Origin of the sequence: Microbulbifer sp. TYP-18, from assembly GCF_040932045.1 — a bacterium.
Classification (GTDB): Bacteria; Pseudomonadota; Gammaproteobacteria; order Pseudomonadales; family Cellvibrionaceae; genus Microbulbifer.
The window spans coordinates 57,672-115,342 of the sequence record NZ_JBFRBC010000005.1 but is presented as its reverse complement, the minus strand read 5'-3'; the positions used below and the strand labels follow the sequence as shown (position 1 = coordinate 115,342).

The 57,671-nt window shown below is 56.0% G+C and carries 52 protein-coding genes (2 of these 52 cut by a window edge); 41 read left to right on the top strand and 11 right to left on the bottom strand.

The features are described from left to right. Together hexR and ABVT36_RS07085 are read left to right on the top strand one after the other, a co-directional pair. Nucleotides 1-340, top strand: partial view of a transcriptional regulator HexR gene (hexR, locus tag ABVT36_RS07090; RefSeq protein WP_367150081.1) — the 3' end only. Its footprint begins 512 nt before the window's first position; 340 of the gene's 852 nt are visible here — the last part of the coding sequence; its start codon lies beyond the left edge, outside the window; it ends in the stop codon at nt 338-340. Between the two features lie 155 nt (nt 341-495). Then, nucleotides 496-1,755 (top strand): multidrug effflux MFS transporter, encoded by a 1,260-nt coding sequence (locus ABVT36_RS07085; protein ID WP_368455934.1) that lies wholly within the window; start codon nt 496-498, stop codon nt 1,753-1,755. On the opposite strand, the gene gstA is transcribed toward ABVT36_RS07085, so the two are convergent. The 4 genes from gstA to ABVT36_RS07065 form a co-directional block, all read right to left on the bottom strand. Continuing rightward, on the bottom strand, nt 1,743-2,357 hold the full coding sequence (gene gstA / locus ABVT36_RS07080; RefSeq protein WP_368455933.1) for a glutathione transferase GstA: 615 nt from the start codon (nt 2,355-2,357) through the stop codon (nt 1,743-1,745). The two genes, ABVT36_RS07085 and gstA, sit on opposite strands and share 13 nt — an antisense overlap. 102 nt (nt 2,358-2,459) lie before the next feature. Beyond that, nucleotides 2,460-3,431 carry a glutathione S-transferase family protein gene (locus tag ABVT36_RS07075; protein WP_368455932.1) on the bottom strand — a complete coding sequence of 324 codons (972 nt, stop codon included), beginning with the start codon at nt 3,429-3,431 and terminating at the stop codon, nt 2,460-2,462. A 113-nt stretch (nt 3,432-3,544) separates the two neighbouring features. Beyond that, nucleotides 3,545-3,943: a DoxX family protein gene (locus ABVT36_RS07070; protein ID WP_367150076.1), complete on the bottom strand. Its 399-nt coding sequence runs from the start codon at nt 3,941-3,943 to the stop codon at nt 3,545-3,547. 126 nt (nt 3,944-4,069) lie between these two features. Then, nucleotides 4,070-4,957 carry a LysR family transcriptional regulator gene (locus ABVT36_RS07065; RefSeq protein WP_368455931.1) on the bottom strand — a complete coding sequence of 296 codons (888 nt, stop codon included), beginning with the start codon at nt 4,955-4,957 and terminating at the stop codon, nt 4,070-4,072. Nucleotides 4,958-5,138: 181 nt separating this feature from the next. On the opposite strand from ABVT36_RS07065, the gene ABVT36_RS07060 reads away from it, so the two are divergent. The 4 genes from ABVT36_RS07060 to ABVT36_RS07045 all read left to right on the top strand — a co-directional run bounded on the left by ABVT36_RS07060 (nt 5,139) and on the right by ABVT36_RS07045 (nt 10,320). Then, nucleotides 5,139-5,999, top strand: coding sequence for a pirin family protein (locus tag ABVT36_RS07060; RefSeq protein ID WP_368455930.1), 861 nt, complete (start codon nt 5,139-5,141; stop codon nt 5,997-5,999). 76 nt (nt 6,000-6,075) lie between these two features. Further along, the gene (locus ABVT36_RS07055; RefSeq protein ID WP_368455929.1) at nt 6,076-7,386 is read left to right on the top strand and encodes a cation:proton antiporter; all 1,311 of its coding nucleotides are present in this window, start codon (nt 6,076-6,078) and stop codon (nt 7,384-7,386) included. Between the two features lie 24 nt (nt 7,387-7,410). Further along, nucleotides 7,411-9,276, top strand: coding sequence for a monovalent cation:proton antiporter-2 (CPA2) family protein (locus ABVT36_RS07050; protein ID WP_368455928.1), 1,866 nt, complete (start codon nt 7,411-7,413; stop codon nt 9,274-9,276). A 411-nt stretch (nt 9,277-9,687) separates the two neighbouring features. Beyond that, nucleotides 9,688-10,320 (top strand): glutathione S-transferase family protein, encoded by a 633-nt coding sequence (locus tag ABVT36_RS07045; protein WP_368455927.1) that lies wholly within the window; start codon nt 9,688-9,690, stop codon nt 10,318-10,320. A gap of 103 nt (nt 10,321-10,423) precedes the next feature. Here ABVT36_RS07045 and ABVT36_RS07040 read toward each other — a convergent pair whose 3' ends face one another. Beyond that, complete coding sequence (locus ABVT36_RS07040) at nt 10,424-13,750, bottom strand: amidohydrolase family protein (protein ID WP_368455926.1); 3,327 nt, start codon at nt 13,748-13,750, stop codon at nt 10,424-10,426. 222 nt (nt 13,751-13,972) lie between these two features. Between ABVT36_RS07040 and glmU the strand changes: the two genes are divergently transcribed. The 15 genes from glmU (at nt 13,973) to ABVT36_RS06965 (ending at nt 29,453) form a co-directional block, all read left to right on the top strand. Then, on the top strand, nt 13,973-15,334 hold the full coding sequence (gene glmU / locus ABVT36_RS07035) for a bifunctional UDP-N-acetylglucosamine diphosphorylase/glucosamine-1-phosphate N-acetyltransferase GlmU (RefSeq protein WP_368455925.1): 1,362 nt from the start codon (nt 13,973-13,975) through the stop codon (nt 15,332-15,334). A gap of 170 nt (nt 15,335-15,504) precedes the next feature. After that, nucleotides 15,505-16,605 carry a pyruvate dehydrogenase (acetyl-transferring) E1 component subunit alpha gene (gene pdhA / locus ABVT36_RS07030; RefSeq protein ID WP_368455923.1) on the top strand — a complete coding sequence of 367 codons (1,101 nt, stop codon included), beginning with the start codon at nt 15,505-15,507 and terminating at the stop codon, nt 16,603-16,605. After that, entirely contained in the window at nt 16,602-17,585 is a 984-nt protein-coding gene (locus ABVT36_RS07025; RefSeq protein WP_368455922.1) for an alpha-ketoacid dehydrogenase subunit beta, read from the top strand. The genes pdhA and ABVT36_RS07025 overlap by 4 nt, the downstream gene beginning before the upstream one ends. After that, nucleotides 17,582-18,739 (top strand): dihydrolipoamide acetyltransferase family protein, encoded by a 1,158-nt coding sequence (locus ABVT36_RS07020; RefSeq protein ID WP_368455921.1) that lies wholly within the window; start codon nt 17,582-17,584, stop codon nt 18,737-18,739. The genes ABVT36_RS07025 and ABVT36_RS07020 overlap by 4 nt, the downstream gene beginning before the upstream one ends. A 174-nt stretch (nt 18,740-18,913) precedes the next feature. Further along, a complete protein-coding gene (locus tag ABVT36_RS07015) occupies nt 18,914-19,687 on the top strand; it encodes a DeoR/GlpR family DNA-binding transcription regulator (protein ID WP_367150147.1) in 774 nt (257 codons plus the stop codon). A 51-nt stretch (nt 19,688-19,738) separates the two neighbouring features. After that, the gene (gene glmS, locus ABVT36_RS07010; RefSeq protein ID WP_368455920.1) at nt 19,739-21,568 is read left to right on the top strand and encodes a glutamine--fructose-6-phosphate transaminase (isomerizing); all 1,830 of its coding nucleotides are present in this window, start codon (nt 19,739-19,741) and stop codon (nt 21,566-21,568) included. Nucleotides 21,569-21,828: 260 nt separating this feature from the next. Beyond that, nucleotides 21,829-22,707 (top strand): O-methyltransferase, encoded by an 879-nt coding sequence (locus ABVT36_RS07005; RefSeq protein WP_368455919.1) that lies wholly within the window; start codon nt 21,829-21,831, stop codon nt 22,705-22,707. A gap of 299 nt (nt 22,708-23,006) precedes the next feature. Continuing rightward, entirely contained in the window at nt 23,007-23,342 is a 336-nt protein-coding gene (locus ABVT36_RS07000) for a DUF6559 family protein (protein WP_368455918.1), read from the top strand. Nucleotides 23,343-23,592: 250 nt separating this feature from the next. Next, nucleotides 23,593-23,931 (top strand): hypothetical protein, encoded by a 339-nt coding sequence (locus tag ABVT36_RS06995; RefSeq protein ID WP_368455917.1) that lies wholly within the window; start codon nt 23,593-23,595, stop codon nt 23,929-23,931. 81 nt (nt 23,932-24,012) lie between these two features. Then, nucleotides 24,013-24,207 carry a hypothetical protein gene (locus ABVT36_RS06990; RefSeq protein WP_368455916.1) on the top strand — a complete coding sequence of 65 codons (195 nt, stop codon included), beginning with the start codon at nt 24,013-24,015 and terminating at the stop codon, nt 24,205-24,207. Nucleotides 24,208-24,322: 115 nt separating this feature from the next. Next, on the top strand, nt 24,323-24,652 hold the full coding sequence (locus ABVT36_RS06985) for a multidrug efflux SMR transporter (RefSeq protein WP_368455915.1): 330 nt from the start codon (nt 24,323-24,325) through the stop codon (nt 24,650-24,652). 360 nt (nt 24,653-25,012) lie between these two features. After that, entirely contained in the window at nt 25,013-26,212 is a 1,200-nt protein-coding gene (locus ABVT36_RS06980) for a serine hydrolase domain-containing protein (protein WP_368455914.1), read from the top strand. A 71-nt stretch (nt 26,213-26,283) separates the two neighbouring features. Next, entirely contained in the window at nt 26,284-26,754 is a 471-nt protein-coding gene (locus ABVT36_RS06975; protein ID WP_368455913.1) for a GNAT family N-acetyltransferase, read from the top strand. 1,805 nt (nt 26,755-28,559) lie between these two features. Then, complete coding sequence (locus ABVT36_RS06970) at nt 28,560-28,901, top strand: hypothetical protein (RefSeq protein ID WP_368455912.1); 342 nt, start codon at nt 28,560-28,562, stop codon at nt 28,899-28,901. Nucleotides 28,902-29,060: 159 nt separating this feature from the next. Further along, nucleotides 29,061-29,453: a DUF1428 domain-containing protein gene (locus ABVT36_RS06965; RefSeq protein WP_368455911.1), complete on the top strand. Its 393-nt coding sequence runs from the start codon at nt 29,061-29,063 to the stop codon at nt 29,451-29,453. Nucleotides 29,454-29,923: 470 nt separating this feature from the next. Here ABVT36_RS06965 and ABVT36_RS06960 read toward each other — a convergent pair whose 3' ends face one another. Continuing rightward, nucleotides 29,924-30,514, bottom strand: a complete 591-nt coding sequence (locus ABVT36_RS06960) for a hypothetical protein (RefSeq protein WP_368455910.1) — start codon at nt 30,512-30,514, stop codon at nt 29,924-29,926. Nucleotides 30,515-31,332: 818 nt separating this feature from the next. Here ABVT36_RS06960 and ABVT36_RS06955 point away from each other — a divergent pair. Both ABVT36_RS06955 and ABVT36_RS06950 read left to right on the top strand, forming a co-directional pair. Continuing rightward, the gene (locus ABVT36_RS06955; protein WP_368455909.1) at nt 31,333-32,550 is read left to right on the top strand and encodes a serine hydrolase domain-containing protein; all 1,218 of its coding nucleotides are present in this window, start codon (nt 31,333-31,335) and stop codon (nt 32,548-32,550) included. A 173-nt stretch (nt 32,551-32,723) separates the two neighbouring features. Then, complete coding sequence (locus ABVT36_RS06950; protein WP_368455908.1) at nt 32,724-33,512, top strand: MBL fold metallo-hydrolase; 789 nt, start codon at nt 32,724-32,726, stop codon at nt 33,510-33,512. A gap of 151 nt (nt 33,513-33,663) precedes the next feature. On the opposite strand, the gene ABVT36_RS06945 is transcribed toward ABVT36_RS06950, so the two are convergent. Continuing rightward, on the bottom strand, nt 33,664-34,128 hold the full coding sequence (locus tag ABVT36_RS06945; protein WP_368455907.1) for a MarR family winged helix-turn-helix transcriptional regulator: 465 nt from the start codon (nt 34,126-34,128) through the stop codon (nt 33,664-33,666). A 334-nt stretch (nt 34,129-34,462) separates the two neighbouring features. Here ABVT36_RS06945 and ABVT36_RS06940 point away from each other — a divergent pair, with 334 nt between their 5' ends. The 5 genes from ABVT36_RS06940 (at nt 34,463) to ABVT36_RS06920 (ending at nt 39,645) form a co-directional block, all read left to right on the top strand. Then, nucleotides 34,463-35,524 carry a metal-dependent hydrolase gene (locus ABVT36_RS06940; protein ID WP_368455906.1) on the top strand — a complete coding sequence of 354 codons (1,062 nt, stop codon included), beginning with the start codon at nt 34,463-34,465 and terminating at the stop codon, nt 35,522-35,524. A 4-nt stretch (nt 35,525-35,528) separates the two neighbouring features. Further along, the gene (locus tag ABVT36_RS06935) at nt 35,529-36,767 is read left to right on the top strand and encodes a multidrug effflux MFS transporter (protein WP_368455905.1); all 1,239 of its coding nucleotides are present in this window, start codon (nt 35,529-35,531) and stop codon (nt 36,765-36,767) included. A gap of 286 nt (nt 36,768-37,053) precedes the next feature. Continuing rightward, nucleotides 37,054-38,124 (top strand): MBL fold metallo-hydrolase, encoded by a 1,071-nt coding sequence (locus ABVT36_RS06930; protein WP_368455904.1) that lies wholly within the window; start codon nt 37,054-37,056, stop codon nt 38,122-38,124. Between the two features lie 71 nt (nt 38,125-38,195). After that, nucleotides 38,196-39,095, top strand: coding sequence for an SDR family NAD(P)-dependent oxidoreductase (locus ABVT36_RS06925; protein ID WP_368455903.1), 900 nt, complete (start codon nt 38,196-38,198; stop codon nt 39,093-39,095). Nucleotides 39,096-39,237: 142 nt separating this feature from the next. Further along, entirely contained in the window at nt 39,238-39,645 is a 408-nt protein-coding gene (locus tag ABVT36_RS06920; protein WP_368455902.1) for a DUF5329 family protein, read from the top strand. Between the two features lie 100 nt (nt 39,646-39,745). On the opposite strand, the gene gyrB is transcribed toward ABVT36_RS06920, so the two are convergent. From gyrB to dnaA, 4 genes are all read right to left on the bottom strand, one after another. Further along, on the bottom strand, nt 39,746-42,163 hold the full coding sequence (gyrB, locus tag ABVT36_RS06915; protein ID WP_368455901.1) for a DNA topoisomerase (ATP-hydrolyzing) subunit B: 2,418 nt from the start codon (nt 42,161-42,163) through the stop codon (nt 39,746-39,748). After that, a complete protein-coding gene (gene recF / locus ABVT36_RS06910; protein ID WP_368455900.1) occupies nt 42,164-43,291 on the bottom strand; it encodes a DNA replication/repair protein RecF in 1,128 nt (375 codons plus the stop codon). It lies immediately after the preceding gene. A gap of 119 nt (nt 43,292-43,410) precedes the next feature. Then, a complete protein-coding gene (dnaN, locus tag ABVT36_RS06905; protein ID WP_368455899.1) occupies nt 43,411-44,520 on the bottom strand; it encodes a DNA polymerase III subunit beta in 1,110 nt (369 codons plus the stop codon). Between the two features lie 50 nt (nt 44,521-44,570). Next, a complete protein-coding gene (gene dnaA, locus ABVT36_RS06900; RefSeq protein ID WP_368455898.1) occupies nt 44,571-46,064 on the bottom strand; it encodes a chromosomal replication initiator protein DnaA in 1,494 nt (497 codons plus the stop codon). A gap of 519 nt (nt 46,065-46,583) precedes the next feature. On the opposite strand from dnaA, the gene rpmH reads away from it, so the two are divergent. From rpmH to ABVT36_RS06835, 13 genes are all read left to right on the top strand, one after another. Beyond that, on the top strand, nt 46,584-46,718 hold the full coding sequence (gene rpmH / locus ABVT36_RS06895; RefSeq protein ID WP_067084833.1) for a 50S ribosomal protein L34: 135 nt from the start codon (nt 46,584-46,586) through the stop codon (nt 46,716-46,718). Between the two features lie 35 nt (nt 46,719-46,753). Further along, the gene (gene rnpA, locus ABVT36_RS06890) at nt 46,754-47,155 is read left to right on the top strand and encodes a ribonuclease P protein component (RefSeq protein ID WP_368455897.1); all 402 of its coding nucleotides are present in this window, start codon (nt 46,754-46,756) and stop codon (nt 47,153-47,155) included. Then, nucleotides 47,152-47,421, top strand: a complete 270-nt coding sequence (gene yidD, locus ABVT36_RS06885) for a membrane protein insertion efficiency factor YidD (RefSeq protein ID WP_368455896.1) — start codon at nt 47,152-47,154, stop codon at nt 47,419-47,421. Before rnpA ends, yidD begins: the two co-directional genes overlap by 4 nt. Nucleotide 47,422: 1 nt before the next feature. Then, on the top strand, nt 47,423-49,072 hold the full coding sequence (yidC, locus tag ABVT36_RS06880) for a membrane protein insertase YidC (protein WP_368455895.1): 1,650 nt from the start codon (nt 47,423-47,425) through the stop codon (nt 49,070-49,072). Nucleotides 49,073-49,138: 66 nt separating this feature from the next. Next, nucleotides 49,139-50,530, top strand: a complete 1,392-nt coding sequence (gene mnmE, locus ABVT36_RS06875; RefSeq protein WP_368455894.1) for a tRNA uridine-5-carboxymethylaminomethyl(34) synthesis GTPase MnmE — start codon at nt 49,139-49,141, stop codon at nt 50,528-50,530. 620 nt (nt 50,531-51,150) lie between these two features. Next, nucleotides 51,151-53,040, top strand: coding sequence for a tRNA uridine-5-carboxymethylaminomethyl(34) synthesis enzyme MnmG (mnmG, locus tag ABVT36_RS06870; RefSeq protein ID WP_368455893.1), 1,890 nt, complete (start codon nt 51,151-51,153; stop codon nt 53,038-53,040). Between the two features lie 5 nt (nt 53,041-53,045). After that, the gene (gene rsmG, locus ABVT36_RS06865; RefSeq protein WP_368455892.1) at nt 53,046-53,729 is read left to right on the top strand and encodes a 16S rRNA (guanine(527)-N(7))-methyltransferase RsmG; all 684 of its coding nucleotides are present in this window, start codon (nt 53,046-53,048) and stop codon (nt 53,727-53,729) included. Between the two features lie 160 nt (nt 53,730-53,889). Further along, a complete protein-coding gene (locus ABVT36_RS06860) occupies nt 53,890-54,690 on the top strand; it encodes a ParA family protein (RefSeq protein ID WP_368455891.1) in 801 nt (266 codons plus the stop codon). 15 nt (nt 54,691-54,705) lie between these two features. Then, a complete protein-coding gene (locus ABVT36_RS06855) occupies nt 54,706-55,605 on the top strand; it encodes a ParB/RepB/Spo0J family partition protein (protein WP_367150946.1) in 900 nt (299 codons plus the stop codon). Nucleotides 55,606-55,810: 205 nt separating this feature from the next. Further along, on the top strand, nt 55,811-56,173 hold the full coding sequence (locus ABVT36_RS06850; RefSeq protein WP_367150947.1) for an ATP synthase subunit I: 363 nt from the start codon (nt 55,811-55,813) through the stop codon (nt 56,171-56,173). 70 nt (nt 56,174-56,243) lie between these two features. After that, nucleotides 56,244-57,170 carry a F0F1 ATP synthase subunit A gene (atpB, locus tag ABVT36_RS06845; protein ID WP_367150948.1) on the top strand — a complete coding sequence of 309 codons (927 nt, stop codon included), beginning with the start codon at nt 56,244-56,246 and terminating at the stop codon, nt 57,168-57,170. Nucleotides 57,171-57,232: 62 nt separating this feature from the next. Continuing rightward, nucleotides 57,233-57,478: a F0F1 ATP synthase subunit C gene (atpE, locus tag ABVT36_RS06840; protein WP_020413895.1), complete on the top strand. Its 246-nt coding sequence runs from the start codon at nt 57,233-57,235 to the stop codon at nt 57,476-57,478. A 69-nt stretch (nt 57,479-57,547) separates the two neighbouring features. Continuing rightward, a protein-coding gene (locus ABVT36_RS06835; protein ID WP_368455890.1) for a F0F1 ATP synthase subunit B crosses the window boundary here: on the top strand, nt 57,548-57,671 show its 5' portion. 347 nt of this gene lie beyond the right edge of the window; the window shows 124 of its 471 coding nt (coding positions 1-124); its start codon is at nt 57,548-57,550; its stop codon lies off the right edge, out of view.

Sequence of the window (57,671 nt, the reverse complement as noted above, 5' to 3'; positions counted from 1 at the left end):
GTCCGCCATGTCGATGGAACCGGGCGACGTGGTGATCGCGATTTCCCAGAGCGGCCGCACCAGGGCCCTGCTGCACTCCATCGAAATGGTCAAACAACAGGGGGGCACGGTCATCGGTCTGGCACCCAGTGGCTCGCCGGTAGCGGTGCGATCCTCTATTCCCCTGGAAGTGGACGTGGAAGAGGACATAGAAATCTATACCCCTCTGTCATCACGCATCGCCCACCTGGTAGTGATAGACACCCTCGCCATTGGCGTCGCCCAGCGCAAGGGCACCCAGCTGCAGGACCACCTGATGAAGCTGAAGCGGGGCCTGCACACGCTGCGCGAGGAAAATTAAACCGCCACCAGCGCCCGGGCACCGACGGGCTACTTTACTCCGGGCAAAAATCGTGCCACAATACCTGCCATTCGCGCCTTGCCGCGAATATCCCTCCGTCCGGCGCGGTTCAGTCCACGTCTGCTGCCGCCTTTATTTCCAGGCCACCGAGTTTTATGTCGCCGTTTGCTGAGAAACATGCACCCCCCTGGCTGGCATCCTACCTGGCGGTGCTGGTGGCACTTACGCCCTTCGCAATAGATACCTATCTGCCGGCGATTCCACTTATGGCCTCGGTTCTCGGCACCGAGGTGGAGCAAGTCCAGCATTCAATCTCCAGTTATCTATTGGGCTTCGCGCTCGGCCAGCTGTTGGGCGGCCCCCTGTCGGATCGCTGGGGGCGCCGCACTGTAGGCACTATCGGGCTGGGTATTTTTTTCCTCAGCACACTGGCGATACTATTCGTCACCCAGGTAAATCAGCTGGTCGCCCTGCGCCTGGTGCAGGCTGTTGGCGGCGGCTTTGCAACCGTTATCTGCGCCGCCATAGTGCGGGATCTATACAGCGGCCGCGACGCCGCTAAGGTGATCTCCATCATCAGCACCATGATATTGATGGCGCCACTACTGGCACCGGTGATCGGTTCGGTACTGCTGACCTTCAGCGGCTGGCAGAGTATCTTCGTGTTTCTGCTTCTGTATGCCACCGCCATGATCCTGGTGGTGCGACAACTGGTGCCGGAAACCGTGTCCCCCTTTCTCCGCGCCAGGCGACAGAGGAAACCCATTGCAGAGCTGGTGCGCAGCTACGGGCGGGTGCTGAGCAACCGGCGGGCACTGGGTTTTCTCGGCGCCCAGGCGTTTGTCAGCAGCTCCATGTTTATCTACGTAACCACCGCCCCTTTCGTGTTTATGGAGTATTTTGAAGTGTCTGCGGGTCACTTCCCGCTGTTCTTTGGCAGCTGTGTTGCGGCACTGATTGTGATGGTGCAGATCAATATCCGTCTGCTGAAGTTCTTTGCCCCGCGGCGGATACTGTTGGCGGGTATCTTCCTGCAACTGCTGGGCTGTGGCCTGTTGCTGCTGGGAACCCTGACCGGTGCCAGGGAGATAGCTCTGTGGATGGTTCCACTGGTGCTGGTGGTGGCCTGTATCGGCATAACCGCGCCCAACGCGGCCGCCTGCTATCTGGAATTCTTCCCCAAGATCAGCGGCAGTGCCAACGCCCTCTATGGCGCCAGCCTGTTTATCGCCGGCGGGCTGTTGGGTGGGGTCGCCAACCGGTTACATACGGGTACCCTGGTACCCATTGCCGCCACTATGTTCGCCTGCGCCACGGTGGCACTGGGACTGGCCCTGTTCGTCGCCCGGACGCGTGAACCCATAGTAGTGGCGGACCCCAAGGCAGGCACCTCGCTGGCGGCTCACTCCGACTGAGCGGGAAGCAGTCCCTCGGCCCGGAGCGCCTCCATGACCGCCGGGCGCTCCCCTACCCGCTCCTGCAGGGCACGCAACCGCGGCCAACCCTCAGTATCTATGTGCAGCCGGTCGAGCCAGTTGGTCACCGTAAATAAATAAGCGTCCGCGGCGGTAAAGTTTCCATCCAGCAGATACTCGCCGGACAACTGGCTTTCGATATAGGTGAATCGCTCGTTCAGCCTTTCCAGCGCGGTGCGTTTTTCCTCTTCGGAGCCATTCCAGAACAGTGGCAGGAAGGACTTGTGGACTTCTGTGGAGAGGTAGTTCAACCAGGCCTGCAGTTCGTAGCGCGCCCGGCTCCCGGCGGGCGGGGCCAGGCCGCTGTCGGGCTTCAGGTCGGCGAGAAACTGCATGACGGCGGGCCCCTCGGTCAGCACCTCGCCGTCGTCGAAGCGCAGCGCCGGCACATAGCCTTTCGGGTTGACTTCAAGAAAGCTGCCCCCCTCCTCTGTTTGCTTGCTGCGCAGGTCCACCCTGCACAGATCGAGGTCTATTCCCGCTTCACAGGCAACGATATGGGGCGCCAGGGAACACGCGCCAGGGGCATAGTAGAGTTTCATCGGCGTTATCCTCCAAACAAATCAGTAACCTTCACTGGTGACGGTCGAGGCATTGACCCTTTGGCGGGAGCCCGCAGGTGTGCCGACCGGTTCGCGATGACATCAGCCGCGCCGGTGGGGCGCCGAGTAATCCAGTTCCGGGCCTTTGGGCACTATACCCGTTGGGTTAATGGTGGCATGACTGGCGTAATAATGGGTCTTGATATGGTGGAAATCCACCGTTTCGGCAATACCGGGCCACTGGTAGAGTTCGCGCACATAGCCCCACAGATTCGGGTAGTCGGCCAGGCGCTGCTTGTTGCATTTAAAGTGACCGTGGTAGACGGGGTCAAAACGGACCAGGGTGGTGAACAGCCGCCAGTCCGCCTCGGTGACACTGTCCCCGCACAGGTAGCGGTTGTCCGCCAACCGGCGTTCCAACTGTTCCAGCGTGCTGAACAGCCGCCCATAGGCTTCGTCGTAGGCCTGTTGTGTGGTGGCGAAACCGGTCCGGTAAACACCGTTGTTGACATTGTCGTAGACGACCGCATTGGTCGCTTCAATTTCGCCGCGCAGATCCTGCGGATAATAGTCATCCCCATTGCCGCTCAGCCCGTTGAAGGCCTCGTTGAACATGCGGATGATTTCCGAGGACTCATTGCTGACAATGCACTGACCCTGCTTGTCCCACAGTACCGGCACGGTTACCCGGCCACTGTAATCGGCTTGGTTGCGGGTGTAGATCTGATACAGATAAGCGGACCCGAACAGCTGGTCCCCGCTACTGCCCTCCTCTTCCGCAAAGGTCCAGCCATGTTCCAGCATGTAAGGGCTCACCACCGAGACACCGACCAGATCCTCCAGGCCCTTGAGCTGGCGAAAGATCAGTGTGCGATGCGCCCAGGGACAGGCCAGTGACACATACAGGTGGTAGCGGTCCCGCTCGGCGGCAAAACCGCCTCTGCCGCTGGGTCCGGCACTGCCATCGGCGGTGATCCAGTTGCGCAGCTGCGCCGCTTCGCGCACGAATTCCCCCCCGCTAGTGCCGGTGTCATACCAGCGGTCCTGCCATTCACCATTGACCAGTAAGCCCATCTCCACCTCCAGTTATGTTGAAGCGATGACCCAGGGGCACAAAATTGACCGGCGCACGAAGCCCGCGGACTATGCATCCGCGCAAGTCCACGGCAGGGTGTGTCCGTGGTTTGTTACTTGTCGCGGCTGAACAGCTGGTCCAGGCTGTAGCCCCCGGCACCGGAGCAGGCCAGTATCAGGAATCCACCGGCGATAGCGAGATTCTTCATAAAGGCGATCATCTGCATCTGGTCGTCCGGCACATAGTGAAACAGCGCGGCGCTCAGCAGACAGAAGGCGGCCAGCAGCAGGGATACCCAGCGGGTGAAAAAGCCGCACAGAATCGCCAGCCCCCCGCCCAGTTCCACCAGGATCACCAGCGGCAGCAATATGCCCGGTACACCTGCGGATTCCATGTAGGCCTGGGTGCCGGCATAGCCGCCGATTTTGGCCCAGCCCGACAAAATGAAAATCAGGGAAATCAGCACCCGGCCGATCAATTTAGAGACATCGCACAAAACGGGGTTATTCATCGCTTGGTCCTCGCACAGAAAAAACAGCCAGTTAGTGAATGCCAGCCCAGGGCGGGCAGTTTAGTTTTGCTCAGTGAGAAAAAAACTGCATTTTTTCGCAAATACCTTTCGATTTTCGCCGACGGATTACGCCATGCTGCCCAAGCCCCGGCGCAGTGTGTCGATGAGAAAGCTGGCCGCGGGCCCGATTTTGTCACTGTCCGCGAAGACGAGATACACAGTGACATCGCGCCCCCAGGACTCCTCGGTGGGCAGCGGCAGCAGGAGATCCGCAGACAGTGAGTCGCGAATGCGGGTCTCCGGCAGCCAGGCGAAGCCCAGGCCGCGCTCGATCAGTTCGACTGAGGTTTGCACGTTGGTGACAGTGATACGCTGGTCGGAACCCAGCCAGCCGGCGTCCTGACGATTCCTGCTGGCGGAGTCCCGCAGCACTATCTGCCGGCTGGACTTCAAATCCTTGCGCGTCACCGGCCGACCCAGGTGATGCAGGGGGTGGTCCGGGTGCGCCACCGGTAGAAAGCGTACCTTTGTCACAGGTTCCCCCACAAAGCCCTGGGGTATCCACGCCGACAGTATAAAATCGGCCTGCTGCTGCAACAGCAATTCCTCCGCCCCCGACAACACCGTCTCGCGCAGCTCCAGCCGCGTATGGGGGAAACGGGAAGCGAATTGCTCCACGGCATCAAACAAACAGTCGTAATCGAAGATCACGTCCACCGCCAGCGTCAACAGCGCCTCTTCGCCACTGGCCAGGCTGCTGGCAACGGCCTCCAGGGATTCCGCCTCGCTCAGCAGACCGCCGGCGCGCGCCAGCAGAATGCGCCCCGCATCGGTGAGTTCCGCCTTGCGGCCGCGGACTTCCAACAGCGCTATCCCCAGGCTTTGCTGCAGCTTGTGCACGGCGTGATTGATGGAAGACTGGCTCTTGTGTACCGCCTCTGCGGCCTGGGAAAAACCCCCGTACTGCACCACCGACTGAAACATTCGCCACTGCTCCAGCGTCACTTTCGCCATTTCACACCCCTCTCGCCCGCATCCGTAACCCGGTGCGTATCGACCTCAACACGCAACTACCGGGTCAGGACATTATATAGCGCGATTGATCAAATAAATCGAACATAAGCTCGCTTTTTTTGCAGTTTTTTATCTATTTGATCGGCCTATACTGGGTCAGTAATCGTTCTCAGAGGTATCTATGCAGACTAAAGAACGCGGCCCCGAAGTGCGTCCGCTGGTGCACAGTCTGGCCAGCCGGGCTTCGGCGGATGGCGCCGGGGTGAAGATCCAGCGGGTGGACGGCTTTCAGGACCCGGCGTTCAGCCCCTTCCTGATGCTCGACGAGATCCGCTCGGAGCAGGCGGACGACTATATCGCCGGCTTTCCGCCGCACCCTCACCGCGGTATTGAAACCCTCACCTATTTACTCAAGGGCGAATTTGAGCACCGGGACCACCTGGGCAATCGAGGCAAGGTGTCGGCGGGGGGAGCCCAGTGGATGCGCGCCGGGCGCGGAATTATTCACTCCGAGATGCCCTCAGTGGCAGAGGGCGGCATGCACGGCTTCCAGCTTTGGATCAATATGGCCGCCGCCCACAAGATGGACAGCCCGAAGTGGCGCGACATCCAGGCCGAGGAGATTCCCCAACTGCCACTAGACCAGCAGGGTTCCCTGGCCCGCCTGATTGCGGGCCACTGGACCATTGGGGGAAGGGCCCACAGTGGAGCCCTGCAGGAGTCGGCAGCGGTTGCCGACTTTCGCCTGAGCCCCGGCGCTACGATCCGCCTGCCGTTGCCGTCCGCACACAATGCCATGGTGTTCGTATATCAGGGTGCCCTTGAAACCGGGCTCGGCACCGTCAAAGGCAGCAATATGCTCTTGTATGGAGAGGGCCAGGCACTACAATTGCGTGCCGGTGACAAGGGGGCGGGGCTGCTGGTGCTGCACGGCCGACCGCTGCGGGAGCCAGTGGTGCACTATGGCCCCTTCGTGATGAACAGCCGCGAGGAAATCGAGCAGGCTCTGCGCGACTACCACGACGGCACCCTCACCGACTGACCGCCCGCCGGCCCGCCCATACGCGGTCCGGCCCGCATGCCGTCCAAACCCGATCAGCGCGAGGTACACCTACGGGATGGAAGTCTATTACACCTTTTGTTTTCTCGCGGCTATCTCGGTCTTTCTCGGATTTCTCAACCAGTACGTACTGCGGGCGCAAAGTACCATCGCCATCACCGCCGGCGCCCTGGCGCTGTCGCTGCTGGTGACCGGGATGGGCAAACTGGGCCTGGTTGAACTCCACACCTGGGCCGACCAGTTGCTGCCACTGATGAACCTGAAAGACCTGCTGCTCAAGGGTATGCTGGGTTTTCTGCTGTTTGCGGGCAGCCTGCATATCGACCTGCACATGCTGCGCAACCAGCGTCTGGAGATCAGTTTGCTGGTCATAGCGGGCACACTGATTTCCACCCTAGTGGTGGGGGCGCTGCTGTACCTGTTCCTGCAGTGGGTCGGCCTGCCGGTGGGCCTGGTGTACTGCCTGCTGTTTGGCGCCCTGATTTCACCCACTGACCCCATTGCGGTACTGGCCATTCTGAAAAACCTGAAGGCACCTGAGCAGATAGCGATTCAGGTGGAGGGGGAGTCGCTGTTCAACGACGGCTTCGGCCTGGTGATTTTCACCGTTATTTACGCACTGGCCTTTGGGGGTGAGGAGCCCACGGTGTCGGCCGTGGCGCAGTTGTTCGCCGTAGAGGCCGTGGGCGGCGTGCTCATGGGGCTGTTTATCGGCACCCTGTTCCACTTACTGATTTGCGCCACCGATGATCACAGCCTCGAGCTGCTGTTGACGCTGGTCATTCCCACAGCGGGTTTTTCTTTGGCCAACCTGCTGGGGGTGTCCGGCGCCCTGGCGATGGTGGTGAGCGGCATCATCATCGGCAACTTCACCCGCGAGCGGGGCTTTTCCCGGATGAGTCAACGCGAGCTGGATAACTTCTGGAGTATCACCGAGGACTTTCTCAACGGCTTGTTGTTTTTACTGGTGGGGCTCTTTCTCATCACGATCAACCTCAACCCCTTCGATTACATATTGATCCTGGTGGCGATCGTGATCGTTCTCCTGGGTCGGACCGCCGCCGTCAGTATCCCCTTCACTCTGCTCAAGTGCCGCCGCAAGTACCATCCCTACAGTGAGCGCATCCTTATCTGGGGCGGCCTGCGCGGCGGCCTGGCGCTGGCTCTGGCGCTGGCGATTCCCGAGGGTTATGCGTATATCGAAGGCCAGGATGTGCGCCACCTGTGGGTGGTGATGACCTACGGCGTGGTACTCTTCTCCATCGTTGTACAGGGCTCCACCATTGCTCCTCTTATTCGCCGCAGCAGCGCCATCGTCGAACCGGAACAGAGTGCTGAAGGGGCAAAACAAACAAAAACGCGGTCATAATTCCAAAACCCATCGGCAGACAGCATGGAACACAGCGGATTTCTGATAGAGGCGGTGATCTATCTCTCAGCGGCGGTCATAGCGGTGCCCCTGGCCACCCGGCTGGGTCTGGGTTCGGTACTGGGTTATCTGCTGGCGGGAGTGGTCATAGGGCCCTTTGGGCTGAGCCTGGTGGGCGACACCAGCGAGGAAATGCATATCGCCGAATTCGGCGTGGCGCTGATGCTGTTTTTGATCGGTCTCGAACTGCAGCCGCGCAAACTGTGGCAGATGCGCGGCGCCATTCTCGGTACCGGCAGTGCGCAGTTGCTGGCCACTGCGGCGGTCATCGCCGCACTGGCAATACTTCTGTTCGGACAGGACTGGCGCAGTGCCACCGCCGTAGGCATGATCCTGGCGTTATCTTCAACCGCTATTGTCCTGCAGTCACTCAGTGAAAAGAAACTGCTGCGCACCGAGGGTGGCCGTGGCGCCTTTGCGGTGTTGCTCTTTCAGGATATAGCGGTCATCCCCATTTTGGCCCTGCTGCCCCTGCTGGCCGTCAGCGGTGTCGCCACCGACCACCACGGCCTCTCCGGCTGGCGCTATGCGATGGCTCTGGTGGGTATCATGGCGGCATTTGCGCTGGGTGGCCGTTACTTACTGGGCCCGGTACTGCGCCTGATCGCCGGCAGTCAGTTGCGGGAGATGTTCACGGCTATCTCACTGCTGATCGTGGTGGGCTCCGCTGCCGCCATGAGCTGGCTCGATCTGTCGCCGGCGCTCGGCACCTTTCTCGCCGGCGTCACTCTGGCGGAAAGCGAATTCCGCCACGAACTGGAAGCGGACATAGAGCCGTTCAAAGGCCTTTTGCTGGGCCTGTTTTTTATCGCGGTCGGCGCCAACGTGAACTTTCTTCTGATGGCGGCCTATCCAATGCTGCTGTTGGTGTTGGTGGTGATGCTGGTGGCGGTAAAGTTTGCCGTACTCTACTCGCTGGCACGGGTGACGGGGATGACCCGGGGCGAGGACTGGCTGTTCGCCCTGGCACTGGCCCAGGCGGGGGAGTTCGGCTTTGTACTGGTGTCCTTCGCGGCGCAGAACAATGTCATAGACAGCACCAGTGGCAATCTGCTGATCGCGGTTATCGCTCTGTCCATGGCCATCACCCCCATTTTGCTGCTGATCTACGAGCAGGCCATTCAGCCCCGTCACCAAAGACCCGACGGTGACAAAGAGCCCGGAGACGAAACGCCGCCGCAGGGAGATTCACCGGTAATTATTATCGGCTACGGCCGCTTTGGTCAGATCGCCGGCCGCCTGCTGAATGCCTGTGGTTTCAACACCACCCTGCTGGAGCGCAATGCCTCCCAGCTGGATCTGGTGCGCCGCTACGGGATCAAGGCCTACTATGGCGACGCCTCGCGCAGCGATCTGCTGCGGGCCGCCGGTGCAAAAAACGCCAGGCTGGCAATCCTTACTCTGAGCGACCAGGCGGCATCACTGGAGATTGTCGCGCAATTGCGCCGGCACTTTCCCCATCTGACCATCCTGGCCCGGGCCCGCAACCGCATGCACCAATATGCGCTGATGGAGGCCGGGGTCCAATACATCTTTCGCGAAACCGTGGACTCCGCCATTGCCATCGGCGAGAAGGCATTGGAACTCCTGGGCCTGAGCAAGTGGCAGGCGCGTCGGGCGGCGCGCAAGTTCAAACAACACGATCAGCAAATGCTAGAGTCCCTGTTCCCCTATTGGCGCGATGAATCACGCCTACCGGCACGCACCCGGGTCTATCGGGAGCAGCTTTTGCAGGCGCTGCGCGAGGACCGGCGCGACAAGGATCTGCACCTGGATCACTACTGGGATCAGTCGCCACCCGCTGACAAAGATGCGAAGCCGGGAACCTAACCCGGTTTTTTGACTCCACCGGCGCGGGAATAAACTTGTACTGCCTCAACTTTTAGTGTCGACGAAGCTTTCGGTATAGTGTGGAACCCACCCGGTAAAATGCCGTACGCTTCCTAGCAGGTTGTTGAAAAAGGCATCCTGCCTTTTTCAACACACGAAAAGCGAAAAATGTGATTTTCACTTTTCTCCCAAAATCAACGACTTAGGCGTCGCCAATTTTGCCGGAACATCCATATTCCGGTAGCAGGCATCGAAATTCTTCGAATTTCAACAGCCTGCTAGCTGTACCCTAAAAGTTGCAGGCGTTAGCGGTTTGCCCGCGTTCCGGATAGTGACATCCCCATTGTCCGGGTTTTCTGTCAATGCCAAAATCCAGGTGCCCGATAAATTAACCAGGAAAAGGAAAGAATAATGAACCAGGAATTGGTTTTTTATACCAACCCCCAGTCCCGCGGCTGTATCGCGCGCTGGATGCTGGAGGAGGTGGGCGCGCCCTACAAAACTGAGGTGTTGGCCTACGACACAGAGATGAAATCCCCCGGGTATCTGGCTATCAACCCGATGGGTAAGGTGCCGGCGATAGTCCACAATGGCAATGTGATCACCGAGACAGCGGCCATCTGCGCCTACCTGGCGGATGTATTTCCCGAAGCCGGGCTGCTGCCGCAAACTGTGGAGGAAAAAGCGAATTACTACCGCTGGCTTTTCTTTGCCGCCGGGCCGCTGGAGTCGGCGTTGACCAACCGGAAGGTATTCGACGGAGAGCCGGCGGTAGAAAAGCAAAGGATGCTGGGTTATGGCACCTGTGCGCATGCCCTGGACACTCTGTCACTGGCGGTGAAAGCCAACCCCTATATTGCCGGTGACCGGTTTACCGCAGCCGATGTCTATTTAGGCTCCCATATCGGTTGGGGTATGCAGTTCGGCACAATGGAAAAGCGCGACGAGTTTGTGGAGTATTTTGCGCGGCTGGAGGAACGTCCGGCGCTGAAACGGGCGATGCAACTGGACGCTGAACTGGTGAAGGAAACCAGCGAGGCCTGATTTCGTTTTTGCCCCATAAAAAAGGCCGGCAATAAAAAGTTGCCGGCCTTTTTTTATCAGCTTGGTATGCGACCCGAACCTCCCTGTTCGGGACAGCAGGCTGTTAGTGCACCCAGTGGTGGCGCTCCATTTTTTTCTGAATTGCCTCCGCGGTTGGCGCCGGCATGGCGCTGATAGGCAACCGCTCGTGAAAGAACGCCAGCCGCTCGCCAGCATCCACTTCGTTCATGGTTTCCGCCTCGAACACGCGGCCGTTGATCACCGTGTAACTAATGTTTTCTGACAGCCGCAGGTTGTCCAGCGGATTGCCATCCACCACGATCAGATCCGCCAGTTTGCCCTTCTCGATACTGCCGATATCGCCGTCCATACCCAGGTAGCGGGCGCCGTCGATGGTACCGGCGCGGAAGGCCTCCCAGGGGGTGAAGCCGCCCTGCTCCATCATCCACATTTCCCAGTGGGCACCCAGGCCCTCGCGCTGCCCGTGGGCGCCGATATGGACGGTAACGCCCTGGTCCCGCAACTGCTTGGCCTGGCGGGCCACATTGAAGTGGTTATAGTGACCGTCCGGCGCCGTGGGGCGGCGGATGGAGCGCGGATTGACGATAAAATCCGGAGTAAAGCGGGTCAGGCGCTGGTTTTTCCACACCTCGGTGCGGTCATACCAGTACTCCTCTCCCCAGAGCCCGCCATAGGCCACCACAAAGGTGGGCGTATAGCCCACCCGGGTTTGACCCCACAACTGCTCCACGTCGCTATAGACATGGGCGATGGGCAGGGAGTGCTCTATGCCCGTGTGTCCGTCCACCACCATATTCATATTGTGCTGGTACTTACCACCACCCTCAGGCACTACCATGATGCCGGCCTCGCGGGCCGCCTGCAGCACCTGCTGGCGCTGGTCCCGGCGGGGCTGGTTGTAGCTCTTCACCGAGATAGCACCCATTTCCTTGAGGCGGTTCACGTGGAACTGGGCATCTTCCAGCGAGTTGATCTTGGCTTTGTAGCCGGGGCCCTTGGCGCCATAGAGAATGGTGCCGGTGGAGAAGATGCGCGGCCCGGTAATCAGGCCCGCCTTCTGCATCTCCGCGGCGGAGAAGATCTCACTGCTGTCATTGGAGGGGTCGTGGATGGTGGTTACCCCGAAAGCCAGACTGGAGAAGAGGTTCCAGTTCTGCTGCGGGATAATCTCCTCGCGTCCCTGGGCGCCGTGGGCATGGGCATCGATCAGTCCTGGCAGTACGGTTCTGCCGGTGGCGTCGATACGTTTCGCCGCCGCGGGAATTTCCACTTCAGCGGCGGGGCCCACCGCGACAATACGGTTGCCGCGGAACAGCACAACGCCGTTTTCGATAATTTCGCGGGTGTTTTCCGCATCGCGCATGGTGACAACAGTACCGCCGGTGAGGGCGACCAGGCCGGCGCGGTTGTCGAACGGCTGCACAAAGCCCAGGTCGATGCCCTCGGACACCGGTTCCGGCAGCTCCTCCGGGGCACCGGCCACAAAGCCAAAGGCATCCTTCAACTGGCGCTCAAACAGCTTGGGGCCGTGGGCCCAGCCCAGGGTGTCACTATCGGCGGACCAGTGCAGGTTTTCACCGGCGCGCTTGGACACCTTGGTGACTTTAACGGCCTTGCTGTCTGGACCTATCACCTCGGACTTGCCCGTGTGCATAAAGGGAGCCACAAAGGCTTTGAAGTCCTGGGTAAAGGCCACCCACTTGCCGTCGGGTGAGAGGCGGAAGGAGGTAATTTCAGTACCGTGCAGATGCTCGCGCTCGTCCTTGCCCTCCAGGTTGGTGCTCTTCAACACACGCTTGCCGCCGTTGGCGCGCACATATTCAGAGAAATAAATGCGCTCGTCACTGGCGCCGAAGTGAGGCTCATAGCCGGACTGCACCACCCTGCGCTGCCAGTCGCCACCCGCATCCGCCAGGTAGATTCCCGGCTCCAGGGAATACTCCGGGCTGAGCAGATAACCACCGGTAAAACGGCGGTACACCACCGTATCGCCGCTGGGGGAGAAAGTCGGCTCCACATACAGTCCCGGCTGGCTGGTGACGTTCCTGCCGCGGCCATTGCGGGCCGAAACCACCCGTACATGGCCGAGTTTTTCGTCGTCCCAGGTCACATAGGTGATCTCGCGGCCGTCGCGGGACCAGCTGGGGTAGAATTCGAAGTGATCATTCTGGCGGGTCAACCGGCGGCGCTCACCGCTGTCGATATCCTGGATGTAGATCCTGCCCAGAGCCTGGAACGCCACCTGCTTGCCGTCAGGGGATTTCTGCGCCCAACGAATCATCTTCACATCAAAGGTCTCCGGGGCCACTTCCACCGGGAAGCGCACCGCGTCGGCCACCTGCTTCTCCACTTTCACATGGGCCACAATGGGCTCCACGGAGTCGCCGTCCGCGGCGATACGCAGGAATTTGCCGCCGGTCCAGACAACCAGGGAGTCTCCGTCCGGCATCCAGTCATACTGCACATAGTTGCCGTGGGAGCCGAAGATTTCCTGCAGATCCCGCTCCAGGCCCGCGTAAACCGGGGTCTCCAGGCCAGTGTTGAGGTCCTTCAGGAAAAGTGCCGTCCGGTTGTTCTGGCGGCGGATAAAGGCCAGCTTGCTGCCGTCCGGGGATGGCACCGGCGCCACAGCCCCGCCGGGACCGGCAACGAAGGTCTCCTCTTCGCCCTTCTGCAGGTCATAGCGGTTGATGGCGAAGATTTGCTGGGTGGAATTCTTGTTGTACTCCCACACGGTGCCAGGAGTGGTGTCGATGGCGTAGTAGACGTAGCGCCCGTCCGGGGAAAAAGCCGGATCGGCGATATTCTTCTGCGCGATTTCGCCACCGATACGCTCTTTTAACTGGCGCCCTTCACCGCCGCCGAAGTGATACATCCAGATTTCACCGGCGGGAATACTGCGCCCGGACATAAAGCCCTTGCGCGCCACCAAATACTGGCCGTCGGGGCTCCAGTTGGGCGAGTGCAGCAGGTTTTCCTTTTCCGTGGTCAACTGGCGCAGATTCTCGCCATTTCGATCCATCAACCAGATATTGTCGGCGCCGTCCCGGTCGCTGATAAAAACGATGTTATCGCCGTCGGGGCTGAAGCGCGGCTGCATATTCCAGGCGATTTCATTGGTCAGGGCCACGGCCTCGCCACCAACCACCGGCATTGTGTAGATATCGCCGAGCATATCGAACAGGATGGTCTTCCCGTCCGGGCTGATATCCAGGTTGCTCCAGGTGACCTCGCGGGTGTCCAGTTGGATGGGGTTGAATGGATAGGACGGCTTGTTCACTTCCCAGGTCTCGCCCTTTTGTTCCTCCCGTTTTTCAGTCTCCTCTGCGGCCCCCAGCGGCAGGCTGAGCACCAGTGCCGCCAGCCCCAGCAGTGTGTGGCCAAATCGGCTCTGCTTGATAGTCGTCATCAATGGTTTCCTTGTGCCGCGTTTTACGCGCCAACAGTTGTTAGTGTTTCTGTGCAACAGTGGATTTGCGCCGGTTAAACTAACGGGATTGGTGAGTACTGGCAATCCGCTTGCGTCGAACCGCCGGCTGCCGTGATGAACCGGGAGGCCGCTTGAGTTCACGGAAGTGAATCGCCACAATGCCCGCACCCAACCCTCCTCAACCCGAGTTTCAGGCTGAATATGACCATCGATGTAGTGATTCTCGCCGCCGGCAAAGGCTCCCGTATGCGCTCCGACCTGCCCAAGGTGCTCCACCCTATCGGGGGTGTGCCCATGCTGGCACGGGTCATAGGGACGGCCCGGCAACTGGGGGAAGTGGACATCACGGTAGTGATTGGACACGGCGCCGAGCAGGTGCGGGAGGGCTTTTCTGACAGCGGTGTGCGGTTTGTGGAACAGGCCCAGCAATTGGGTACCGGCCACGCCGTGGCCCAGGCGATCCCCCACTTCCGCAGCGGCGCCACGGTTCTGGTGCTCTACGGCGACGTGCCACTGGTGAAGTCAGGCACCCTGCAGTCCCTGTTGTCGGCGGCGGACAGGGGACCCGCGCTGCTGTCGGTGGAAATGGCCAACCCCGCCGGTTACGGGCGCATAGTGCGCGATGACGCCGGGCGGGTGCTGGCGATCGTGGAAGAGAAGGACGCAGATGCGGATACCCTGGCCATTCGCGAGGTGAACACCGGTATCCTGGCGGCCCCGGCGGAGCTGCTGTCGCGCTGGCTGCCCGAGCTGTCCTGTGACAATGCCCAGGGTGAGTACTATCTGACCGACATTATCGCCCGCTCCGTCAGCGAGGAAATCCCCGTGACCGGCGTGCGCGCCAGCGATGCCCTGGAGGTGGCCGGCGTCAACAGCCGCGCCCAGCAGGCCCAAATGGAACGCGCCCTGCAGCAGGCCAATGCCGTGGCGCTGATGAATGCCGGCGTCACCCTGCTGGACCCGGCGCGAATCGATATCCGCGGTGATCTCCAGTGTGGTACCGATGTGTCCATCGATATCAACTGCATCTTCGAGGGCGCTGTCACCCTGGGCAAGGGTGTACAGATAGGCCCCAACTGTCTGCTGAGGAACTGCCGCCTGGGAGACGCTACCCGCGTGGAGGCCAACACCATCATCGAGGATGCCGATGTGGGGGAGGCCTGCACCCTGGGGCCCTTCGCCCGTTTGCGCCCCGGCACCCAGCTGGCAGCCGGCGCCAAGGTGGGCAACTTTGTGGAGACCAAAAAGGCCAGGGTGGGTGCCGGCAGCAAGATCAATCACCTCTCCTATGTAGGCGATGCGGTGATCGGCGAGGCGGTGAACATCGGTGCCGGCACCATCACCTGCAATTACGACGGTGTGAATAAGTCACTCACCGAAATCGGTGACGGCGCCTTTATCGGTTCCAATACCGCGCTGGTGGCGCCCGTTAAAGTGGGAGATGGCGCCACAGTGGGCGCCGGCTCCACCATCACCCGCGAAGTGGGCAGCGAGGAGCTGGCGGTGGCGCGCGGCCGCCAGCGCAATGTCTCCGGCTGGCAGAGGCCCGTCAAAAAGACCTGATCCCGGCCATAGGGAAGGCGGCGGATCTAACGCCGCTCCTCCGCCACTGCCCCAGCGTGCCGCGAAAACCGTCGCAAAGAAAAAAATCCGGCAGCTAAACCCTCTTTACGCAACCGTTCACCCGCCACCCTTCCAGTACACTGTCGCATCGGAAAACAAGGAGTGGTCCGATGCACAAACCAAAAATGCAATTGGTTGCCTCGTTCGATATCGCCCGGCTGCAATATCTGGATGCGCGCGGCCAGGCCACCCAGCCACTGCCGGGCTTCGCCACCCCCGACACTCTGCAGGCACTGTACCGGCAGATGGCGCTGGCGCGACTGGTGGATGACCGGGCGGTAAAGCTGCAGCGCACCGGCCAGCTGGGCACCTACCCCTCCACCCTGGGCCAGGAGGCAATAGGTGTTGGCGTCGGGGGCGCACTGCGCACAGAGGATATCTATTGCCCCTACTATCGCGAAACCGGGGCACTGCTGGAAAGAGGGGTGGAGATAGAGGAAATCCTCGCTATCTGGGGCGGGGACGAACGGGGACAGGGTTTTCGCCACGCGCCGCGGGACCTGCCGCTCTGCGTACCCATCGCCACCCAACTGCTCCACGCCGCCGGCATCGCCTTCGCGCTGAAATACCAACATCAAAGACTGGACGAACCCGCGCGGGTAGCCGTGTCCTGCGCCGGTGAAGGCGCCACCTCCAAAGGCGATTTTTACGAAGCACTCAATCTGCTCGGGGTCTGGCAGCTGCCCGCCGTCTTCGTGATCAACAACAACCAGTGGGCCATCTCGGTGCCGCGCCACCGCCAGACCGCCACCCCCACCATCGCCCAGAAAGCCGTGGCAGCGGGTATTTCCGCACTCCAGGTGGACGGCAACGACGTGATCGCCGTGCGCTCGGCGGTGGCCGACGCAGTGGCGCGGGCCAGGGGCGGCAAGGGGCCCACCCTGATCGAAGCCACCAGTTACCGGCTGTGTGACCACACCACCGCCGACGACGCGCGGCGTTACCGGCCGGAACAGGAGCTACACGAAGCGGAGCAGAGTGAGCCGCTGGTCCGGTTGGGCACCTACCTGCGCGGCACCGGCGACTGGAGCGATGAGCTGGAGGGCGAGCTGCAGCGTGAACTGGCGGAGGTCTGCGAGCGGGCACTGCACAACTATGCCGAACGGCCCCGGGAAAGCGCCACCGCCATGTTCGACCACCTGTACGCGGAACTCCCCGAAGCCCTGATAGAGCAGTATGAAGAGCTGCGCAACGAGGAGGCAGCCCCATGACAGCAATCACCCTGGTGGAGGGGGTCACCCAGGCACTCGCCCACGAGCTCCGCAGAGACCCTCGGGTAGTGGTTTTCGGTCAGGATGTGGGCGCCAATGGTGGGGTGTTTCGTGCCACTGAAGGCCTGCAAAAGACCTTCGGCGAAGAGCGGGTCAGAGACACACCGCTGGCGGAAACCATGATCGCGGGCATCGCCGTGGGAATGGCCGTACAGGGGTTGCGGCCGGTGGCGGAATTTCAGTTCATGGGTTTTATATACCCGGGCCTGGATCATATCCTCAGCCACGCCACCCGGCTCCGCAACCGCACCCGCGGGCGCCTCTCCTGCCCGGTGGTCTATCGCGCGCCCTATGGGGGTGGTATCCACGCCCCGGAGCACCACTCGGAAAGTACCGAGGCCATTTTCACCCATGTGCCCGGCCTGCGGGTCGTGGTGCCCTCCTCCCCCGCGCGGGCCTACGGCCTGCTGCTGGCATCGATTCGCGACCCGGACCCGGTGCTGTTTCTGGAACCCAAGCGCATCTACCGGGCCGCGCGGCAGGAGGTTCCGGACAGTGGTGAGCCCCTGCCCCTGGACCGGGCCTTCGTGCTGCGCGAGGGCAGTGACATCACCCTGATCGCCTGGGGTGCGGCGCTGCGGGAGACGCTCGAAGTGGCTGAAGAACTGGCCGGCGAGGGCGTGGAGGCAGAGGTGATCGACCCCGCTACTCTAAAACCTCTCGATATCCATACCATTATCGACTCGCTGGAAAAGACCGGGCGCTGCGTGGTGGTGCACGAAGCCGCCCGCTTTGGCGGCCTGGGTGCGGAAATTGCCGCGCAGATCGGCGAGTACGCCTTCGACCTGCTCAAGGCACCGGTGCAGCGGGTCACCGGATACGACACGGTGATGCCCTATTACCAGCTGGAGAATCAATATCTCCCCGACCAATCGCGGATCCTGCGGGGGGTTCGCGCGGCACTGGAGTATCCAAGATGAAAATATTCACCCTCCCGGACCTGGGCGAGGGGCTGCCCGACGCGGTAATTCGCGAGTGGCACGTCGGCCAAGGGGACCAGATAGCCGCCCACCAGACACTGGTCAGCGTCGAGACCGCCAAGGCGCTGGTGGAAGTACCCTCCCCCTGGGGCGGAATCGTAGAAAAGCTGTTCGCCGCCGCCGGGGAAACTGTCGACGTGGGCCGGCCCCTGGTGGGATTTGCCCAGGCCGCACAGCAAACTTCCGCTGACAACTCCGATTCCGGAACCGTGGTGGGTCGAATCCAGCAGAGCCGCGAACTACTGGGTGCCGAGCCGGTACCCATCCGCGCAACCCGGCACAGGGCCACACCCGCGGTGCGCGCACTGGCGCGGCGTTTGGGCGTCTCGCTGGCAGAGCTCAATCCCTCGGCCGCACGCCTGACCGCCGCCGAGGTGCGGGCCGCAGCACCGCAAGGGGCTGCGGCAGCGGATGCAGCCCCGACAGCCGGTGGCTCCGCCGCAAACACCTCCCCGGCCCGCCGCGCCATGGCCCTCGCCATGAGCCGCAGTCGCGACCAGGTGGCACAGATGACCTTGTGTGACGAGGTCAATATCTCCAGCTGGTGGCGCAGGGAAAACGCCACACTGCGCCTGATCCGGGCCGTACAGGCAGCTGTGGAGGCAGAGCCCAACATGAATGCCACCTACGAGGCGGGCGAGCTGCTTGTCAAAGGCACGCTCAATATCGGCCTGGCGGTGGACGCGCCGAAAGGGCTCTATGTGCCGGTGCTGCGGGACGTGGCGGCGCAGTCTGACGAGGCGCTGCTGGAGGGCATCGAGAACTACAAGGCCCAGGCGCAATCCGGCAGCATCAGGCAGGAGGATCTGCGCGATGCCAGCCTGCTGCTATCCAACTTCGGCAGCCTCGCCGGCCGCTTTGCCACCCCCGTGGTGATGCCGCCCACCGTCGCCATTGTCGCCGCCGGCCGCGCCTATCAATCGGTGGTGGCAGTCGGCGAGCAGGCTGCGGTGCGGCCGGCCCTGCCCCTGTCCGTCAGCGCCGACCACCGCGCCATCACCGGTGGCGAGCTGGCGCGTTTCCTCAAGGCACTGGTTGATGCCCTGGGGTCCGGTCCCGAACAGGGAAGCCCGGGTCGTAAATCGGGCGGGTAACCGCTCGGTTTGCTGCAGCGGCTTCGGGGGCCTGCGTCGCAGGCCCGGGTCCGGGAAAGCCAACGGAGACTTTTTCAACAACCTGCAAAGGAGTGACGCCGGACTGGTCATTGAAGTTTCAGTTTGCTATTCTAAAGTTTCGAAATGAAACCTAAATTGCAACTGCCAGTCCCCATGTCCAAGCGCAATACCGCCCAACGCCGCCACCAGATTCTCGCCATGTTGCAGGAAACCGGTGAAGTCAGCGTGGAACAGTGCGCGCGCAAGTTCGGTATTTCAGAAGTTACGATCCGCAAGGACCTCACCGCCATGGAGCACCACGGCCTGCTATTGCGCCGCCACGGTGGGGCCATACCCCTGCCCAGGGAACTGGTGACCGAGGAGGCCCCCTCGGAAATCAAGCGTGCCATCGGCCGGGCCGCCGCCGCCTTGATACCCGATCATCACCGTATCGCCATCGATTATGGGCGCACCACCGCGGCCATGATCCCGGAACTCAACCACAAGCGGGGGCTGGTAGTGATGACCAACTCACTGCATGTGGCCAATGCCCTGCGGGAGCTGGAGCAGGAACCCACGCTGCTGATGACCGGTGGCACCTGGGATCCCCACTTCGAGGCATTTCAGGGTGGTGTGGCGGAACAGGTACTGCGCGGCTATGACTTTGACCGGGCTTTTATCGGCGCCGACGGCATAGACCTGGAGCGGGGCACCTGCACATTCAACGAACAGATGGGCCTGTCCCGGGTCATGGCTGAAGTGGCCCGCGAAGTGGTGGTGCTGGCGGAGTCCAGCAAGGTGGGCCGGCGCATCCCCAATCTGGAGCTGCCCTGGAGCCGGGTGGATATCCTGGTGACCGATGACGGCATCCAGCCAGAGGCCCGGGCGCAGATTGAAAAGCTCGGCATCCGGGTAGTCTGCGCCGAAGCGAATACTCACTCACACTAAAACACAAACCCCCGGAAGCCATACCGGGCGAGATGACAGAAGAGGTCTGCTATGTGCGGAATTGTCGGAGCGCTGGCGCAGCGCAATGTGACTGGAATCCTACTGGAGGGGCTGCGCCGTCTCGAATACCGGGGCTACGACTCCGCCGGTGTGTGTCTGCGGGATGACAGCGGCCAGCTGCAGCTGCGGAAGAGCCAGGGCAAGGTGGCGGATTTGGAAGCCAAACTGCAAACGGCCCCCGCCGAGGGCCGCCAGGGTATCGCCCATACCCGCTGGGCCACCCACGGCACACCCTCCGATGAAAACGCCCATCCCCATATATCCGGGCATATCGCCCTGGTGCACAACGGCATTATCGAAAACCATCAGCAGTTGCGCGCCGACCTCCAGGGCCGGGGCTACCAATTTGACTCCGACACCGACACCGAAGTGATCGTCCACCTGATCCACTCCCTCACCAGCGAGGGCCACAGCCTGGTGGATGCCCTCGGCAGGGCCACAGGGATACTGGAGGGAACTTATGCCCTGGCCGTAGTCAGCCGCGAGGAACCGGAAGTGCTGGCCTGTGCCCGCTCCGGCAGCCCCCTGGTGCTTGGGGTTGGTATAGAGGAAAACTTTATCGCCTCCGACCCCATGGCGCTGCGCCAGGTGACCGACCGCTTTATCTTCCTCGAAGAGGGCGATGTTGCGGAGGTGTGCCGCAGCGGTATCGCCGTGCGCAATGCCCGGGGGGAAGAGGTAAGTCGCCCGGTGCACAAGCTGGATGGCGGTCACGATGCCGCCGACAAAGGCGCTTACCGGCACTTTATGCGGAAGGAGATTTTCGAGCAGCCGCAAGTGGTACAGGCCACCCTGGCGGGGCGCATTGGCGACCACAGTGTGCTGCCGCAAGCGCTCGGCACCCGCGCACAGGAGATACTGGCAGAAGTGCGACAGGTACAGATTGTCGCCTGTGGCACCAGCTACCATGCGGGAATGGTGGCCCGCTACTGGCTGGAGGACTGGGCCGGGATTCCCTGCTCCGTCGAAGTGGCCAGTGAGATCCGCTACCGTAATACCGCCGTGCAACCCGGAACCCTGTTCGTAACCATTTCCCAGTCCGGCGAAACCGCGGACACACTGGCCGCCCTGCGCCAGGCCGGTACCCTGGGCTACCTGGCCACCCTGGCCATCTGCAATGTCCCCAACAGCTCCCTGGTGCGGGAGTCCGAACTTTCCCTGATGACCGAGGCGGGCCCCGAAATCGGTGTCGCCTCCACCAAGGCCTTCACCACTCAGTTAGTTGCGCTGCAGTTGTTCTGTATTGCCCTGGCCAAAATCAACGGCCTTTCCAGCGAGCGGGAAGCCGAACTGGTGGGCGCCCTGCGCCAGCTGCCGCACCTGATGGAGGAATTTACCCGTCTGGACAAAACCGTGCAGCACACCAGCGAGGCCTTTGCGGAAAAGAACCACGCACTCTTCCTGGGCCGGGGGGTCGAATTCCCCATCGCCCTGGAAGGCGCGCTGAAACTCAAGGAAATCTCCTATATCCACGCCGAGGCCTACCCCGCCGGGGAACTGAAACACGGCCCACTGGCGCTGGTGGATGCGGATATGCCGGTGATTGTTGTGGCACCAAATAACGACCTACTGGAAAAACTAAAATCCAACCTGCAGGAAGTGCGCGCCCGGGGCGGTCAGCTGTTCGTATTCGCCAGTCCCAATGCCGGCTTCACCAGTGAGCCCGGCGTCACTGTGATCGAGGTACCGGATGCGCCCGCAAGCCTGGCACCCATTTTGTACACAGTGCCCCTGCAACTGCTCAGCTATCATGTGGCACTACTGAAGGGAACCGATGTGGACCAGCCCAGGAATCTGGCTAAGTCCGTTACCGTGGAATAATTCCTACACAGTTACAATAGAGCCTGGCTAGCGACTATTAACCTAGCAGCTTATTTAGGTGCCGGGTTAATAGTAAGCGAGACTGTCAGCCGATCCTCTAGGTTGGTGATCCCTCAAGTTTATATAATTATCTGATTTCTTAAAATTTCTTTCTAAAATAACGTAGAATAGCCTCCGAAAGAGCAGTCAGAATAATAGTGACCAACGCAACCAACCTAAGAATGTGGTGCATCACAAACGTAAACGACTAGGGAAATAAAATGATCAGCATACTTAAAAAAATGTTAAAGAAAGGATTGAAATTACCTCTCCAATTTGTGAGGAGACACAACTTAAAAAGGGCTTTAACTCACCTCACCTTACATCACAACCTTAAATTAAAAGCGATAGGGGCCGCCATTCAAGAGTCTTTAGCCCATAATCTTTCTTCTGAAGAAAAGCAAGCCATTTCTTTGATTGAAAAAAGACGAAATTTTCTGCTTAATTCGGATAAAAAAATTGCTGTAGTTGACTATGGGGCAGGCTCGCCAAATTCGAACAGAACAAAGAAGGAAATGGAGATAGGAGTGCAATCAACAGCACTAGTATCCGAAATCACTGCGGCGAGTAAACCTCAATTCTGGGCAACTATTCTTTTCAAGATGATACGCAAACTGGAACCGTTAGCTTGTGTAGAGCTTGGCTCCTGCGTTGGAATTTCAGCCTCTTATCAAGCTTCCGCTCTAAAGATTAATGGTAAAGGATACATTATTACACTTGAAGGCTCAGATGAGATAGCCAATATTGCAAAGGATACCTTTGAAACCTTTGGGATCAAGAATGCATCTGTTGTGACAGGCCCTTTTCACGAAACCCTTAGCGGTGTTTTTGAAACATCCAAACCTATCGACTTCTTTTTCAATGATGGTCATCATGATCATGATGCAGTTATCCGATACTTTAACCAGGTAATGCCCTATCTATCAGATGCAGCAGTCATTATTTTTGACGATATCTCTTGGTCATCAGGAATGAGAAAAGCTTGGATGGAAATAGAAAACAATGAACGGGTTTCAGCGTCAATTGACCTTAACACTATGGGTATAGCCTTAATTGACAAGACCATGAATACTAAAGAGAGGTTTAAGCTGCCATTGTAAGCAATGGGCAACGAGGGCATTCAAAATTTTGGGTTGTTTTAATTGGGATACTGATGCTCCTTGTTCCGAAGTACAACCCTGGTTTTTAGAACTGCCGCACTCTTGCTAGGTAGCGTGGTTGGTTTGCTATGCTATACATTTTATGCAGTTAGCATAGCAGTATATAAACTAAGTAGCATCGGGTCAGGGATTATCCTTAACAAAGCTAAGTACTACCGCCAGTAAAATTAGTTAGACCCACAGCCAGCCGTCCTAGCCAGGTATAAAATGACTACAAGGTGTCAAATATGGGACTCTTAATGAAAATAGGTAGTAATCGAGCGATAAAGAAAATTGCTAAGAGGCTCCCGCCATTTTTAGTAACATCCTATGGTTACTCCGAAACCTATACACCTGGCCAAGTGGGCACGGCTGTTGAAAATACAGGCTGCTCCTCTGACTATATTGATCATGCTTATGCGATGTTCTGCGATAAGGCATCCTTCAATGAAGTATCATCCGGCAATTATGAAGCACTACACCAAGAAGTAGCGGATCTTTGCTTTAGCGGCAATGCCAGCTTTGGGTTCTCCGACGCAACAGCCTTCTCTGGTGATGTTGGTGCAGGTGATTGTGGCGGAGGCGGTGGAGACTAAACATTTAACCGATGTAGGCAATTGACATGGGGTGTTAATAATAAACAAAGTACTGGTTGCAATGGTTTTATTCTTGCAGTTACGATTTATAGGCTTTCGCCTTAACTTTCGCTCAGATAAGCAAGCGGTGTAATTGGATAAAGCCGCCATCCCGGCATACTCCAGCCAGGTTTGCCCAGCCGCTGGCTGAGCAGGGCGGCCTACACTAGGCATCGGTGGACCGATGATTTAGAAATCATATGAATAAACTATGAAATACATTCTATCAATTGCATTGTTTTTCGCCTGTTCAGTCACCAGTGCTGAATCACTTACAACAGATACCTATCGAGTCGATATTGACCCATGCAAAGAAGGCGAAGTGACCTGTGAACCCAGGCTTTTTATAATCACCGAGCTAGCAACCGGGGATAAGTCTAGATATCTTGGAACAAATGTATTCGCAATAGGTACAGATGGTAAAACCCCGTATCACCATCAAGGTTATGAAGTCGGGGCCTATGATGGAAAATACTTACTGTATCTTGATGGTAAATTAGAGTTTTTAAATAAATCAGGTGAGTTAGTGATATCTGGGAGCGGCAGCTGAACAGATTAGAATCACATAACAAACAAAGGCAGTCGGACAAACTTCCCGCCGTTTTTCGAGATTAGCATTGGATAATTCGCTTTGAGTTGGAGTTTAAAATTTATAAATAAGAATAAAGAACCTACGAAAAAACGCCGTGGTGGAATCGGAATCGGCGCCGCCATTGGTGTTGCTGTAGGAACTGCCTACGGAGCTTCATCTGGCGATTTGGCCCAAAGTATTGCGCTGTCTATTGCATTCGGAGTAGCAGTGGGGGCGTTTTTTGATTTCACATAGAACAGAAATCGGCCGCCAAACGAGAAATGAAATAACTTGCTCGTCATATAAGTAAACGCTATACAAAACATGAATCTGGTGAGCGGCCGAATTCTATAGTTCATATGGGAAGGATATGGGATACATATATCTGGCAATTGCAATTATCGCTGAAGTTGTAGCAACCAGCGCGCTCAAAGCGTCTGATGAGTTCACAAAGCCAACCCCAAGTATTATCGTAATCGTTGGCTACGGTGTTGCTTTCTATTTTTTGTCTCTGGTTTTGAAAACCATCCCCGTTGGCGTGGCCTATGCAATATGGTCGGGTCTGGGTATTGTTTTGATTTCCCTGGTAGGATTAGTTACTTTCGGTCAAAAATTGGATTTCGCCGCTGTCATAGGGAGTTTGCTGATTATCGGCGGTGTGGTTGTTATGAATGTATTTTCAAATACAGTTGGACATTAAACATAATGATTGACTTAAGTTGAGTTTAACCATAAAAGCGTGGCTTCTATGAAACATCCAAAAAAACGTCTTGTCTGCTGAACAGTAATCGCTATCCTGCATGGTTTTTCTGTTCACAAGAGAGGCACAGAATACTAAAAGTTAAAACTGAGATCTCTACATGTACCCAGAACTAATTAACAAAAAAATGCCTCTAAATGTGATTTCTACGGAGTATTTTCACAGCTTATAGAAATTCTCAGGTTCCAATTGTGAGCCGCAAGCCCATAGCAACAATAGTAATCTCTAACCTTAGTATTTCTTTTATTGGCATTTTATTTATGGAATAACAAATTTTAATTTTGCTAAACGGGGAAAATTATGAAAATCAATTTGATACATAATAGCCTAATTGCAAGTATTACTTTATTCTGTATTGCCAGCATTGCTGAAAGTGGCAGTAAGAGCGCGCCAGAGATATCGGAATTTGACGTCAACAACTTATCCTATTCTTTCGAGCAAACACTACCGGATTTGGATAACGCCTATATAGATTCAAACCCATCCGCTACTACGGATGGTATTACGGTTGGCGGGTTGTTATCTGGTGGTAACAGCAGAGATTCCATTATTGCACTTGCTCGTGAGCTAGGGCGTGATAAACATGGGGATTATGATAGCCTGCTCATTTCACATAAAGACAAACTGGTTTTTGAATCGTATTACAAGAAAGGTCGCCTGAACCTCCCTCACTTCCAAGCGTCAGTCACCAAGTCCTACCTGTCAATAGCTATTGGTCGAGCCGTCCAATTGGGGTATCTCACTATGGCGGACCTGGACAAACCTATAGGTTATTTCTTTCAAGAACTTAAGCCTGATCAACTGCTGGATGGTGCGGAAAATATTACTTTGAATCATTTAATGAGTATGCGTTCCGGCATTCGATTAAATGATGAAAAGCTAAGACTCATCATGGATAACAGCTCTAAAACAAAAGGTTATAATATTGTCCAGGGGCTTCTAAAATACAGTGCAGCTATAACACCCCAGTCTCAAACTTTCAGCTATCAGGATTCCGACCCGCGGATTACAATGCAGATCCTTGATCGCGTGGTCCCAGGAACTGCGGAAGATTTCATCAGGGATGAGGTACTGGCAAAACTTGGAATTACCGTTTACGGCTGGAGAAACGATATTAATGGTTTGCCTATTGCGGAGAGTGGTTCCAGCATTAGATCACGCGATATGCTCAAATTGGGGAGATTGGTTAACAATAGCGGTCAATGGAATGGCGAGCAGCTTATTTCGGCAGAATTTTTAACTAAGGCCACTAGTAATATCACCAAGCCAACGGAGGATTGGATACCCGATACCTTTAATTATGGCTACTTTTGGTACCAAATGGACCTGCCAATCACGGATAAAACATATACAGTTAATCTCGCTTGGAGGGCTGGTGGACAGCGTATTATAGCGGTGAAGAAGCTTGACCTAGTTGTTGTTATCACCGGTCATGACAGGGAGGATAAGATAATGAATGAAGTTTCAACCAGGGTCCTGCCTGTATTTGCCAAGCCCTAACCCTATAGCAATCCCGGCAGGGGCGATGCTGTTGGTCGGCACGCCTCTGTCGGCGCTGGAGTTGTTCGCAGATGACCCATGGAGCCACAATCCGGCCGCTTTATGAGAGGAAGCAGGACATACCTCAGCTGGCGGCGTTTTTTGAAAGTGAATGGCCCTCCTACTATGGGCCATCTGGCCCCGGTGACGCCCTGGCTGATATCCAGAGCTACGCCAGCGAGAGCGCATTACCGCGCGGCCTGGTGGCCTGCATAAACGGTGTCCCGAGCGGGTTTATGGCCTTGAAGCATGATTCCATAACAGTGCGGCCAAAGTTGGGCCCCTGGGCTGCAGCGGGCTATGTCGTGCCCAATCTGCGTGGCCGGGGACTCGGCTCAAAGCTGGTGGCGGGCATTGAGGATACCGCGGCAACTATGGGTTTCCGCAAAATTTACTCCGGCACCAGCAAAGCACACAATTTGTTGCTGGGTGCTGGTTGGACTGAGGAGGAGGTGCTGGCTTATGGTGGTGCAATAGTCACTATCTACAGCAAACAACTCTAACAACCCTGGTTATAGTCGCTCTACAAATAACCAGGCAATCTGGTTGGGAATCGCTCATTCATTGGATATTCCCCCTTGAAAAGCTGTACAACTACATCAAATTGCCTGCTTTTCATGGAAAATTAAACCCGCTGTCGTATAAAGTTTCCGCTTGATTGAATTATTTGCAAAAAGGGAATACCGTAGGTCTGCTGTCCTGGCGTCCAGCCGCTAAACCGGTACGGGCTGAAGAAAGAAAGCAAAAAACAGCCAAATATCAGCGAAAAAAATAGATAAAAAGCAGCTACAGAATACTGTAATCCTCATTATTCTACCCGCGAGGTGCCCAATACCGGCAGCACTCGCGGGCAATCCATAACGACAAAATAGCTACAGTACAGTAACAAAGGACCACATCATGACCGCGTAAATAAGGCGTAAGCGCCACCTCCCGGTGCGGACACACCGAGAGATGGCTAACCCCGAAAGATAACGAAACTATCTAGCGAGGCTGTCTTGGATGATACGCCACACATTCGCTCGTCTTCAATAAGGTTCCCCCTGAAGCCGGGCCCTACTGGCCACCCCCGCCCCTGGCGCCGGGGTGTCCTGTGGCGTAGCGCGACCATTGGTGTGGTGCTTTACTTCAGCCGCGCACCGCCCTGGCAGCGCAACCTGTCCCCGGATTTATCCTTTCCTTTTCCCCAAGGACCGCGCCTGCGGCGAGAGAAACGGCGCAAAGCCAATCCCGCTGTCAGCGGCTCTCCGTCACAGGCGATTCAAGGAGCCTAAAAAGATGCCTGTATTCCCCTGTCGATTGTCTAAGTCACTACGACTGCAAAGTTTTTATATCATCACGCCCGTGGGCATCCACGACGATATTGTGGATTTGGAAATTGAGCCATGCGAGAGCGGCCGTCCCCTATGGCTCAAACGCTTATTTGAGCTGCAGGAGCACGCCTGGGAGCTGGCGGACCATCAAGCCATATTCCCCTCCTCCCATACACCAGCCCCAGCCCCGCCGAAACCGACCAAACGAAAACGATCCTGACCCCCCGTGCTTTTTGGGGTCCCTGCGGCCCGGCAGCATCCCAAGCGCTTACCCTTCCCTGTTGTCGCCGCGGAAAGGTAAGTACACTCCAGATGTCAGGGTGACCTGCCGTTCACATTGGTCCCATGATTGGCCAAGGGGCAGTTGCAGAGGCCGGTATTCACCGGCCGCCTCTGTAAGAGACCTCAAGGGAGAGGGAGGAGGCCCCGGCCACACTGGTGCCCGGATAATAGAGCGACTTGGCAGCAAATCCGCCGGATTAAGTACCGGCATTTCGCTCATCCGGCCCACTCTCTCCACTAGCAGGCTGTTGAAATTAGAAGAATTTCGACGCCTGCTACCGGAATATGGATGTTCCGGCAAAATCGACGACGCCTAAGTCGTTGATTTTGGGAGAAAAGTGAAAATCACATTTTTCGCTTTTCGTGTTTTGAAACAGGCAGGATGCCTTTTTCAACAACCTGCTAGAGGCATAGTCACGTCGAAAAAAGGCGGAAATACAATGGGTTACAAGTAGTGGCATATTCTGGAATAGTGTTGTGGTTGGTCGCTTCTCCATCGCTCGCGATTTCATTTAATTTCCCTAACTAACTGATTTTTCGAGGAAAAATTTTATAATTTGTGCGTAATTCATTCCTTCTGCCTATTCATCAGAACAGCGATTATGGCAATCCCAATATAAGGGGCTGGGCTCTCCGCAAGATGAGACTGCTTTGAATGATGGGGTAAGTTAATCTAAAGTTAATTTACGCGCCTAATACGCGAGAGAACACGTATGAAATGTTCAAATACGCACGCTCATCCAGAGCATATTCATGGTCCGGACTGTGGCCACACAGCAATTCGACATAACGACCATGTGGACTATGTGTATGATGGTCATCTTCATCATCCGCATGGCGACCATTGTGATGAACATGTCATTCAGGTAAGTGAAAAAAACCCTAATACATGTTCGCCAGTACATGATTGTGATGGTCATATTCACGGCCCTGATTGCGGACATGAAGCTGTGCCACATGAAGATCATGTGGATTACATAGTAAATGGTCGTTTGCATCACGTTCATGATGGTCATTGCGATGACCATGGGCCCGTGGAAATAGTCAACAGTTAAGTTCTGCCAAAACAGAACCTGACAAGCTGCTTAAGCCGGGCGTGTTTTCCATCGCTTCAAGTCTTGCTCTAATAATACAAATTGGAGCAATTTCTGTAGGGTGATTTGAATCGCTATACGACTAGACATAAACCCACAATAATAAGATTGGTAGATAATATGACACACTATATCGACGGATTTGTACTCCCCGTACCCCGCGACCAGCTAAACACCTATAGACAAGTTGTAGAAAAGGTCGCGGAGATCTGGAAGGAACATGGTGCACTGGATTATTCAGAATATGTAGGTGATGATTTTGGTTTGCAGGGCACCCGGCCTTTCGCTGCTATGGCGAGCGCAAAAGAGGATGAAGCCATCATCTTTGGCTGGGTTGTATTTGAATCCCGTGAGGGCCGTGATCTTGTAAATCAGAAAGTCGCAGCCGACCCGAGGATGGAGGACTTGATCAATCCCCTGACCCATGCATCGAGGCCGATTTTTGATGCCAAACGGATGATGTATGGTGGGTTCAGGCCGCTGGTTCAGTTATCGAATCCGATTACCCCATAACAGGTGCCGGCACAAAGCCGCACTGTGCGCTTGGAATTCACAACAAGCGGCCCACCCTGCTCTCCTACTTTAAATGTCGCGGATAGGTGGTGCGTAAGGCGATTTTACGCTATCAACACGGTCGAAGTCGTCCACCGCCAATTCCGCAAGCTGACCAACACAAGGGTAGGTTCGTCAGCGGGAACAGCTTACTCAAGCTGCTGAATGTCGGTATACAGAAAACTCCAAGCGCTGGACGCATCCAATCCAAAACGGGAGCCTCAGATTTCCACAGCTGGCGAACCACTTCCCGGGGGGCACTGGAAAAGCACATCAGCCTCTAAGGTTGTTGGCTGACATGGGATTTTGAACGCTCTTCTTTTGAACACTGCCGTAAATTATCACCGTTTTCTAGCGGCCCAAGCTAAATTTGTCAGCCTGTCTTTCAGTTTCAAATGGCTTTCAAAATCCTAAATAGATCCTTATCTGCATCACCTGCGAGATCTACCAAATCCACCTTTTACACCACCAAACCTATCCGTTTCAGGTACGATATGATTAATTGTATTATCGATTCTATTTGCTAACGCCCTGACAAGACCATCTACTCTTGATTCAATGCCCGTGTAAGTTACCGCACTTATATGAACCCGTTCATCCGAGTGAGTGATTTTTGGACTATACACATCTTTCATCTTTATATACACCGTAACATTATCTATTTTTTTAATAGTTTTCCTGCCTTTCACAAATAATAAATGCGCGCTCAATTTATCAACTTCATGTAGCTTCATTTCAGGCTCAAGTCGATAGCCTGAAAATGAAACCCAAAGCTTTATATTACTGTCTGCATTGTATCGGCCACTATCAACTATCTTAGTCTTTAGTGCTTCTTTGAGTTTACGATCAATCTTATGTCCGAGAATAACCTGATGGTCTTCCACTGTTGTCGACTTAGCATCAAAGGAAATCCCAATGCCAGATATTGACTCTATAGTGTCATCGCCCCTGGCTGCCAAACTAAAAAGCGTGGTTAGTAAAAATAGGGGAATTAGTATGCTCGGTAAGCTTATCTTACTCATAGTAGATCCAAAGTTATAAATTTTATACAGAATCACGAACGATTACATGGAAATAATTCGAGTTAAAATTTATACCTTAACTTTCCTGGGTATACAAGCTAAAATGCGCAGCCCTGTAATACCTGATCCAGATGTGCTATATAATTCGTATTTAAGCAGATGCCTTACCTGGCAAATCATTCTTGAGTGACCGGGATATTAATTCCTCAAGATCATCATTGGCCTTTGTGGCTGGGAGCTTTATAAAAACAATCTTCAAATCTCTTGGCTAGCTCAATCTAACTATTGAGATTTGCGCCAGCTCTCATTCCCACAGTTTTTTAACAATTGAATCGTGGTTTAATCCACGTAAACCAAGGATATTGTATCGGATTTTTATTATATGAAGTCCATAAGTGACGCAAGGATCTTGTCAACTCTCCCCGTCCAATTCGCAGGAAGCTTGAATTGATCTCTTTTGGATTGTAAATGGAGACAGATTGAGATCATGTAAGTGAAACGCCCTAATGATCTCTGGCGCGATTATGTGTACATACTGCTGAGCTGAGCACCTTGGCTTTGAAAGTCGATAGCGTCAGTGGGTTAGCTGGAAAAATTTAGTGCGTGTTTTGATTGGTGCTTACGCTATATGCAATAAGCTGGCTACCGCCGTCAGAATAAAATCATTTAAAAGTCATAAAGACGTCATGTCTTCTAAAGCCGATCCGCACAGACTGACCCCCTGTTCAAATATATCTAAACAACATTCATTTCGCAGGGGAGCTTACAGTAACTGCTGATATTAAACCTGTGGCTCTGCTAATCACGGAGAGGGCAATATGACCACTAATTTTAAACCTATGGATTTACTCGCTGTCATGTTATTAGTCTTTTTAAGCAGCTTTACCGCGGCGGGTACGAAAGAAAATAGCACGCCCGCACCAGAAGCTACGGCTGCTGAAGCAGGGCTTTCCTTCCGGGATATTCCCTATCTCGACAAGTCCTTTATTGATGTAGCCCCAGGGTACAGAAAGGATGCACTTGTTGTGGGTGAATTAGGCGTCGATGGTGGCAATAAAGGCATGATTGTTGAGCTGGCTCGCGAGATTGCCAACGGCGACCACGGAAAATTTGACAGTATGCTGATCGCTCACAAGGGTAAGCTCTTGTTTGAATCCTATTATTTGCGCGGCCGTATCAATCTGCCGCATCCCCAGGCCTCTGCGACTAAAGCTTACACCGGCTTAGCACTCGGCCGCGCAATCCAATTGGGCTATCTGACCATGGCCGATTTAGACAGGCCGCTGGTCAGCTTTCTCAAGGAGCTGAACCCAAAAAATTTCGTTAAAGGTGCAGAACGGATTACCCTGAATCATGCATTGACCATGCGCGGGGGACTTCTCATCAGTGAAGACAAATGGAAAAAAGTTGAGGAAAATCCGGATGCTTTGAAAGGCCAGGGCCTGGTTCAGGCCCTTCTCGAGCAAAGCGGTCCTATTACCTTGGAGTCTCAAAGATTCGAATATGGCAACTTCAATCCGGATCTGGTAATGCAGGTCATTGAGGCAGTCGTTCCGGGGACCGCTGAAGATTTTATTAAAAATGAATTTCTCAATAAATTAGGCATAACAAATTACGCTTGGAGCACCAATCCTAATAGCGGACTGCCGCAAGCGGGGTCTCGTGCAAGCATGACATCGCGCGATATGGTCAAATTGGGAACCCTGGCCATGAACAAAGGAAAATGGAATGGTGAACAACTTCTCCCGGAAGCCTTTATCAGTAAAGCAATCGACAGGCTCGTTGATACCAGCGATGAAGAATTTCATTACGGCGGTAAAGATACCTTTAATCAGGGATATGGTTATTTCTGGTGGAGTGCTGATATGAGACACGGCGACAAAAGCTATTTCAGCTCATCTGCTCAGGGAGGTTATGGCCAGCAAATCATTCTGCTTAAGGAACTCGATCTTCAGGTTGTGTTCACTGGTCATGATAACGATACTAATTACCTGCAGATAGTTGCAGAGAGAATTCTGCCGGCTTTTGTACAGTAAGTTGTATATGAACAAAAAAAGGGTACATACTGTATAAAACTGCCGTTCTCTAACAACATCGTGCAGGAAATCGCTAAAAGCCATGTAAGCCAACGTTACTGGCGGCACAGATTTTAAAGAGCTTATTTCCTGGACCAAACTTTGTTATATCTAATATTGTTTTGGATAATTCAATGAAAATTCTTGTTGGTTTCTTTGCCCTTTCGATTGCATCGTTAAGTTTTTCTAATGCAAATATTAAATTTTTTGAAAGAAAACTGGGTAATGGATCACTGCTTTTAACCAGTACTGCAAATAATAGTACAAATATCGGTATTCTTGAAGTTGGTAATAAGGTAATTTTAATCGACCCTTCTCCAGGCAAAGACAGGCTTCAAGAGTTGGAGGAAATTATTTGCAAGTTCTATGAGATCAGCGATCTGCATATTTTGAATACCCATGGGCATAGTGATCACTCGGGAGGCAATGACTACTTTCTCGCTCTGGGAGCTACAATAAATGAAGCCGATTTCTCTTCCTTGGAAACCTATCCGGTAATTTCCCATAGTTCGAGTGACAAAATATTTTATCATATTGAGAGTAATATCATATTCACGGGTGATGTTTTTTCCACTAATTGGCATCCTACCTTTTACGCTGGTGGTGTGGATGGGTTTGTCCACGCAATTGATACTATTTTGAAAGTAGGCCGTAAGAATAGCCTGGTTATTCCTGGACATGGGGAGCCCGCAGGTAAAGATGTTGTTAAAGCTTATAAAGAGAGTACGCTTAGATGGATAGAGCGTGTTGGAGTGCTTCAAAAGGCTGGTAAAACGGTTGACGAAATGCTGTTGGACCGGAAACTACAGCGTATTCTCAGGAGTTTTAATTTCACAAATAGACCCCAGTTCCTACCCAGAAGCGCGGAGGTAAGATTTGTGGAACGCACCATTACCATACTGGAACCGGCTGGTGACTCATGACTAAAAGTTTCAGCCCTTTATTCATTGAGCATCCCTGTGCCCGCTAGCGACTTCTGGCATTTCTTCCGTCTTGAACAGCCCAAGGCGCTTATTTGCAAGTGATTTTTAAGTACTCTTCCTAAGGCAGCGTGACTGGACAAAAAATGGATCGTCACGCCTCCGGGAAGTTTGCGCCAAGCTTCTTGAGTAACTTTGTAACGGTTTCACATTCTTTGGCAGTGAATGTTTCCTTCATCAGTGGGTAGGCCACGGATTCCATAGTCTCCAGGGCTTTGGCAAGCTTTTCTGCGCCGGAATCGGTAATATCAATCAGAAATACACGTCCATCCTGCTCAGATTGTTGCCGCGTAACAAATCCGCGTTCGACGAGCCTCTTTATTATTTTGGTAGCGCCACCCTCGGTAAACATGAGCGTTTTGGAAACGTCACTCATGCGTATCTTCTCCCCCGACATATAAATTTTAGCCAAAAGCTCTTTCTCTGAAAGAGTGACATCACACTTTTGCAGTAGAGCCGTATTGAGATTTTGCCGAAGCTGAATGCCTTGCATCAAAATCTGGTGGGCTGCTTCAATTTGTGTGAGCTTTTCAGGCGATGGGGGCTTGATTTTCTTCATACATACTCATTGGACAGATAGCAGAGCTGTGACTCTTCAAATGGATCCCGTACTCCAGCCAGCTTCATAAACTAGCAGCTATTCCCTAAATGTAAATATGTTTACCCGGCGAATCCGAGCGAAATGATTGACGAGAATATTAATCTGGATTACTATTCTTGTCAAACTATGCTGACTTCAATAAGCCCGGCCGTCAGGAGAACTTATGATTTTGGACCCAATTGCCATATTCCCGCCAAAAACCGCTTTCTTGGGGGGCTTTAGTACCTATTTCCGTGGAAATGGACACACGAATGCCAACACTATCGGCCCTTCTGGAGGTGACTACTGAGTCATGGATACGCTTACACAAATAGCCCTCGGTGCTTGCATAGGGCAAGCAGCTTTCAGTAACAAGCTGGGCCGCAAGGCCATTGTCGTCGGTGCAGTCTGCGGACTGTTACCGGATATGGACTTCCTATTCAGTATTGGTAGCGACGACTTCGCCTATATGGCAACCCATCGGGGATTAAGTCATTCCGTTTTATTGCTGCCTTTTTTCGCAGTGCCAACAGCCTGGCTGGCTATGAAATGGGGTATGTGGAAAGACAGCACCCCTAACAATCCGGCAGGCCCTTCTGTAGGCCATTTCTGGACATGGTATCAGCTGTGTTTGTGGGCGCTAATCACACATCCACTACTCGACCTTTTCACTACCTATGGCACACAAATCCTGACACCCCTAAGTAACGAACGCTTTACATTGGATGGAATCTCCATTGTCGATCCTGTATACACTTTGCCCTTGGTAGCGGCAGTCATTTACGGTTTGGTCAAACCTCTACAACAAAACAGGTTTCGCCTGTGGGCAGTCAGTGCCCTCATTTTCTCAAGTTTTTATTTGGGCCTGGGATTACACAATTCCTGGGACGCGAGAGCAGCTTTGATTGAGCAGCTTTCAAGTGAGGATTTCAACCCAACTGATGTACGTGCATCACCAACGATGTTTAATATTTTGTTATGGCGCGTGGTTGCCAAAGACAGTGATGGTCGTTATGCAGTGGGATTTTTTAGCACAGTGGCACGTAATTCCATTCAGCTGCATTACTACGAAAGTGAATCTGGCGAATTGGTTGACAAAGCTCTAGGTAGTGAGCAGGGAAAAGTTCTCAAGTGGTTCTCAACCGATATGTTAAGGGCACAGGTCAGAGAATCTGATAAAGATGGAAGCCCCCAGGTGATACTAACGGATATGCGTTTCGGTTTTACCTTCGATCCTGCCGCTTCATTTTTTGGTGGTCTGTTTGAATTCGATGAGAGGCTCAATCTCAGCGGCGCTCAAATGTATAGCGGAGATGTAGAAAACCTTGAATTTTCGGATGAGCTCAGTTCGATTTGGGCGAAAATTTGGGAGTAGTACTATGTCCACCATCAGTAAGCGGAACGAAATTGAATTCGTATCCCTGGTTGCCATTATGGCCTCTATGGGCGCCCTTTCAATCGATGCGGTCCTGCCTGCCATGCCGGAAATGGCCGCAACCTTTGGTTTGTCGGAAGGCAATGCTGCGCAGCTGATCATTGGTGTTATGTTCCTTGGGATGACGATCGGGCAACTTATTTATGGCCCGGTTTCTGACTGTATCGGGCGCAGGCCAACTCTATTGACTGGAGTATTGGTATTTATCCTTGGGAGCCTGGTGTCGGTCCTGGCTGAAAACTCAACTCTTTTTATTACCGGCCGCTTTCTGCAGGGCGCCGGCGCTGCAGCGTTGAGGATAGTCCCGCTCGCTATCGTCCGCGATCGCTTCGAAGGTGCACCAATGGCGAGAATCATGTCCTGGGCCATTTCGGTCTTCATATTGGTACCCTGTATAGCTCCTATGCTTGGTCAGAGCATCTTATCCCTGGCAGGCTGGCGAGCCATATTCTGGCTATTGTTCACCCTCAGCTGCATAGCGGCGGTTTGGGGCTGGTTGCGTCAGCCGGAGACTCTACCCCATGACAAACGCCAGCCCGGAGGTATTACACCGATTCTTGAAGGGCTGAGTGCCACCCTGTCCAACCGCATCACAAGCAGCTGCCTGATCGCAATGGGACTGATTCAAGGGGTATTCATGACTTACCTCATGTCCGCAGAACAGATTTATCGGGGCGTTTTCAAGGTTGCCGACCTGTTTGCATTTTTCTTTGCACTGGCAGCTGTCTCGATCGGGATTGCCAGCCTTCTGAATGCAAAACTGGTCAAGCACTTTGGCTTACAGGATATCTGCAGATTTGCGCTCGTCGGCGTGATAGCGGTCAGTAGTTCGATGTACATCTTTGGCTTTTTCACACCCTTGCCGCTCTATGCTTTCCTGGGGGCCATATCAGCCATCTTTTTCTGTTTTGGCTTGATTATGGGAAATATGAACGCTATTGCCCTGCAGCCTCTGGGCCATGTTACAGGGCTGGCAAATTCGGCTATTAGTTTTCTCTCCGGCTGTATTGCTCTGGCTTTTGGTTGGTTGATCAGCGGAATCTTAAACCAGAGCGTTCAGTCCCTGATGTTTGGCGCTATGGTTGCAGGTCTGCTATCTATGATTGCGGTGATGTGGGGCAGCAAGTCTCAGGCGAGTATTGTCTACAACCCGCCACCAGAGGCAATAAGTACAGGTGGCTGATATGCCAGGCGATAAGATCCCATATCCCGTGTTGCACCCTCTGGTTCAGCGATATGTTTCAGCGAACATTATGGATCAGGGCCTGTGCAGATCTGTCCTCTCCGCTGAGTGAAATGCGGTCGTTGATTGGTGATGGTAGTCGTGTGGATGCATTGGCCTGAAGTTCTGGCCCAAGAAAAGCGTGCGAGGTAATTAACGCACAAAAGATGGAAAGCTAAGTTGTTAATTTGAAACGGGAATATAGCTGTTTCCGACAACACAATCCAATTTTATACGGTTCATACTTGTGAGTGTTCTTGATTTGAAAAAGTTTACTGTCATTTTCCTTGCTGTATTTTTCGTAGCTTGTGCAAGTTCTTATATGGACACAAGACATTCGTCTCCCAACTTCGAAAACGATGCCTTTAAGAATACCAATTCGGTAAAATTTCTCTCCTTCTGGGAAATGTTTAAGTCTGTACTTGAGTCGGATGTGGAACCCTCGGTTTGGCCGGAGTGGGTGGATACTAGTGCCGATACATCTCCAGTCAAAAAGGTTGTCAACTCAAATACCCGTATCACCTTTATCAATCACGCTACGTTTTTATTGCAGACCGGAGGGTTTAACATCCTTACGGATCCTGTGTTTTCAGAACGTACGAGCCCGTTTTCATTCCTGGGGCCAAAGCGTGTTCATAGCCCGGGCATAGCGATCGAAAACCTACCGCCAATTGACGTTATTATCATCAGCCATGATCATTATGACCACCTGGATCTTGATTCCATCCGGGCGCTAGCCAAACGGGATAACCCAAAAATATACATGGGACTTGGGGTCGGTGAACGCCTGTCAGGATCGGAACAAATTATTGAGCTTGATTGGTGGGAGGCATCCAGAGTTGCTGACGATTTCCAGCTTTGGTTTGTCGATGTACAACACTTTTCCGGCCGTTGGTTAACGGATCGAAATTCGACCCTCTGGGGTGGTTTTCTATTGGAAATCGCTGGCCAGAAAATCTATTTTGGTGGTGACAGCGGTTACGCGGACCACTACAAACGCACTTTCGAGCGATTTGGCCCAGTCGACATTGCGTTTTTGCCGATTGGCGCCTATGCACCCAGAGAGTTCTTTGAGGAGGTCCATATGGACCCCTCAGATGCTGTCCAGGCCCACCTCGACCTCCAGGCTGGCATATCAATTGGAATGCACTACGGCACCTTTCAGCTCACGGCTGAAGCTATCAATGAGCCGGTCAAGTTCCTCGAACAAGCCAAAAAGGAAGCCGATATCGGGCCGTCAGAATTTATTACTTTGGAAATAGGGCAACCTTTCGAGTTGGCTTCCGGGTCACCTGCCAGAAGCGCAAGTCTTAAATAAGCAGTAGCCCGAACATCAGCATCCGCTGATACACGTTCGGCATACCCGAAATTAACACAGGAAATATATTTATGTCAGAATCACATAGCAAATCCCAATCACCCGTCGTGGTGATGACCGGAGCCACAGCAGGCATTGGAGCTCACGCTTTGAGAAAGCTCGCTTCCTCAAATTGCCGCATCATTGTGGGCACCAGGGGAACCGCACCGGAATTTGGTGAATCGCTGCCACTGGACCTCTCCTCATTGGAAAGTGTGTGGGCATTTGCCGGTATGGTTCAGGAAACTCTTGAAGACGAGTCCATCGATGCACTTGTGCTGAACGCGGGCACAGCCTTCAGTGACACCACACAGTCAACAGAAGATGGGTTTGAAATAACCTTCGCCGTTAATCACTTGTCTCACTATTTATTGGCCAGGCTGCTCCTACCGAAAATGTCGCACCGCGGAAGGTTAATTATCACAACCAGCGATGTGCACGCCCAGGCACCCAAACCCCTGAATATTGGCGTGTGGTCCAGCGCCAGGGCGGAAGGCTCGGGGATGAAAGCCTATGCTGCATCCAAATTATGTAACCTGTTGACCGCGCGCGCGCTGACGCTTCAGGAGATCGCCAGGGAAAGGGAGTGCGAGATTATCGCTTACAACCCGGGCTTAACGGTGCGAACTTCCCTATCCCGCCATTCCGCCAAATGGCAACGCCTCCTTATGAACAATGGCCTTGTACATCTATTGCTTCGCCTGGGCAGCAACTTTATTCCCATGATGTACCCTGGCTCACCTGAGCGTGCTGGGGAAGCACTAGCTCAACTCACCCTCGGTGACGCAACGCCTCCAGAGGGACGCGTCTACGCTTCACTGGTACGCGGTGAGCTCACTTATCCCGATCCATCTGAACTTGCCAGTGATGACAATGCTCGGGACAGTCTTTGGCAGGAAAGTGCCAAAATGGTTGGCCTGCCAGTAATCTGATCAGTGAGTTACAAAGACAAAAGGAAAACCTGTTGATAAATAGCATTCTTTGCCAGGCGTATCGTGTCTATGGACAACAATTTTAGAATTGATCATTTGTCAGCAGGTATTTTATCGGGCCATGTTTGCTGGGAGTAAACTAGTGGATCGGGTGCGCTTCGTTGCAAAAACAGCAGATTTATTTTCGAAGCAAATAAAGCTTCTTCTCTTAATGGGTTTATTCTCATTAAGTCCTGCCTGCCTGTCTTCTGAGGTTGTAAAACAGGAAATTAGCTATCTTCTCTCTTTTGTATCCAGTTCCAACTGTTTGTTTATTCGAAATGGCAAGTCACATGCCGCCGAAGAGGCTGCAAAGCATATCCAGCGGAAATACAACCATTTCAAAGCCGAAATAGATAGTACTGAGGAATTTATTGAATTGAGCGCGACCAAAAGTGTTTTTACCGGAAAGCCTTACTTCACACAGTGTTACGGTCAAGGCGGAAGACAGTTAACTTCTTCTTGGCTTCTAAGAGAACTGCATAATTATCGCGATACCACGAGCTTCTAAGTAGGTGATATAAACTCTATGGGGGCTAAATAGGGTAGTGTTGAAAATTCCGTGCCTAACGGGGCCGGGAAAAGCCCCGGCCCAATAGTGTTAACTGCTTTTACACGTCCAGGTTTTCCACCGCCAACGCATTGGTTTCGATAAAGTCCCGGCGGGGCTCCACCTGGTCACCCATCAGGGTGGTAAAAATCTGGTCGGCGGCGATTGCGTCCTCTACGGTGACCTGCAGCATGCGCCGGCTCTCCGGATCCATAGTGGTCTCCCACAACTGCTCCGGGTTCATCTCTCCCAGTCCTTTGTAGCGCTGGATACCGTAGCCCCGGCGGCTCTCGTTCATCAGCCAGTCCATGACCTCCGGGAAGCTGCTGACGGCCTGCTGCTTCTCTCCCCGCTGGACATAAGCGCCCTCTTCCAACAGATCCACCATCTTTTCACCCAGGGCGCAGATAGCGGCATACTCGGCGGAGTCGAAGAATTCGTGACTGACCTGGTAATCGCTACCCACGCCATGGGCCACTACATGGATATGGGGTAGGAACAGTCCCCGTTCGGTATTTTCCCGCACGGACACCTGATGGCTGCGACCGTCGTCCGCCTCCCCTTCCAGCTTGTTCTGCAGTTGCGCACACCAGGATTCCATTTTTTCCCGGGACTGGAGATCCATCTTGGTAAGGTGGGGCAGGTAAATCATACTGCGCAACACCTCTTCCGGGTACAGGCGTGCCAACCGGTCGATCGTGGCCAGTACAGCGCGGTATTCCCCCACCAGACTCTCCAGGGACTGCCCCGACAGCCCGGGGGCCTCGGGGTTTACAAACAGGGTGGTACCTTCCAGGGCGGCGTTGGTGAGAAACTGGGTCAGCGCCGCTTCATCCTTGAGATACTGCTCCTGCTTGCCTTTGGAGATTTTGTACAGGGGCGGCTGGGCGATATAGATATGCCCGCGCTCTATCAGCTCCGGCATCTGGCGGAAAAAGAAGGTCAGCAGCAGGGTACGGATATGGGCGCCGTCCACATCGGCGTCGGTCATGATAATGATGCTGTGATAACGGATCTTATCTGCATCGAACTCACTCTTGCCGATACCACACCCCAGAGCGGTGATCAGGGTGCCGACTTCGGCGCTGGAGAGCATTTTGTCGAAACGCGCTTTTTCCACATTGAGGATCTTGCCTTTGAGGGGCAGTATCGCCTGGGTCCGCCTGTCGCGACCCTGTTTGGCGGAACCGCCGGCGGAGTCACCCTCCACCAGGTAGATTTCCGACAGCGCCGGGTCCTTCTGCTGGCAGTCCGCCAGTTTGCCGGGCAACCCGGCGATATCCAGGGCACCCTTGCGCCGGGTCATTTCCCGGGCCTTGCGCGCCGCCTCCCGCGCCTTGGCGGCGTCAATCATTTTGGTGACCACTGACTTGGCTTCCTGGGGGTTTTCCAGCAGATAGTCGTTAAAATGCTGGCCCATTTCCTGCTCAACGGCAGTTTTGACTTCCGAGGAAACCAGTTTGTCCTTGGTCTGGGAAGAGAACTTGGGGTCTGGGACCTTAACCGAGATAATCGCAGTGAGCCCCTCGCGGGCATCATCGCCGGTGGTATTCACTTTGTCCTTTTTGCCCAGCCCTTCCTTTTCGATGTAGTTGTTCAGTCCCCTGGTCAGGGCCGCACGGAACCCCGCCAGGTGGGTTCCTCCGTCACGCTGGGGAATATTGTTGGTGTAGCAGTAGATATTTTCCTGGAAGCTGTCGTTCCATTGCAGGGCCACCTCGACACCGATGCCGTCGTCCCGCTGGCTTTGAAAGTGCAATACCTTGTTGATTGGCGTCTTGGCGTGGTTGAGGAACTCCACGAAGGCGCGCAAACCCCCGCCGTATTCATAAATTTCCTCTTTGCCGCTGCGTTCGTCCTTGAGAAGGATACGCACGCCGGAGTTCAGAAAGGACAGTTCACGTAAGCGCTTGGCCAGTACGTCGAAGTGGAATTCGATGTTGCTAAAGGTATCCGGGGAGGGCTTGAAGTGTACCGTGGTGCCCGTGGTGTCGGTTTCCCCAACTACCGCCAGGGGTGCCTGGGGTACACCATCCCGGTAGGTCTGCTCGTGAATCCTGCCGTCACGACGGATCGTCATTTTCAGCTCCGCCGATAGGGCGTTGACCACGGAAACGCCCACACCGTGTAGGCCTCCGGACACTTTATAAGTGTTGTCATCAAACTTACCGCCGGCGTGCAGCACGGTCATAATGACCTCGGCTGCAGAGACGCCTTCCTCCGGGTGTATTTCAGTGGGGATACCACGGCCATTGTCGGAGACGGTAACTGTCTCATCCGGATGAATGATGACGCGGACCTCATCGCAATGCCCCGCCAGGGCTTCGTCAATGGAGTTGTCCACCACCTCAAAAACCATATGGTGCAACCCGGTGCCGTCATCGGTGTCGCCAATATACATTCCCGGGCGTTTCCGTACCGCATCCAGGCCCTTCAGCACTTTGATACTGCTGGAGTCATAGCTGCTCTGCTCTGACATTTAGTCACTCCGTTCAACTTGGCTGCCCATTTCGGGCCTTGAATTGATATGTCCATGTTCCACGTGGAACATTGCGGGCTGATTCCAGGGGGATTCCAGTCTTCTCCATGGACGGCTGGTGATGTCCCCATCGATGCCCGTCACCACCACCTGCGCGGCGCAACGACTTATCCACTGCGCGAATTGTAACTGGTTATCCTGGTCCAGTTCTGCCGGCAGGTCATCAATAAGGAACAGGGGTTTCTCCCCCTCCCGCCGCACTACTGCCGCCATTGCCGCCCGTAAAACACACACCAGCATTTTCTGCTGACCCCGGGACAGGATATTGTGGGCCGCCTCTCCGCCGACGCTAAAGTGCAGGTCCGCTCTATGGGGGCCCGAACGACCAAATCCCTGGGCCATATCGGCGTCGCGGGAATCACGCAACGCCTCCGCCAACGGACGATCCTTTTTCCAGCCCCGGCGGTAGGACATAACGATCCGTCTCAGGGGAGATTCCTCCAGTTGCTCCAGCAGCCCCGCTGTCTCCGCCGAAAGGCGGCTATAGACACCGGTTCTCAACTGATCCACTTCGGTACCGCTCTCCGCCAACCGCTGTTCCCATAGTGACAGGAGGCCGACATCGACCCTGCCCTGCCGCAACAAAGCGTTTCTCTGCCGCAAGGCGACCTGATAACGCTTCCACACCTCCATAAACCGATGTTCCACGTGGAACACTGTCCAGTCCAGCAATCGCCTCCGAACCCCGGGGCCGCCATTCAAAGCGGCAAAACTTTCGCTATGTATGACCTGTAGTGGCAACGACGTGGCCAACTGAGAACTGGAGGTAGCCGGCACCTGGTTAATGTGGATACGGCTGCCGCCCCCGAGCTGCTTCTGCACCCCAAGGGTCAAACCACTCTCCAACTCGCCAAACACAGTCAGCCCGGCCTTTCCCTCCTGCACAACCGACTGCAACAGCCGCGACCGAAAGGACCTTCCACTGGCCAGCAGATGCACGGCTTCAAGCAGAGATGTCTTACCACTGCCGTTAGCGCCATAAAATACATTGGTGCCGGCCTGCAGGCGTAAATCCGCCTGTTCTATGTTGCGAAAAGCGCTAAGGGAGAGTCGCCGGAGACTTGCCACCGCCACCCAACCCGAAAGTCTGCGATAAGGCTATTCGGAACCAGACGCCGGAGGACCGCCGAGCACCCTTCCACATGCCAAAGACCGCAAATTTGATCAAATAAGAACGCAAACCCAGCTCACAACCGCATCGGCATAATGACATAGCGTGAATCGCCGGCCTCATCCGGCTGCTGCAACAGGGCGCTACTATTGGCATCAGCGAGGCCGATTCGCACCTGATCCCCGTGAATAGCGCCCGTCGCGTCGAGCAGATAGCCGACATTGAAACCTATCTCCAGAGGCTCACCCACGTAATCCACCACCAGCTGCTCTTCTGCCTCTTCCTGCTCCGGGTTGTTGGCCACTATCTGCAGCAACCCTTCGGTGACCCGCAACCTGACGCCCCGGTACTTTTCATTGGACAAGATTGCCGCCCGGGACAGCGACTGACGCAAAGCCTGACGATCGGCAAATATTTCGGCGCCGGTAGACTGGGGCACAACCCGCTCGTAGTCCGGGAATTTGCCATCCACCAACTGTGAGGTAAAAGTGAACTGGCCACAGACGACGCGGATATGGTTATTGCCAAGCACCACTTCCGCCGGCGCCTCGCCGTCCTCCAGCAGGCGGCCAAGCTCCAAAACACCTTTGCGCGGTACTATCACCTGTATCGGGGATTCCACATTCAAACCCGCCGCATCCCGATCACACATGGCCAGCCGGTGGCCGTCGGTGGCCACGGCGCGCAACTGCTGCGGGCGACACTCCAGGAGCAGGCCATTGAGGTAATAGCGTACATCCTGCTGGGCCATAGCGAAGCTGGTGGCATCGATCAAGCGGCGGATCTCCCCCTGGGAGATGCCGAACTGGGTCTGCACGCTCATCTCCTCCCGGTTGGGGAAGTCCGCCGCTGCCAGCGTCGATAACTGGAAGCGGCTGCGGCCACTGCGAACCACCAGGCGTTCGCCGTCCCGATCAAATTTCAGCTCGGCGCCATCCGGCAGGGAACGACAGATATCCAGGAGTTTGCGTGCCGGAACCGTCACCTCCCCTTCCATTTCGACCCCATCCACCGGTAACCGCCCCACGATTTCAACCTCAAGGTCAGTACCTGTGAGGGACAGTTGCTGCCCTTGCAGCTGCATCAGCACATTGGCCAGCACAGGCATCGTCTGCCGCTTCTCAACCACACCGGCCACCAGCTGCAGCGGTCTCAGAAGGGCATCCCGGTTAACATTGAATTTCATCGGTCACTTCGCCTTATTCCATCTTTTGTTCATCGCCCTCCCCTGCCCGGTCAGGTAGTCAGGGAGCGCGTCAATAACTTCACATCCTCGCGGATATCCGCACTGGATTCCTGTAGTTCGCGAATTTTGCGGCAGGCATGCAATACTGTGGTGTGGTCCCGCCCGCCAAAAGCATCCCCGATCTCCGGCAAGCTGTGATTGGTCAGTTCCTTCGCCAGCGACATGGCTACCTGTCGCGGCCGCGCCACTGACCGGCTGCGGCGCTTGGACAAAAGGTCCGCAACCTTGATCTTGTAATACTCGGCCACCACCCTCTGTATATTGTCGATACTCACCAGCCGGTCCTGCAAAGCCAACAGGTCCTTCAGGGCCTCGCGCACCATAATGTCGTCGATTGGCCGCCCGGTAAACTGGGCGTTGGCAATCACCCGCCGCAGGGCCCCTTCCAGTTCCCGCACATTGGAGCGAATACGCTGGGCGATAAAAAATGCCGAGTCGTGGGGCAGCTCCACCCCTACCTGCTCCGCCTTCTTCATCAAAATGGCCACCCGGGTTTCGAGTTCTGGGGGCTCCACCGCCACCGTCAGCCCCCAGCCGAAGCGGGATTTCAAACGCTCCTCGAGGCCGTCAATCCCCTTGGGGTATCGGTCACTGGTCAAGATGATCTGTTGCCCGCCCTCCAACAGTGCATTGAAGGTGTGGAAGAACTCCTCCTGGGAGCGCTCCTTGCCGGCGAAAAACTGGATGTCGTCGATCAACAGGGCGTCCACGGACCGGTAGTAGCGTTTGAAATCACTGATGGCATTGAGCTGCAGGGCCTTAACCATGTCCGCCACAAAGCGCTCAGAATGCAGATACACCACTTTGGCGTTGGGATTTCGGTCCAGCAAAGCATTGCCCACCGCGTGCACCAGGTGGGTCTTACCCAGGCCGACGCCGCCATAGATAAACAGTGGGTTGTAGGCACCACCGGGGTTATCGGCTATCTGTTGGGCCGCCGCCAGCCCCAACTGGTTGGACTTGCCCTCGACGAAAGAAGTGAAGGTAAAACTGTTGTTGAGGGCGCTGCCACGTTTAATGGCACCCTCTACCTCTACCTTGCGGGGGGGCGACTCCGCAGGGGGGCGCTGAGCCGGGCTAGACCTGAGATTTGTCCGCGCGACCTCGCCGCCATTACTCTGTGCTGCGGGAGACCTCTCCGGGACTGCGGGTGCAGTCTGCGCCACATTGTGCTCCACAGGCATGCGCCCGCCGGGCCCCGCCGATGCGCCGCCCCGCTGAAACCGCGCCGGCCTGCGGGCAGATATCTCCAGCACCACCTGCGGTGGCGCTTCGCCGCCAAACTGCTGCACCAGTTCGAGAATCCTGCCCAGGAATTTGTCTCCCACCCAGTCCAGAATAAAGCGATTGGGCGCCAACAGGCGCAATTGACCGCCGCTGCTGGCCGGGTCCACCTGCAGTGGCCGTATCCAGGTGTTGAACTGATGCGAAGGCAGCTCTTCCTGGAGACAGCTGGCGCACAGCTTCCACACGGATTCAGTCAAGAAAAACCCCTATCGCAGTTGGCAACGCATCAAAAGATCGGAGAAGAGTAGAAACGTCGACCACTAGACAACCGGGACTACCCACAGCAGCGGATCAGTGTACCCCTAAGCCCTATTTTTATCCACAAGAAACTGCACGCTGGTGGATATTTCTCCGGGCAAATCCGCCGATTTTCAACGAGTTGCCACCCAACTGCGCCCAGAGCGCACAAGTCCACAGCCACCAAAACTGAATAAGCTGTGAATATCTTGGTGTCAATCGGTGGATCGCAGCACCTGCCCCGGCGCCCCAACCCGACAGTCGAATCGGACTGGTAAGTCATGGATGTACGGGCAGGTGCTGGAACGCCGGAGACCGCACAATCGCGTTGCTTTGCCTGCTGTGTTTCTGTACAATCCGCCGCCTTCGCAGCGCTTGGCTCCGCCGATAAGAGCCTGCACAAAGCCGCGGCAGGGGGCCGCCCCGCAACGAAAAGCGGCACCCCGGTCTCCGTATAAAAGGTCCCAGGTAGCAAGACTATGAAGCGTACATTTCAGCCCAGCAACTTGAAGCGCAAGCGCAACCACGGATTTCGTGCGCGCATGGCAACCAAAAACGGCCGCAAGATCCTGGCCCGCCGCCGCGCCAAGGGCCGCAAAGTCCTGTCCGCATAGGTAGTCCCCGGTCAAATAAAGGGCCTCCGCCACTTATGCAACCAGAGTGCAGCGACTTCGGATTTGCCAAGCCGCTGCGCCTGCTCAACGCGGCGCACTACCGCTCAGTCTTCAGCGACACACAAGTCCGTGCCGCACACCCCAACCTATTGATACTGGCGCGCCACAATACACTGGGACACCCACGCCTGGGGCTGGTGATCGCCAAGAAGTCCGTTCGCCTGGCAACCAACCGGAACCGTATCAAGCGGGTTGCACGGGAAACCTTTCGCCTGCGGCAACACCGGCTGCCGGCCCTGGATGCCGTAGTCCTGGCCAGGCCCGGCCTGGACAAGCTGGATAACCAGGCCCTGATCGCGCTGTTCAACAAGCAGTGGCACAAGCTCACCAAACGCGCTCAAAGTACCGGGGGCGAAAAAGGGAAGCCCCCGCGGTGACCAGGCTGGCGATCAAACTGATCCATTTGTATCGGCTGATTGCCAGCCCCTGGATCGGCAATCAGTGCCGCTTTTATCCCACTTGCTCTTTTTATGCGGAAGAGGCATTAACAACCCACGGATTCCTGAAAGGGGGTTATTTAACCCTGCGTCGCCTTATAAAATGCCACCCTTGGCATCCCGGCGGGTTGGATCCGGTTCCCCCCGCATCACCGCAACTTCCGGCCCGGTCAACAACCCGACCGGGAGCAAACCCTAGGAATTAAGATGGATTGGCAACGCTATACGCTAATGGGCTGCATAGTCGCAGTATTACTGGCTCTGGTTTTTCAGTGGAACCAATTTAAACAGGAACACACCCCGGCAGTGGATCGGGAAACAGTTCTGCGCAGCGAAAGCGTGACAGTACCCGGTACCAGCAACCCACCGGCCGCCGCTGACGATGTACCGCAGATAGAGGCACCCGCGGAGCAGCCCAGTGCTGAGCGGGAGCTGGTTTCCGTCGACACCGACGTATTCAGCCTGTTGATCGACACCCGCGGGGGCGACATCGTCAAGGTGGCCCTGCGCCAGTATTACGAAGAGCTGAATGCCGTAGATCGCCCCTTCATCCTGCTGAACCAGACCCGCGACCACACCTATATTGCGCAGAGTGGGCTCATCGGCCGCAACGGTACCGACAGCGCCAAGGGGCGACCACTGTACAGCGTCAACGCCAAAGAATTTACCCTCGCCGATAACAGCGACACCCTGCAGGTGGACCTGACCCTTCAACAACAGGGTGCGACCATCACCAAACGCTTTAACTTTACCCGCGGCGATTATCTGATCCGGGTCTCCTACCTGATCGACAACACAAGTTCAGCCCCCTGGTCCGCAGCGCTCTACGGCCAGATCAAGCGCGACAGCCAGGAGCCCCCCGTGGACGTGGGCATCGGCATCTCTCCCTTTCTGGGCGCCGCCATGCACGGCAATGAGGACAACTATCTCAAGCAGGACTTCGAGGAAATAGCGGAGAAGCCGACCCGCGAAACCGTGCAGGGGGGCTGGGTGGCCATGGTGCAGCACTACTTTATCAGTGCCTGGATACCACCCCAGCAGGAGTCCAACAAGTTCGAGCTGCGTCAGCTCTCCGACGGATTGTTCCGTCTCGGCTTCACTTCTCCCCAGGTAGAGATACCCGCCGACAGCCGCGGCGAGATCAGTGCGTCTTTCTACGCCGGGCCCAAGGATGTCTTCCGCCTGGAGGAGATATCCCCCTACCTCGACCTGACCGTGGACTACGGCTGGCTGTGGTGGCTGGCCAAACCCATGTTCTGGGTGTTGAATTTTATCCACGAGCACATAGTGGCGAACTGGGGCTGGTCCATCATCCTGCTCACGGTGTTTATCAAGGCACTGCTGTATCCCCTGTCCGCCGCCGGCCTCAAATCCATGGCCCGCATGCGCACCTTTGCGCCGCAGATGAAAAAGCTGCAGGAGCAGTACAAAGACAATCGTCAGAAACTGGCGGAAGAGACCATGAAGCTCTACCGCCGGGAGAAAATCAACCCCATGGGGGGCTGCCTGCCGATACTGCTGCAGATGCCGGTATTTATCGGCCTCTACTGGATGCTGATGGAAACCGTCGAGCTTCGCCACGCCCCCTGGATACTGTGGATTCACGATCTGTCCGCCAAAGACCCCTACTTCATACTGCCCATCATCATGGGGGTCTCCATGTGGTTTATGCAGAAGCTGAACCCACAGCCAACTGATCCCACCCAGGCGCGGATACTGCAGTTGATGCCGGTGATGATGACATTCTTCTTCCTCTGGTTCCCGGCCGGCCTGGTGCTCTACTGGATCGCCAACAACCTGATCTCCATCGCCCAGACCTGGTATATCAACCGACAGGTGGAAACCAGCGGCAAGTAAACGGTCACAGCCGCAGCTGTGTCCAGCCCGGGCCGCAACCGCGGCCCGCTCGAGTAAACTGCTTTCATGGCCAGGCAAACCCCGACAAACAGCGGCAGTGTCGATTCCGACACCATCGCCGCCGTCGCCACCCCTCCAGGGCGCGGCGGCATAGGTGTGATCCGTCTGTCCGGCTCCAGGGCCCGGGCAATTGGCGAGCGGCTCTGTACCAGGACATTCAAACCGCGCACCGCCCACTACTGCGATTTCACCAGCGGGGAACAGCTGCTGGACAGCGGACTGGCCCTGTATTTTCCCGGCCCCAATTCCTTCACCGGCGAGGATGTAGTGGAACTCCAGGGGCACGGGGGCCCGGTAATTCTCGACCAGCTGCTGCGCACGGTCATTCAGCTGGGCGCCCGCCAGGCCAGGCCGGGGGAATTTTCCGAGCGCGCCTTTCTCAACGACAAAATCGATCTGACCCAGGCGGAGGCCATCGCCGACCTGATCGATGCCGGCAGCCAACAGGCGGCCCGCAACGCCGTGCGATCGCTGCAGGGGGCATTCTCAGCGAAAATCGACGAGCTGTGTGAGGCCCTGCTACAGCTCCGGGTCTATGTGGAAGCCGCCATCGATTTTCCCGAGGAGGAGGTGGACTTTCTCAGCGACGGCACAGTGGCTGCCGAACTGGCGCAGCTGCTGCGGCAACTGGCGGAGGTGGAGGATAGGGCGCGCCAGGGCAGCATCCTGCGGGAGGGGATGCGGGTGGCCATCGCCGGTCGCCCCAACGCCGGCAAGTCCAGCCTGCTGAACGCCCTATCCGGGCGCGACGCCGCTATCGTCACCGAAACCGCCGGTACCACCCGGGACATTCTCCGCGAGCAGATCCATATTGACGGCCTGCCCCTTCAATTTGCCGACACCGCCGGACTGCGGGATTCGCCGGATGAAGTGGAACAGATAGGCATTCGACGCGCCTGGGAGGAGTTCCATCAGGCGGACCGCATTCTGCTGGTGGTGGACGCTATGCAGGTGCGGGAACTGGATCCGGACCAGGCCTGGCCGGAATTCACCGCGCGATTACCGACGGACGCCAGCCTCACCCTGGTACTGAATAAGATCGACCTGACAGACTACTCCCCCGGCCTGCAGGCACACACAGATGGCGTGCCGGTTATCGCCATCAGCGCCAAAACCGGCGCGGGGCTGGATGCGCTAAAAGAGCACCTGAAGCAATGCATGGGGTACAGCGGTGCCGCTGAGGGCACTTTCAGCGCCCGCCGACGCCACCTGGATGCCCTGAGGCGCGCTGGGGAACTTGTCGCCCGCGGCGCAAGCCAGCTTCACGAGCAGGCTGCCGGCGAACTGCTGGCGGAGGATCTGCGCATGGCCCAACAATCTCTGGGGGAAATCACCGGCGCGGTCTCCGCAGACCAGTTACTGGGGGAGATCTTCGGCAGTTTTTGTATCGGCAAATAAACTCCGAACAGAAAAGCCCCCTCTCCCGCAGCCCCCCGCTATTGTCGTAGATTTCACGACACTACTGCCTCTCCCCATAACAACCACTCCCCAATCACAAGAGTTGCCCACAGCTTTCCACAGACTTATCCAATAATTACAGAATACCCACAAAAAATTCAAATAATTAGCAATCGGTTGAATGATCCCACGACAACCTCTTACTCAGTGTGTACAAATCTGTGGGAAAAACACCCGGTTTCCCCGGTACAGAGATGGAACAAGTATAGATTTAACCCCAGAGGGCCCAACTTATCCTTTTTGTCCACAGGGGCCCCAAGGGGTTGTGCCCCCCCAAACGCAGGGGTTGACCGGCCAGTTATAATCGAAATAACTCTTTGATAAATATGAAGTTTTTTGGGTTATACCCAGCTGTGGCCAGCCCTAATAACAACAACAAATACAAAATTCTATCTAGTCAGGATAAGTATTAACTTAAATTGTTTTAATCCGGACAGACAAAACGAAACTTTTCATCGGGACCAGAGAGCCTGACCGCGCCCTTCCCCCAACAGGATTTGCTGCCTGGGGGCTGCTGGCGATAAAATGCGCGATCATTTTCACCCTGGCGTACCGAGGCGATGGATTCCCACAACACTTATGACGTGATAGTGGTCGGCGGAGGGCATGCCGGCACCGAAGCCAGTCTCGCGGCAGCGCGCATGGGTGTCCGCACTCTGCTGCTGACCCAAAATATCGATACGCTGGGACAGATGTCCTGTAACCCCGCTATCGGCGGCATCGGCAAGAGCCATTTGGTCAAGGAGGTAGACGCGCTCGGTGGAGCCATGGCCCAGGCCACCGATCTTAGCGGCATACAGTTTCGCGTCCTCAATGCCCGCAAGGGGCCCGCCGTGCGGGCCACCCGCGCCCAGGCGGATCGCGCCCTGTACCGCAGTGCCATACGCGACATCGTCGAGCGACAGGAAAACCTGGATATATTCCAGCAATCGGTCGACGACCTGCTGGTGGAGAAGCAGCGGGTTGTCGGTGTCGTCACCAGTGCCAATGTCCGCTTCCGGGCCAAAACCGTCGTCATCACCACCGGAACCTTTCTCGGTGGCCGCATCCACATCGGCCTCGAACAGCACCCCGGGGGGCGGGCCGGAGATCCGCCCGCGCTGGCTCTGGCGCAGCGGTTGCGCGAACTTCCATTCCGGGTGGAGCGCCTCAAGACCGGCACACCGCCCCGCATCCATGCCCGCTCAGTGGATTTCAGTGGCCTGGAGGAACAGTGGGGCGACAGCCCCGTACCGGTGATGTCCTATCTGGGACACCTCGACCAGCACCCGCGCCAGGTGTGCTGCTGGATCACTCACACCAACTCCCGGACCCACGAGATTATTCGCGGTGGACTGGACCGCTCGCCGATGTACTCCGGGGTTATCGAGGGGGTTGGTCCGCGCTACTGCCCGTCCATCGAGGACAAAGTGCACCGGTTTGCGGACCGGGACAGCCACCAGATCTTTGTGGAGCCGGAAGGCCTGACCACTGGCGAACTCTACCCCAACGGTATCTCCACCAGCCTGCCTTTCGACGTGCAGCAGGCCCTGGTGCGCTCCATCAGGGGGTTCGAGTGGGCCCATATCACCAGGCCCGGTTATGCCATTGAATACGACTACTTCGATCCCCGCGACCTGCTGCCGTCGCTGGAAACCAAGTTTGTCCAGGGGCTCTATTTCGCCGGACAGATCAACGGCACCACCGGTTACGAGGAAGCGGCCGCCCAGGGCCTGTTGGCGGGTGCCAATGCGGCACTGCAGGTCCAGGGGCGCGACCCCTGGTCTCCGCGCCGCGATCAGGCCTACCTGGGGGTATTGGTTGACGATCTGATTACCAGTGGAACCAGAGAACCCTACCGCATGTTCACCAGTCGCGCCGAGCACCGGCTGTTATTGCGGGAGGACAACGCCGATTTGCGCCTCACTGAGAAGGGGCGCGAACTGGGTCTGGTCTGCGAGACCCGCTGGCGGGCCTTCAGCGATATGCGCGAAGCCATAGCCCGCGAGGAGCAGCGACTGCGAGATACCTGGGTGCAGCCGGGCACACCCCAGGCTGCCGCGGCCGAAAAGGTCCTGGGCCAACCACTGGCGCGCGCCTACAGTCTGCTGGATCTGCTGCGCAGGCCACAACTGGGTTACACCGACGTGGCGGGGCTCAAGGGAGAGTCGGTATCTGACCACCGGGTGGGGGAGCAGGTGGAAATTGCAGCCACCTATGCGGGTTATATCGACCGCCAGCAAGAGGAGATCGCCCGCTTGCAGGCATACGAGGACACCCCAATACCGGTGGACTTCAACTACCAGGCGGTGTCCGGCCTGTCCAGTGAGGTTAAGCAGAAGCTGGGCGAGGTGCGCCCGGATTCCCTGGCCCGCGCCGCCCGCATCCCCGGCGTCACCCCCGCGGCGGTATCGCTGCTGCTCATTCAATTGAAAAAGCGCGGCCTCCTGACGCGCAAAAAAGCCGTCTAGCCAAGGTGGCTGGGATCTTTACCGCCCGCGGCGAGATAGACACACTGCGGCGGCGGCTGGCGGAGGCTGCGACGCAGATGTCCATCAGCATGAGTGATGGGCAGAGCGAGCTGCTGCTGCGCTATCTGGATATGTTCGTGCGCTGGAATGGCGCTTACAACCTGTCCGCTATCCGGGATCCGGCACAGATGCTGGAGCGGCATATAATCGACAGCCTCAGTGTGGTGGATCTGTGCGGTGGTGAAAGCGAGTCGCTGGTGGATGTGGGCAGTGGCGGCGGACTGCCCGGCATCCCCCTGGCTATCATGCAGCCGGAGCGGGCGCTCACCCTGCTGGACAGCAACGGCAAGAAAACCCGCTTTCTGTTCCAGGTGGCAACGCAGCTGCCGCTGCCCAATATCACTGTGGTCAATGAGCGGGTCGAGCGGTTCATTCCATCGCAACCCTTCGCCGGTGTGGTCTCCCGCGCCTTTACGACCCTGGCCGATATGGTGGAGAATAGTGAGCACTTGCTAGCGCCCGATGGTAAGTTTTACGCTATGAAAGGCCGGTGGCCGGAAGGCGAGTTGAGCGCTCTTCCAAAAGGGATTAAGGTCGAGCAGGTGCGCCCACTATCGGTACCAGGTTGCGATGCGGATCGCCACCTCATTGTACTGGCCCGCGACTCCGCGCGCGGCGACCCGGCGTAGTCCGCAACCCCAGCGTTTTACAACGGTGAGACATTCACCCGGCGGTCGAAGAGGCCCGCCGGGGCCCCTGTATTGGGCGCCGCCGGTTTACCTGCGCAGCGCACCTGACGGAGGGCTGCATTGGGGGCCGGCACACGGGGCAGAATAAAGGAAAACAACCTTGAGCAAGATATTTGCGGTAGCCAATCAAAAAGGTGGCGTGGGCAAAACCACCACCTGCGTGAACCTGTCCGCTTCCCTGGCTGCCGGCAAGTACCGCGTGTTACTGCTGGATCTGGATCCCCAGGGCAACGCCACCATGGGCAGCGGTGTGGACAAAAATACCCTGCAACTTTCCAGCTACGATGTGCTGGCGTTGGGACTGCCCGCCCACAAGGCGATTCAGTCCACCGTTGGTGGTTTCGACCTGATGCCGGCCAATGGTGACCTGTCCGCCGCGGAAGTTGAACTGCTGGAAATGGATGGGCGCGAGTCGCAGTTGCGCAGGGCGCTGCGGGAACTGCGGGATAATTACGACTATATACTGATCGACTGCCCGCCGTCCCTGAACATGTTGACCGTCAATGCCCTCTGCGCCGCCAACGGGGTGCTGATTCCTATGCAGTGTGAATACTATGCCCTGGAGGGGCTGTCGGCACTTATCGACACCATTGCCCAGATCCAGCGTGCGGTCAATCCTGAGCTCAGGATCGAGGGCATACTGCGCACTATGTACGATCCCCGCAACAGCCTTACCAGCGATGTCTCGCAGCAGTTGACCGACCACTTTGGCGAGCGCCTGTACCGTACCTGTATCCCGCGCAATGTCCGCCTGGCGGAGGCGCCGAGTTTCGGCAAGCCGGCGCTGGAGTACGACCGCCACTCCAAGGGCGCCATTGCCTACCTGGCCCTTGCGGGCGAGATGACACGCCGCCACGGCACTAACCAAAGCCCCGGCCACGCGCAAGCGGCCGCAGTCTGATTCGAGGTATACACTATGGCGGGCCGCCGCAAAGGTTTGGGTAAAAATCTGTCACACCTGATTAGCGGTGACGCCGGTCAGGCTATAGCTCTGGCCACCGGTGAGGCCTCCGGAGCCCAGCTCGAGGGTGAGCTGCGCGAACTGCCGGTGGAGTTTCTGCAGCGGGGCCGCTATCAGCCCCGCAGTGAATTTCCCCAGGAATCTCTGCGCGAACTGGCGGATTCGATTCGCGCCCAGGGCATAGTGCAGCCCATAGTGGCACGCCCCCTGGGTGATCGCAGCTACGAAATCATTGCCGGTGAACGCCGCTGGCGGGCGGCGCAAATGGCCGGGCTGGACCGGGTGCCGGCGCTGGTTCGCGACCTGCCGGACGAAGCTGCCATCGCTATGGCGCTGATCGAAAACATCCAGCGTGAGGATCTGAATCCGGTGGAGGAGGCCACCGCGCTCAAACGGCTACAGGACGAATTTGACCTGACCCAGCAGCAGGTGGCCGACGCCGTGGGCAAATCCCGCACCGCCGTCACCAACCTGTTGCGCCTGCTGAGCCTGACTGCCGAGGCGCGGCGCTTCCTGGAGCGCGGTGACCTGGAGCTGGGGCACGCCAAGGCACTTCTGGGGCTGGCCGGCGAGACCCAGCGCGCCGCTGCGCGCCAGGTAGTGGATCGCGGGCTTACCGTACGCCAGACCGAGGCCCTGGTAAGGCGCCTGCAGCGGCAGTCGCAAGTGCCCCCGGCGCCGGCTGCCGGGGAAAATGCCGATATCCGCCGACTGAGCGAGCGCCTGTCGGAGAAAGTCGGCGTGCCGGTCGCCATCGACCACAAAGACAGCGGAGGGGGGCGCCTGGTGCTGAAATACAGCAGCCTCGACGAACTGGACGGTATCCTCGCCCACCTGGGTTATCAGGAGGGTTGACCGGAGCGCCAATGCACTAATGACAGCTATAACACTTTTTTGAGTATGTAAGTGCTCACTAAAATCCTGTCGTGGATCGAACATCGGCGAAACTTAACCAACTTGGTGAGATTTTCCGGTTGAACCGCCTAGGGCTTACTCCTATAATTCGCTCGCCCAAATTTAGGGCGTAAAGCGCTATATCTCGGTCGGTTTAGTCCCGCCTATGCTCAAACCCCCGGTGTTGATCGTTGCCGCGGTGCAGCTGCTGCTGGTATCGCTCGCCGGTGCAGCATTACATCTTTCCGGCGAGCCAGTGACGGCGCTTTCGGTGGTTATCGGCGGTGCACTGTGTGCACTGCCCAACGCCTATTTTGGGCTGCGCGCCTTTCGCCATGGCGGCGCGCGCGCCGCCCACCGCGTGGTATCGAATTTCTACCGCGCGGAGACAGGAAAATTTGCCCTTACCCTGGTGGGATTTGCTGCGGTGTTTGCGCTGGTGGAGCCTCTGAACCCGGCGGCACTGTTTGCCAGCTACGGCCTCTGTTTGGCGGTGCAGTGGGGGATGGTGGCGCGATTGGTGAGATGATCGCCCGCGTCGCGAGCCGGCGCCTAACGGCGCGGCAAAGAATACATAATTTTACGATTGCTGAGGATCTATGGCAGGCGAAGCTCAAACCGCAACGGACTATATCCAGCACCACCTGCAGAATATGGCCTACGGCAAGCTGCCGGCCGGCTATACCCGTGCTGACGGCAGCGTGCTCACCGAGGGCACCTGGACCTTTGCGCACTCCTCCCAGGAGGCTGCGGATATGGGTTTCTGGGCCATCCATTTGGATACGCTGGGTTGGTCCGCCGCGCTGGGCATGCTGTTCTGCTTTATTTTCGCCCGCGCCGCACGCAAGGCCACTGCCGGTGTCCCTCGCGGTGTGCAGAGCTTTGTCGAGCTGGTGGTGGATTTTATCGACAAACTGGTGAAAGAGACTTTCCCCCACCGCAACAGCATGGTCGCCCCTATGGCGTTGACCATCTTTGTGTGGGTGTTTCTGATGAACCTGATGGATCTGGTGCCGGTGGACTGGCTGCCCATGGCCGCCGCCAAAGCCTCCGGCAATGACCACCTGTTCTTCAAAGTGGTGCCCACCACCGATCTGAACGCCACCCTGGGGATGGCGCTGGCGGTGTTTATGCTGATGATTTTCTTCAGTATCCGGGAAAAAGGCTTCCTGGGGTTTGTGAAAGAGTTGACCCTGCACCCCTTCCACTTCGGCAAGTGGTATGTGGATATTCTTCTGATCCCGTTTAACTTCCTGCTCGAAACTGTGTCCCTGCTGGCGAAGCCGATTTCCCTCGGCCTGCGACTGTTCGGCAACCTCTATGCGGGCGAAATGATTTTCATCCTGATCGCCATAGTGTTCGGGGTGGGCGTGGCTGGCTTTATCGGCGCCGGTCTGCTGCATATGGGCTGGGCGATTTTCCATATTCTGGTCATCACCCTGCAGGCATTCGTGTTCATGGTGCTCACTACGGTGTATATGGCCATGGCCCACGACCGGGAAGATGAACACGAGAGCGACCACTGAATTACACCAGTTAATCAACCCGACTTTTTTACCAACTCTTAGTCTTATAAATGGAGAACACAATGGAAGCACTTGGTCTGGTTTACATCGCGAGCGCACTGCTGATCGGTTTGGGCGCGCTGGGTACCGCCATAGGTTTCGGCACCCTGGGTGGCAAGCTGCTGGAAGGTTCCGCACGTCAGCCGGAGCAGGCTCCGGCTCTGCAGGGCAAGATGTTCCTGATGGCGGGCCTGCTGGACGCGGTACCGATGATCGGTGTCGGTATTGCCATGTACCTGATCTTCGCCGTCGCTCCCGGTCTTGTTTAATGGCACCTTCCCAATTGCCCTTAACCCCCAAGTTCTTGTGAACAAGAACAGCGAGCAAGAGGTGTCGGTGTGAACATCAACCTGACTCTTATCGGCCAGTCGATTACATTCCTGGCCTTTGTATGGTTTTGCTGGAAGTTCGTGTGGCCGCCCCTGCTTGGCATCATGCAGGAGCGCGAGCAAAAGATTGCTA

What these genes read in the sequence shown, in the direction of transcription:
- ABVT36_RS06970 (WP_368455912.1), top strand. Translation starts at nt 28,560, where the DNA reads ATGAAATGTTCAAATACGCACGCTCATCCAGAGCATATTCATGGTCCG.
- ABVT36_RS06925 (WP_368455903.1), top strand. Translation starts at nt 38,196, where the DNA reads ATGTCAGAATCACATAGCAAATCCCAATCACCCGTCGTGGTGATGACC.
- glmS (WP_368455920.1), top strand. Translation starts at nt 19,739, where the DNA reads ATGTGCGGAATTGTCGGAGCGCTGGCGCAGCGCAATGTGACTGGAATC.
- ABVT36_RS06950 (WP_368455908.1), top strand. Translation starts at nt 32,724, where the DNA reads ATGAAAATTCTTGTTGGTTTCTTTGCCCTTTCGATTGCATCGTTAAGT.
- ABVT36_RS07070 (WP_367150076.1), bottom strand. Translation starts at nt 3,943, where the DNA reads ATGAATAACCCCGTTTTGTGCGATGTCTCTAAATTGATCGGCCGGGTG.
- ABVT36_RS06985 (WP_368455915.1), top strand. Translation starts at nt 24,323, where the DNA reads ATGGGATACATATATCTGGCAATTGCAATTATCGCTGAAGTTGTAGCA.
- ABVT36_RS07040 (WP_368455926.1), bottom strand. Translation starts at nt 13,750, where the DNA reads ATGACGACTATCAAGCAGAGCCGATTTGGCCACACACTGCTGGGGCTG.
- gstA (WP_368455933.1), bottom strand. Translation starts at nt 2,357, where the DNA reads ATGAAACTCTACTATGCCCCTGGCGCGTGTTCCCTGGCGCCCCATATC.
- mnmG (WP_368455893.1), top strand. Translation starts at nt 51,151, where the DNA reads ATGGATTCCCACAACACTTATGACGTGATAGTGGTCGGCGGAGGGCAT.
- dnaN (WP_368455899.1), bottom strand. Translation starts at nt 44,520, where the DNA reads ATGAAATTCAATGTTAACCGGGATGCCCTTCTGAGACCGCTGCAGCTG.
- ABVT36_RS07020 (WP_368455921.1), top strand. Translation starts at nt 17,582, where the DNA reads ATGAAAATATTCACCCTCCCGGACCTGGGCGAGGGGCTGCCCGACGCG.
- ABVT36_RS07025 (WP_368455922.1), top strand. Translation starts at nt 16,602, where the DNA reads ATGACAGCAATCACCCTGGTGGAGGGGGTCACCCAGGCACTCGCCCAC.
- ABVT36_RS06955 (WP_368455909.1), top strand. Translation starts at nt 31,333, where the DNA reads ATGACCACTAATTTTAAACCTATGGATTTACTCGCTGTCATGTTATTA.
- ABVT36_RS07050 (WP_368455928.1), top strand. Translation starts at nt 7,411, where the DNA reads ATGGAACACAGCGGATTTCTGATAGAGGCGGTGATCTATCTCTCAGCG.
- atpB (WP_367150948.1), top strand. Translation starts at nt 56,244, where the DNA reads ATGGCAGGCGAAGCTCAAACCGCAACGGACTATATCCAGCACCACCTG.
- ABVT36_RS07055 (WP_368455929.1), top strand. Translation starts at nt 6,076, where the DNA reads ATGGAAGTCTATTACACCTTTTGTTTTCTCGCGGCTATCTCGGTCTTT.
- ABVT36_RS06975 (WP_368455913.1), top strand. Translation starts at nt 26,284, where the DNA reads ATGACCCATGGAGCCACAATCCGGCCGCTTTATGAGAGGAAGCAGGAC.
- gyrB (WP_368455901.1), bottom strand. Translation starts at nt 42,163, where the DNA reads ATGTCAGAGCAGAGCAGCTATGACTCCAGCAGTATCAAAGTGCTGAAG.
- rpmH (WP_067084833.1), top strand. Translation starts at nt 46,584, where the DNA reads ATGAAGCGTACATTTCAGCCCAGCAACTTGAAGCGCAAGCGCAACCAC.
- ABVT36_RS06855 (WP_367150946.1), top strand. Translation starts at nt 54,706, where the DNA reads ATGGCGGGCCGCCGCAAAGGTTTGGGTAAAAATCTGTCACACCTGATT.
- glmU (WP_368455925.1), top strand. Translation starts at nt 13,973, where the DNA reads ATGACCATCGATGTAGTGATTCTCGCCGCCGGCAAAGGCTCCCGTATG.
- ABVT36_RS06980 (WP_368455914.1), top strand. Translation starts at nt 25,013, where the DNA reads ATGAAAATCAATTTGATACATAATAGCCTAATTGCAAGTATTACTTTA.
- ABVT36_RS07005 (WP_368455919.1), top strand. Translation starts at nt 21,829, where the DNA reads ATGATCAGCATACTTAAAAAAATGTTAAAGAAAGGATTGAAATTACCT.
- ABVT36_RS07075 (WP_368455932.1), bottom strand. Translation starts at nt 3,431, where the DNA reads ATGGGCTTACTGGTCAATGGTGAATGGCAGGACCGCTGGTATGACACC.
- ABVT36_RS07060 (WP_368455930.1), top strand. Translation starts at nt 5,139, where the DNA reads ATGCAGACTAAAGAACGCGGCCCCGAAGTGCGTCCGCTGGTGCACAGT.
- ABVT36_RS06960 (WP_368455910.1), bottom strand. Translation starts at nt 30,514, where the DNA reads ATGAGTAAGATAAGCTTACCGAGCATACTAATTCCCCTATTTTTACTA.
- ABVT36_RS07000 (WP_368455918.1), top strand. Translation starts at nt 23,007, where the DNA reads ATGAAAATAGGTAGTAATCGAGCGATAAAGAAAATTGCTAAGAGGCTC.
- ABVT36_RS06940 (WP_368455906.1), top strand. Translation starts at nt 34,463, where the DNA reads ATGGATACGCTTACACAAATAGCCCTCGGTGCTTGCATAGGGCAAGCA.
- ABVT36_RS06965 (WP_368455911.1), top strand. Translation starts at nt 29,061, where the DNA reads ATGACACACTATATCGACGGATTTGTACTCCCCGTACCCCGCGACCAG.
- ABVT36_RS06850 (WP_367150947.1), top strand. Translation starts at nt 55,811, where the DNA reads ATGCTCAAACCCCCGGTGTTGATCGTTGCCGCGGTGCAGCTGCTGCTG.
- ABVT36_RS06935 (WP_368455905.1), top strand. Translation starts at nt 35,529, where the DNA reads ATGTCCACCATCAGTAAGCGGAACGAAATTGAATTCGTATCCCTGGTT.
- ABVT36_RS06945 (WP_368455907.1), bottom strand. Translation starts at nt 34,128, where the DNA reads ATGAAGAAAATCAAGCCCCCATCGCCTGAAAAGCTCACACAAATTGAA.
- ABVT36_RS07045 (WP_368455927.1), top strand. Translation starts at nt 9,688, where the DNA reads ATGAACCAGGAATTGGTTTTTTATACCAACCCCCAGTCCCGCGGCTGT.
- atpE (WP_020413895.1), top strand. Translation starts at nt 57,233, where the DNA reads ATGGAAGCACTTGGTCTGGTTTACATCGCGAGCGCACTGCTGATCGGT.
- pdhA (WP_368455923.1), top strand. Translation starts at nt 15,505, where the DNA reads ATGCACAAACCAAAAATGCAATTGGTTGCCTCGTTCGATATCGCCCGG.
- ABVT36_RS07085 (WP_368455934.1), top strand. Translation starts at nt 496, where the DNA reads ATGTCGCCGTTTGCTGAGAAACATGCACCCCCCTGGCTGGCATCCTAC.
- ABVT36_RS06995 (WP_368455917.1), top strand. Translation starts at nt 23,593, where the DNA reads ATGAAATACATTCTATCAATTGCATTGTTTTTCGCCTGTTCAGTCACC.
- rnpA (WP_368455897.1), top strand. Translation starts at nt 46,754, where the DNA reads ATGCAACCAGAGTGCAGCGACTTCGGATTTGCCAAGCCGCTGCGCCTG.
- mnmE (WP_368455894.1), top strand. Translation starts at nt 49,139, where the DNA reads ATGGCCAGGCAAACCCCGACAAACAGCGGCAGTGTCGATTCCGACACC.
- ABVT36_RS07015 (WP_367150147.1), top strand. Translation starts at nt 18,914, where the DNA reads ATGTCCAAGCGCAATACCGCCCAACGCCGCCACCAGATTCTCGCCATG.
- yidC (WP_368455895.1), top strand. Translation starts at nt 47,423, where the DNA reads ATGGATTGGCAACGCTATACGCTAATGGGCTGCATAGTCGCAGTATTA.
- ABVT36_RS07065 (WP_368455931.1), bottom strand. Translation starts at nt 4,957, where the DNA reads ATGGCGAAAGTGACGCTGGAGCAGTGGCGAATGTTTCAGTCGGTGGTG.